64 protein-coding genes and 1 pseudogene are annotated in these 51,329 nt (G+C 71.1%); 56 read left to right on the plus strand and 9 right to left on the minus strand.

All coding sequences use genetic code 11. The annotated features are described in order from the left end of the window. On the minus strand, nucleotides 1–259 hold a 259-nt coding region (locus tag CGL27_RS49395; RefSeq protein WP_162953389.1), incomplete at its 3' end, for a GntR family transcriptional regulator. Nucleotides 260–730: 471 nt separating this feature from the next. Here CGL27_RS49395 and CGL27_RS49400 point away from each other — a divergent pair. From CGL27_RS49400 to CGL27_RS50600, 3 genes are all read left to right on the plus strand, one after another. After that, nucleotides 731–1,003: a hypothetical protein gene (locus CGL27_RS49400; protein WP_119994924.1), complete on the plus strand. Its 273-nt coding sequence runs from the start codon at nucleotides 731–733 to the stop codon at nucleotides 1,001–1,003. Further along, nucleotides 1,000–1,182: a hypothetical protein gene (locus tag CGL27_RS49405; protein WP_119994925.1), complete on the plus strand. Its 183-nt coding sequence runs from the start codon at nucleotides 1,000–1,002 to the stop codon at nucleotides 1,180–1,182. Before CGL27_RS49400 ends, CGL27_RS49405 begins: the two co-directional genes overlap by 4 nt. Before the next feature lie 123 nt (nucleotides 1,183–1,305). Beyond that, complete coding sequence (locus CGL27_RS50600) at nucleotides 1,306–1,467, plus strand: hypothetical protein (protein WP_162953390.1); 162 nt, start codon at nucleotides 1,306–1,308, stop codon at nucleotides 1,465–1,467. A 724-nt stretch (nucleotides 1,468–2,191) separates the two neighbouring features. Here CGL27_RS50600 and CGL27_RS50605 read toward each other — a convergent pair. Then, nucleotides 2,192–2,356 carry a hypothetical protein gene (locus CGL27_RS50605; RefSeq protein WP_162953391.1) on the minus strand — a complete coding sequence of 55 codons (165 nt, stop codon included), beginning with the start codon at nucleotides 2,354–2,356 and terminating at the stop codon, nucleotides 2,192–2,194. A 489-nt stretch (nucleotides 2,357–2,845) separates the two neighbouring features. Here CGL27_RS50605 and CGL27_RS49415 point away from each other — a divergent pair, with 489 nt between their 5' ends. The 22 genes from CGL27_RS49415 to mobF all read left to right on the plus strand — a co-directional run bounded on the left by CGL27_RS49415 (nucleotide 2,846) and on the right by mobF (nucleotide 19,932). Further along, a complete protein-coding gene (locus tag CGL27_RS49415) occupies nucleotides 2,846–3,226 on the plus strand; it encodes an RRQRL motif-containing zinc-binding protein (protein ID WP_119994926.1) in 381 nt (126 codons plus the stop codon). Nucleotides 3,227–3,318: 92 nt separating this feature from the next. Beyond that, complete coding sequence (locus tag CGL27_RS50610) at nucleotides 3,319–3,483, plus strand: hypothetical protein (RefSeq protein ID WP_162953392.1); 165 nt, start codon at nucleotides 3,319–3,321, stop codon at nucleotides 3,481–3,483. Nucleotides 3,484–3,625: 142 nt separating this feature from the next. Further along, complete coding sequence (locus CGL27_RS49420; RefSeq protein ID WP_119994927.1) at nucleotides 3,626–5,530, plus strand: hypothetical protein; 1,905 nt, start codon at nucleotides 3,626–3,628, stop codon at nucleotides 5,528–5,530. Next, nucleotides 5,527–5,706 (plus strand): hypothetical protein, encoded by a 180-nt coding sequence (locus tag CGL27_RS49425; RefSeq protein WP_119994928.1) that lies wholly within the window; start codon nucleotides 5,527–5,529, stop codon nucleotides 5,704–5,706. Before CGL27_RS49420 ends, CGL27_RS49425 begins: the two co-directional genes overlap by 4 nt. 196 nt (nucleotides 5,707–5,902) lie before the next feature. Continuing rightward, nucleotides 5,903–6,976 carry a hypothetical protein gene (locus tag CGL27_RS49430; RefSeq protein ID WP_119994929.1) on the plus strand — a complete coding sequence of 358 codons (1,074 nt, stop codon included), beginning with the start codon at nucleotides 5,903–5,905 and terminating at the stop codon, nucleotides 6,974–6,976. A 148-nt stretch (nucleotides 6,977–7,124) separates the two neighbouring features. Next, nucleotides 7,125–7,964, plus strand: a complete 840-nt coding sequence (locus tag CGL27_RS49435; protein WP_162953393.1) for a DUF4097 family beta strand repeat-containing protein — start codon at nucleotides 7,125–7,127, stop codon at nucleotides 7,962–7,964. 111 nt (nucleotides 7,965–8,075) lie between these two features. Continuing rightward, the gene (locus tag CGL27_RS49440) at nucleotides 8,076–8,459 is read left to right on the plus strand and encodes a hypothetical protein (RefSeq protein WP_119994931.1); all 384 of its coding nucleotides are present in this window, start codon (nucleotides 8,076–8,078) and stop codon (nucleotides 8,457–8,459) included. 120 nt (nucleotides 8,460–8,579) lie between these two features. Next, the gene (locus CGL27_RS49445) at nucleotides 8,580–8,828 is read left to right on the plus strand and encodes a hypothetical protein (protein ID WP_119994961.1); all 249 of its coding nucleotides are present in this window, start codon (nucleotides 8,580–8,582) and stop codon (nucleotides 8,826–8,828) included. Between the two features lie 69 nt (nucleotides 8,829–8,897). Next, nucleotides 8,898–9,401 carry a hypothetical protein gene (locus CGL27_RS51280; RefSeq protein WP_205587980.1) on the plus strand — a complete coding sequence of 168 codons (504 nt, stop codon included), beginning with the start codon at nucleotides 8,898–8,900 and terminating at the stop codon, nucleotides 9,399–9,401. Between the two features lie 14 nt (nucleotides 9,402–9,415). After that, nucleotides 9,416–9,586 (plus strand): pRL2-8, encoded by a 171-nt coding sequence (locus CGL27_RS49455; protein ID WP_119994933.1) that lies wholly within the window; start codon nucleotides 9,416–9,418, stop codon nucleotides 9,584–9,586. A gap of 2 nt (nucleotides 9,587–9,588) precedes the next feature. Next, complete coding sequence (locus CGL27_RS49460) at nucleotides 9,589–10,371, plus strand: hypothetical protein (protein ID WP_119994934.1); 783 nt, start codon at nucleotides 9,589–9,591, stop codon at nucleotides 10,369–10,371. 17 nt (nucleotides 10,372–10,388) lie between these two features. After that, nucleotides 10,389–10,691, plus strand: a complete 303-nt coding sequence (locus CGL27_RS49465) for a hypothetical protein (protein ID WP_119994935.1) — start codon at nucleotides 10,389–10,391, stop codon at nucleotides 10,689–10,691. Between the two features lie 350 nt (nucleotides 10,692–11,041). Next, the gene (locus CGL27_RS49470) at nucleotides 11,042–11,236 is read left to right on the plus strand and encodes a hypothetical protein (RefSeq protein WP_162953394.1); all 195 of its coding nucleotides are present in this window, start codon (nucleotides 11,042–11,044) and stop codon (nucleotides 11,234–11,236) included. 43 nt (nucleotides 11,237–11,279) lie between these two features. Beyond that, nucleotides 11,280–11,753, plus strand: coding sequence for a DUF3307 domain-containing protein (locus CGL27_RS49475; RefSeq protein WP_119994936.1), 474 nt, complete (start codon nucleotides 11,280–11,282; stop codon nucleotides 11,751–11,753). A 59-nt stretch (nucleotides 11,754–11,812) separates the two neighbouring features. After that, nucleotides 11,813–12,298 (plus strand): hypothetical protein, encoded by a 486-nt coding sequence (locus CGL27_RS49480; RefSeq protein WP_119994937.1) that lies wholly within the window; start codon nucleotides 11,813–11,815, stop codon nucleotides 12,296–12,298. 3 nt (nucleotides 12,299–12,301) lie between these two features. Then, nucleotides 12,302–13,183 (plus strand): RNase adapter RapZ, encoded by an 882-nt coding sequence (locus CGL27_RS53745; RefSeq protein WP_119994938.1) that lies wholly within the window; start codon nucleotides 12,302–12,304, stop codon nucleotides 13,181–13,183. A 92-nt stretch (nucleotides 13,184–13,275) separates the two neighbouring features. Continuing rightward, on the plus strand, nucleotides 13,276–13,677 hold the full coding sequence (locus CGL27_RS49490) for a hypothetical protein (protein WP_119994939.1): 402 nt from the start codon (nucleotides 13,276–13,278) through the stop codon (nucleotides 13,675–13,677). A gap of 49 nt (nucleotides 13,678–13,726) precedes the next feature. After that, nucleotides 13,727–14,089: a hypothetical protein gene (locus CGL27_RS49495; RefSeq protein WP_162953395.1), complete on the plus strand. Its 363-nt coding sequence runs from the start codon at nucleotides 13,727–13,729 to the stop codon at nucleotides 14,087–14,089. Between the two features lie 72 nt (nucleotides 14,090–14,161). Next, nucleotides 14,162–14,884, plus strand: a complete 723-nt coding sequence (locus tag CGL27_RS49500; RefSeq protein WP_119994941.1) for a hypothetical protein — start codon at nucleotides 14,162–14,164, stop codon at nucleotides 14,882–14,884. A gap of 32 nt (nucleotides 14,885–14,916) precedes the next feature. Next, a complete protein-coding gene (locus CGL27_RS49505; protein WP_240451091.1) occupies nucleotides 14,917–15,204 on the plus strand; it encodes a hypothetical protein in 288 nt (95 codons plus the stop codon). Beyond that, nucleotides 15,201–15,476 (plus strand): hypothetical protein, encoded by a 276-nt coding sequence (locus CGL27_RS49510; protein WP_119994942.1) that lies wholly within the window; start codon nucleotides 15,201–15,203, stop codon nucleotides 15,474–15,476. The genes CGL27_RS49505 and CGL27_RS49510 overlap by 4 nt, the downstream gene beginning before the upstream one ends. Before the next feature lie 397 nt (nucleotides 15,477–15,873). Beyond that, on the plus strand, nucleotides 15,874–19,932 hold the full coding sequence (gene mobF / locus CGL27_RS49515; protein ID WP_240451092.1) for a MobF family relaxase: 4,059 nt from the start codon (nucleotides 15,874–15,876) through the stop codon (nucleotides 19,930–19,932). A 1,081-nt stretch (nucleotides 19,933–21,013) separates the two neighbouring features. Here the strand turns inward: mobF and CGL27_RS49520 are convergent. Both CGL27_RS49520 and CGL27_RS49525 read right to left on the minus strand, forming a co-directional pair. Beyond that, the gene (locus tag CGL27_RS49520; RefSeq protein ID WP_119994944.1) at nucleotides 21,014–21,706 is read right to left on the minus strand and encodes a recombinase family protein; all 693 of its coding nucleotides are present in this window, start codon (nucleotides 21,704–21,706) and stop codon (nucleotides 21,014–21,016) included. 396 nt (nucleotides 21,707–22,102) lie between these two features. Then, nucleotides 22,103–22,444, minus strand: a complete 342-nt coding sequence (locus CGL27_RS49525; RefSeq protein ID WP_240451093.1) for a hypothetical protein — start codon at nucleotides 22,442–22,444, stop codon at nucleotides 22,103–22,105. A gap of 345 nt (nucleotides 22,445–22,789) precedes the next feature. Here CGL27_RS49525 and CGL27_RS49530 point away from each other — a divergent pair, with 345 nt between their 5' ends. Further along, nucleotides 22,790–23,533 (plus strand): helix-turn-helix domain-containing protein, encoded by a 744-nt coding sequence (locus CGL27_RS49530; protein ID WP_162953396.1) that lies wholly within the window; start codon nucleotides 22,790–22,792, stop codon nucleotides 23,531–23,533. Between the two features lie 50 nt (nucleotides 23,534–23,583). Here the strand turns inward: CGL27_RS49530 and CGL27_RS49535 are convergent, their stop codons facing one another. Next, on the minus strand, nucleotides 23,584–24,561 hold the full coding sequence (locus CGL27_RS49535; RefSeq protein WP_119994946.1) for a hypothetical protein: 978 nt from the start codon (nucleotides 24,559–24,561) through the stop codon (nucleotides 23,584–23,586). Between the two features lie 233 nt (nucleotides 24,562–24,794). On the opposite strand from CGL27_RS49535, the gene CGL27_RS49540 reads away from it, so the two are divergent. From CGL27_RS49540 to CGL27_RS49560, 5 genes are all read left to right on the plus strand, one after another. Further along, nucleotides 24,795–25,478: a hypothetical protein gene (locus CGL27_RS49540; protein ID WP_119994947.1), complete on the plus strand. Its 684-nt coding sequence runs from the start codon at nucleotides 24,795–24,797 to the stop codon at nucleotides 25,476–25,478. 186 nt (nucleotides 25,479–25,664) lie between these two features. Further along, nucleotides 25,665–26,501, plus strand: a complete 837-nt coding sequence (locus CGL27_RS49545) for a ParA family protein (protein WP_119994948.1) — start codon at nucleotides 25,665–25,667, stop codon at nucleotides 26,499–26,501. Continuing rightward, on the plus strand, nucleotides 26,501–26,953 hold the full coding sequence (locus CGL27_RS49550) for a hypothetical protein (protein ID WP_119994949.1): 453 nt from the start codon (nucleotides 26,501–26,503) through the stop codon (nucleotides 26,951–26,953). The genes CGL27_RS49545 and CGL27_RS49550 overlap by 1 nt, the downstream gene beginning before the upstream one ends. Continuing rightward, on the plus strand, nucleotides 26,950–27,195 hold the full coding sequence (locus tag CGL27_RS49555) for a DUF6372 family protein (protein ID WP_119994950.1): 246 nt from the start codon (nucleotides 26,950–26,952) through the stop codon (nucleotides 27,193–27,195). Before CGL27_RS49550 ends, CGL27_RS49555 begins: the two co-directional genes overlap by 4 nt. Nucleotides 27,196–28,093: 898 nt before the next feature. After that, nucleotides 28,094–28,303 (plus strand): YozE family protein, encoded by a 210-nt coding sequence (locus tag CGL27_RS49560; protein WP_119994951.1) that lies wholly within the window; start codon nucleotides 28,094–28,096, stop codon nucleotides 28,301–28,303. A 155-nt stretch (nucleotides 28,304–28,458) separates the two neighbouring features. On the opposite strand, the gene CGL27_RS49565 is transcribed toward CGL27_RS49560, so the two are convergent. The 4 genes from CGL27_RS49565 to CGL27_RS49580 form a co-directional block, all read right to left on the minus strand. After that, on the minus strand, nucleotides 28,459–30,096 hold the full coding sequence (locus tag CGL27_RS49565; protein ID WP_119994952.1) for an ATP-binding protein: 1,638 nt from the start codon (nucleotides 30,094–30,096) through the stop codon (nucleotides 28,459–28,461). Between the two features lie 178 nt (nucleotides 30,097–30,274). Beyond that, nucleotides 30,275–31,282 carry a bifunctional DNA primase/polymerase gene (locus CGL27_RS49570; protein ID WP_162953397.1) on the minus strand — a complete coding sequence of 336 codons (1,008 nt, stop codon included), beginning with the start codon at nucleotides 31,280–31,282 and terminating at the stop codon, nucleotides 30,275–30,277. Between the two features lie 217 nt (nucleotides 31,283–31,499). Then, on the minus strand, nucleotides 31,500–32,045 hold the full coding sequence (locus CGL27_RS49575; protein WP_119994954.1) for a GNAT family N-acetyltransferase: 546 nt from the start codon (nucleotides 32,043–32,045) through the stop codon (nucleotides 31,500–31,502). Further along, nucleotides 32,042–32,824 (minus strand): GntR family transcriptional regulator, encoded by a 783-nt coding sequence (locus CGL27_RS49580; protein WP_119994955.1) that lies wholly within the window; start codon nucleotides 32,822–32,824, stop codon nucleotides 32,042–32,044. The genes CGL27_RS49575 and CGL27_RS49580 overlap by 4 nt, the downstream gene beginning before the upstream one ends. 247 nt (nucleotides 32,825–33,071) lie before the next feature. Here CGL27_RS49580 and CGL27_RS49585 point away from each other — a divergent pair, with 247 nt between their 5' ends. From CGL27_RS49585 to CGL27_RS53005, 25 genes and pseudogenes are all read left to right on the plus strand, one after another. Beyond that, nucleotides 33,072–33,569 carry a hypothetical protein gene (locus CGL27_RS49585; RefSeq protein ID WP_119994956.1) on the plus strand — a complete coding sequence of 166 codons (498 nt, stop codon included), beginning with the start codon at nucleotides 33,072–33,074 and terminating at the stop codon, nucleotides 33,567–33,569. Further along, nucleotides 33,566–33,823, plus strand: a complete 258-nt coding sequence (locus CGL27_RS49590) for a hypothetical protein (protein ID WP_119994957.1) — start codon at nucleotides 33,566–33,568, stop codon at nucleotides 33,821–33,823. Before CGL27_RS49585 ends, CGL27_RS49590 begins: the two co-directional genes overlap by 4 nt. Then, entirely contained in the window at nucleotides 33,820–34,035 is a 216-nt protein-coding gene (locus CGL27_RS49595; RefSeq protein ID WP_119994958.1) for a hypothetical protein, read from the plus strand. Before CGL27_RS49590 ends, CGL27_RS49595 begins: the two co-directional genes overlap by 4 nt. Next, the gene (locus CGL27_RS49600) at nucleotides 34,032–35,414 is read left to right on the plus strand and encodes a DUF2637 domain-containing protein (RefSeq protein ID WP_119994959.1); all 1,383 of its coding nucleotides are present in this window, start codon (nucleotides 34,032–34,034) and stop codon (nucleotides 35,412–35,414) included. Before CGL27_RS49595 ends, CGL27_RS49600 begins: the two co-directional genes overlap by 4 nt. 3 nt (nucleotides 35,415–35,417) lie before the next feature. Further along, on the plus strand, nucleotides 35,418–35,798 hold the full coding sequence (locus tag CGL27_RS49605) for an RRQRL motif-containing zinc-binding protein (RefSeq protein WP_119994926.1): 381 nt from the start codon (nucleotides 35,418–35,420) through the stop codon (nucleotides 35,796–35,798). 92 nt (nucleotides 35,799–35,890) lie between these two features. Then, nucleotides 35,891–38,281, plus strand: a complete 2,391-nt coding sequence (locus tag CGL27_RS49610) for a hypothetical protein (protein ID WP_119994960.1) — start codon at nucleotides 35,891–35,893, stop codon at nucleotides 38,279–38,281. 196 nt (nucleotides 38,282–38,477) lie between these two features. After that, entirely contained in the window at nucleotides 38,478–39,551 is a 1,074-nt protein-coding gene (locus tag CGL27_RS49615; RefSeq protein WP_119994929.1) for a hypothetical protein, read from the plus strand. Nucleotides 39,552–39,699: 148 nt separating this feature from the next. Continuing rightward, the gene (locus CGL27_RS49620; protein ID WP_162953393.1) at nucleotides 39,700–40,539 is read left to right on the plus strand and encodes a DUF4097 family beta strand repeat-containing protein; all 840 of its coding nucleotides are present in this window, start codon (nucleotides 39,700–39,702) and stop codon (nucleotides 40,537–40,539) included. A gap of 111 nt (nucleotides 40,540–40,650) precedes the next feature. Continuing rightward, nucleotides 40,651–41,034, plus strand: a complete 384-nt coding sequence (locus CGL27_RS49625) for a hypothetical protein (protein WP_119994931.1) — start codon at nucleotides 40,651–40,653, stop codon at nucleotides 41,032–41,034. Nucleotides 41,035–41,153: 119 nt separating this feature from the next. Further along, nucleotides 41,154–41,402 (plus strand): hypothetical protein, encoded by a 249-nt coding sequence (locus tag CGL27_RS49630; protein WP_119994961.1) that lies wholly within the window; start codon nucleotides 41,154–41,156, stop codon nucleotides 41,400–41,402. A gap of 69 nt (nucleotides 41,403–41,471) precedes the next feature. Beyond that, nucleotides 41,472–41,975: a hypothetical protein gene (locus tag CGL27_RS51285; protein ID WP_205587980.1), complete on the plus strand. Its 504-nt coding sequence runs from the start codon at nucleotides 41,472–41,474 to the stop codon at nucleotides 41,973–41,975. A 14-nt stretch (nucleotides 41,976–41,989) separates the two neighbouring features. Further along, nucleotides 41,990–42,160: a pRL2-8 gene (locus tag CGL27_RS49640; RefSeq protein WP_119994933.1), complete on the plus strand. Its 171-nt coding sequence runs from the start codon at nucleotides 41,990–41,992 to the stop codon at nucleotides 42,158–42,160. A 2-nt stretch (nucleotides 42,161–42,162) separates the two neighbouring features. Further along, nucleotides 42,163–42,945 carry a hypothetical protein gene (locus CGL27_RS49645; RefSeq protein ID WP_119994934.1) on the plus strand — a complete coding sequence of 261 codons (783 nt, stop codon included), beginning with the start codon at nucleotides 42,163–42,165 and terminating at the stop codon, nucleotides 42,943–42,945. A gap of 17 nt (nucleotides 42,946–42,962) precedes the next feature. Continuing rightward, nucleotides 42,963–43,265 carry a hypothetical protein gene (locus tag CGL27_RS49650; RefSeq protein ID WP_119994935.1) on the plus strand — a complete coding sequence of 101 codons (303 nt, stop codon included), beginning with the start codon at nucleotides 42,963–42,965 and terminating at the stop codon, nucleotides 43,263–43,265. A 349-nt stretch (nucleotides 43,266–43,614) separates the two neighbouring features. After that, on the plus strand, nucleotides 43,615–43,809 hold the full coding sequence (locus CGL27_RS49655) for a hypothetical protein (protein WP_162953394.1): 195 nt from the start codon (nucleotides 43,615–43,617) through the stop codon (nucleotides 43,807–43,809). Nucleotides 43,810–43,852: 43 nt separating this feature from the next. Continuing rightward, nucleotides 43,853–44,326, plus strand: a complete 474-nt coding sequence (locus tag CGL27_RS49660) for a DUF3307 domain-containing protein (RefSeq protein WP_119994936.1) — start codon at nucleotides 43,853–43,855, stop codon at nucleotides 44,324–44,326. 59 nt (nucleotides 44,327–44,385) lie between these two features. After that, on the plus strand, nucleotides 44,386–44,871 hold the full coding sequence (locus tag CGL27_RS49665) for a hypothetical protein (protein WP_119994937.1): 486 nt from the start codon (nucleotides 44,386–44,388) through the stop codon (nucleotides 44,869–44,871). Between the two features lie 3 nt (nucleotides 44,872–44,874). After that, the gene (locus CGL27_RS53750; protein ID WP_119994938.1) at nucleotides 44,875–45,756 is read left to right on the plus strand and encodes an RNase adapter RapZ; all 882 of its coding nucleotides are present in this window, start codon (nucleotides 44,875–44,877) and stop codon (nucleotides 45,754–45,756) included. 92 nt (nucleotides 45,757–45,848) lie between these two features. Continuing rightward, nucleotides 45,849–46,250: a hypothetical protein gene (locus tag CGL27_RS49675; protein ID WP_119994939.1), complete on the plus strand. Its 402-nt coding sequence runs from the start codon at nucleotides 45,849–45,851 to the stop codon at nucleotides 46,248–46,250. A gap of 49 nt (nucleotides 46,251–46,299) precedes the next feature. Beyond that, nucleotides 46,300–46,662, plus strand: coding sequence for a hypothetical protein (locus tag CGL27_RS49680; protein ID WP_162953395.1), 363 nt, complete (start codon nucleotides 46,300–46,302; stop codon nucleotides 46,660–46,662). 71 nt (nucleotides 46,663–46,733) lie between these two features. Next, nucleotides 46,734–47,774, plus strand: a complete 1,041-nt coding sequence (locus tag CGL27_RS52990) for a hypothetical protein (protein ID WP_240451094.1) — start codon at nucleotides 46,734–46,736, stop codon at nucleotides 47,772–47,774. Next, nucleotides 47,771–48,046, plus strand: a complete 276-nt coding sequence (locus tag CGL27_RS49690) for a hypothetical protein (protein WP_119994942.1) — start codon at nucleotides 47,771–47,773, stop codon at nucleotides 48,044–48,046. The genes CGL27_RS52990 and CGL27_RS49690 overlap by 4 nt, the downstream gene beginning before the upstream one ends. Nucleotides 48,047–48,847: 801 nt before the next feature. Continuing rightward, nucleotides 48,848–50,302 (plus strand): relaxase domain-containing protein, encoded by a 1,455-nt coding sequence (locus CGL27_RS53000; protein ID WP_240451095.1) that lies wholly within the window; start codon nucleotides 48,848–48,850, stop codon nucleotides 50,300–50,302. Beyond that, nucleotides 50,242–50,475, plus strand: a pseudogene (locus CGL27_RS53755) (AAA family ATPase); the annotation flags it as partial. The gene CGL27_RS53000 and the pseudogene CGL27_RS53755, both read left to right, overlap by 61 nt. 161 nt (nucleotides 50,476–50,636) lie before the next feature. After that, nucleotides 50,637–51,320, plus strand: coding sequence for a hypothetical protein (locus CGL27_RS53005; RefSeq protein ID WP_240451096.1), 684 nt, complete (start codon nucleotides 50,637–50,639; stop codon nucleotides 51,318–51,320). Nucleotides 51,321–51,329 lie beyond the last annotated feature (9 nt).

The following is a 51,329-nucleotide window of genomic DNA, read 5'->3' on the forward strand; positions in this document are numbered from 1 at the left end:
TCTTCCTGAACTCCTGCTGCGGTCGGTAAACCATCGGGTGGATCTCGCGCACGAAGTGCCCCAGCGGCCGGCGCGAAACGATGAGTCCTTCATTCACGAGGGCGGCCAGGCCCTGGCGCACGGTGTAGCGCGTCGCGGCGTATTTCTCCTGCAGTTCAGCCTCGGTCGGAAGCTGACTTCCGGGTGGCCTGGTGCCATCAGCGATCTCGGCGCGGAGGTCATCCGCGACGCGCTGGTAGATCGGCGTATTCGTCCTCATGCGACTCATGTGTACTCGCATGATCGGCCATTGTCCAGTCAATGCGACTCATCGACACGATGCACTTGACCTTCGCTCCGGACAGTGCCATCGTCATCGCAGCGGGCATTGTCCAGTCAATGCGAATGGGCAAGCAATGCGCTGCATCACGCTGCCCGCAACGTACGGAACGGGCTCCCCCGGGAGATCTGCCAGGACCACCGAGAGAGCCGTTCTAGAGGCCGTTCCATCGAGAGGAGCACGACCCCCATGAACATCATCGTCGCAGGTCAGCGCATCGTTACGGGACTCCGAGTTCTTCGAGGTCGCGAGCGGGTTCGACATGGTCGAGCCGCTGGAGCTGGAAGAGCTGGACTTCACGGCCGGCGGACTCGCCAGCCGGGACGCGCTGACGTCCTTCATGGACGACTTCAAGGTCGAGACCGACACCGACCGCGAGGACGCCACGTACTACCGGTCCTGCTGCGCCGGATGCCGAGGGAGCTGCGCCGCCGTACGGCGCCGCCCCCGTCGTCCTGGCGCCGAGCTGGAGACCGCCGACGACGCCCTCGGTTCGAGGACGACGACTTCACCGCCGACTGGACCGCCGCCGACTTCGACTCGTACGAGGTGCTCGCCTCGGTGGGCAGGCCGAACCCGGCCGCCGCCGTCTCCCTCGCCCGTCAGCCCGGCGCCGAGCGCCGCGCCGTCCGTACGGCCCTGCGCCTGGTCCGCGACGAGGTCCAGACGGGGGTGGCGGCGTGATCACCGTCAACCCGCGCCTCGCGCTCCTGCTCTCCCTGCTGCCCCTCGTGCTGGGCCGTCTGCGGCTGGTCGCCGCGGTGGCCGGCGGTGCGTGGCTGGTCGGGATAGAGCTCTCCCCCGCGCCCGGGTCGGCCTGCTCCTGGTCGCCGTTCTCGTCATCGCGCTCGACGTGCTGCTGACCCCGGCCTACGCCCCGGCCGCGCCGACCACCTCGACCGGTGTCGGCCCCCGGATGAGCGGAGCGGCCCGATGAAGACCAAGACCTCCAAGGGCAAGGCAGCCGCCGCACGCTGCGGGGCTGGATGACCCTGACCGACCTGATCGCCGCCGCGTGCGGGAGCTGGGCCGCCGTGGGCGGCTGGCAGCAGACGCACAGCGTGGTCGAGACCCTCATCCACTTCGCGCTGGTCTACGGCGGAGTCCACCTGTTCAAGCCGATGGTCAGCAACGGAGGCCACCGATGAGCTACCGCGAAGAGCGTCGCGCCGACCAGGCCGCCGCCGGCCGAGCAGGCCCGCAAGGACAAGGAGCTGCTGCTGGGCAAGCAGCTCGAAGCCCAGCGGCTCGCCGCCGAGGAGAAGCGCGCCGACGAGCAGGCCGCCGCCGAGCGCAAGCGCCAGGACGCCGAAGCCCGCGCCGAGCGCGAGCGCCGTGCGACCGCCGAGCGCAACCGGCAGAAGAAGCAGACCAAGGCGCCCGGCAGGCCAGCCGTCGCAGCTGGTCGTGTGGGTGCGGGACAACGGCGACGTCGCCGCCGTCCTGGCCGTCATGGCGTGCGGGATGATCCCGGCCCTGGTCGCCCAGTTCGGCTCGCTCCGCACGATGGGCATGGGCCTGCTGCTCGCGGGTCTGCTCCGTTCCTCCTGGAGCTGGGTGCGTGGGCGGCGACCGCGGGCGAGGCGAGGCCCTGCGCGAGGGACGCGACCCGACCCCGTACCGGATCGCGGTGTGGACCTTCACGCTGCTGGCCGCGACGGTCAACTCGATCCACGGCTACAAGGACTACGGCGGCATCGGCGGCGCCCTGGTCCTGGCCGCGTCCTCGATCGCGCCGGTCGCGCTGTGGCACATGGTCATGGCGGGCCGCCACTCGAAGAAGGCGAAGCGGACCCGCGAGCAGATCGCTGCGGAGAAGCGCCGGCGCGAGGACGAGAAGGCACGGGCCAAGCACCTGAAGGACCGCCGCCGTCACCACCCGAAGGTCGCCAAGGAGGCCGACCGGCTGCTGTCCGCCGCGACGTACGGCGAGATCACCGGAGAGCAGGCGTTCGCCGCCGCGTGGCGGATCGTCCACGGCACCGAGCCGGGCATGACGCCGGAGCTGTACGCGACCGCGACGGCGTCCCGTCTCAAGGTCGGCGCGGCGTTCGAGGTCGCCGACGAGAGGCGTCCCGACCTGATCCGGGCGGGCCTTCTCGCCGGACTCCACAACCCCGTCCCACACCGTCTCGCAGAGGGCATCCCGACGTTCGGAGCAACCCTCCCGATTGCGGCCCGCAGCGGGGCACCCAAGGGCCTCACAGCCCAAGCGGGAATTGGGTTGTACGGCTCTGAGGGATCTTCGAACGACAGCGAGAACGCCAGCGATTCCGCACGCGGAAACGACAGCGGGAACGCTGGCCGGAAGGGGCGTTCCGACGAGGAGTTGGAACACCTTCTCCCGGACGCTCACGCCATCGCCGTGGACCTGGTCGCCGAGGGCAAGACGATCAGCGCGACGGCCCTCGCGAAGCGGATGAAGGTCCGGCGCGAGGACGGCATGTGGCTGCGGGACCGGGTCGTCGCCGAGCGCAAGCTCCGGCTCATCGACGGCGACGGCGACGCAGCGGTGGGGCCTGAGCCATGGCCCGCCGGATCGCTGATCTCTGGGACCCCGAGGGGGAGCGGCACGACGTGCCGACCTTCCCCTGGGGCCTGGCCCCGGAAGGGACCGCGACGCGCGACCAGCTCGTGGCGCGCGGTCTCCGTCCCCGGGGGCCGGCCGTCGCACAGGTCATGTGGTTCAGCCGGAAGTCGCCGGACGAGCCGCGGTTCGCCCGCCTCTACGACGCCGCCAAGGCCACCCCGCCCAAGCCCCGCTCGCCGGGCCAGATCGCTTCCCTCGCGGCGGCGATGCAGGCCCGCCGCACCTGCCCCGAGTGCGGAGAGACCCGCTCGTACTGCCTCTCGACCCGACTGCGGGTCTGCACCCCCTGCGCGGACGGCTTCACCACCGCCGCCTGAACGACTCGCCCCCCGAAACCGGCGGGCCCGGCAGCACCACCTCCTACAGCGCGCTGCCGGGCCCGCCTCCCTCCCGAAGGAGAAGCACCAGCATGACCGAGCAGACGACCACCAGGACACCGGACAAGACCGAACTGGCCACCGTCATCGACCTGTACCCGGGTGCCACGACCGTGCCGCACCCGGCCGCCGGCCCCGACGCCACGGAGCCCGCCCCCGCTTTGGGTGGCGAGACCGAGGCCCCACGGTCGTGCTGACGAAGGAGACCGGCCAGGCCCTGGAGGGCAAGGTCATCCCCTCGTGGGAGCTGTCGGACGACCCCGAGGGAGACCGGCCCTGGATCAACCCGGCGCTGAAGACGCCGGAAGGCCGCAAGGCCCGGGGAAGTACCTCCAGCGGATGGCCCGCCGCAAGGCCCGCCGGTGGGTCTCCCGCCAGACCACCGTGCGCGGTGTCCTGCCCGCATCCTTCCGGGGTGCCGCCCGGGTCCACCAGTGGACGCGCGGTGTCGAGGGCATGACGGCGTCCGCCGCCGAGGCCCGCGCCGCGATGCTCGCCAGGGAGTCCGCCGCCGCGACCCGCCGCGCCCGCTTCGCCCTGATGCAGAAGGACTCCAAGCGGAAGGCCGCCGAGTCCGTCCAGCAGGAGGCGCAGATCGCCCTCACGCAGGCCGTGGCCGCGAAGTCGTCGGCGCGCAAGAAGTTCGCCCTGCGCGCGGCCGGTGCCTACCTGCCGTTCGCCGGGATCGACATCACCGGCCTCATGGTCGAGGGCGTCGGCGGTCTGGCCGCCGGACTCCTGGTCAACGTGGCCGTGCTCGCCCGCGTCGGCCGTACGCCGAACCTGACGCCGGAGGACCTGGAGGCGCTGGAGCGTGCCGAGGCCGGCCTGCCCGAGAAGTTCGAGCTGGGCATGACCCCGCGCGCCTTCGAGAAGCTGCTGCACCAGGCGCTCACCGAGGACGTCGGCGTCGCGGTGTACGCGATGCAGGTCCACCCCAAGGACTGGGGCTTCGAGGTGGTCGTCGTCCTCAACCGGCAGACCCCCGAGAAGCTGTCCGACTCCCTCGACAAGCTGGAGGCGTGCCTGCCCGGCGTCCGCACGAACTCGATCCTGCTCCAGCAGGCGGCGGCGGCCCGCAACGAGTGCACGCTGCGCATCCCCGGAGACGACCCGTGGAAGGCCGTCCCCGAACTGCCCTACCGCAAGCCCAAGTCGGTCTCCACGAACGACGTTCACAAGGCGCAGATCGGCGCGGACATGTCCGGCCGAATTCTCGCGCTGCCGCTCAAGCGGACGAATGCGAATGTCGTCGGAAAGTCCCGCTCGGGTAAGTCCACAATGCTCCGGGCAATTCTCGACGCACTCACCGCGACGAATGACCGCATCATCATCGGCATCGACCTCGGCTCGTACGGCTCCGGCTTCGGCCCGTACCGCAAGGCCATGGCCGCTGTCGCCCGCACGCCGTGGGAGGCCCGCGAGGTTCTGGAATGGGCGCTCGCGGTCGGAATGAACCGCCCGAAGCTGTTCGACAAGTTCGGAATGGGCCTCAACTGGGAGTCCTCTCCGGAGCGTCCGGGAATCACCATCGTCATTGACGAATTCCCCGCGCTGGTCACCGCGTCCAAGCGCGAGGTATTCCCGAAGATGGACGAGGAGAGCGCCGAGGACAAGCCGCTGCGCCTGGACGAACTGGTGCAGCAGATCGCCCTCACCTCGGCGAAGAGCGACGTCACCCTCGTGGTCGCCACACAGGCCGTCACGAAGGACCGGGTCGGCTCCAACGCCTGGCTCTCCGAGCTGCCGGTGCAGGTCATGTGCGCGTGCGACACCGACGACATCAAGCTCATCGCCGGGGGCGGCGCGATGGCCCAGGGCTGGAGGCCGGACCGGCTGCTGCCCGCGATGGGCAACGCCATCAACGACGCCTCGGTCGCGTACGTCCTGGCGGGCGGCGACTACTGCGAGCCCATCCCCTACCGGGCCTGCATCCTCTCCGACGACGAGGCCGACATCCGGGCCCGCGAGCGCGCGGCGTCCGGCGCGATCGACCTCGACCCGGAGAGCGCGAAGTTCGCCGGCGGAATCGGCGTCCTCCCGGCGGGCGACGACGAGCTGCCCGACGACGAGGAGGACCAGGAGCCGGGCGGCGTCGCCCTGCTGAAGGTCGCCCGCGCCATCTTCGAGGGAGCCGGGAACCCCTCCGGCCTCTCCCCCGAGGACTTCTACGCCGCCCTCGCCGACGAGGACCCCGACACCTGGGACCCGGCGAACTTCGAGGGGAGGACGGCGAGCCGATGACCGCCGACGAGATCCTCAAGGCCGTCCTCAAGGCGGTCCTGGAGCCCCACGGCATGAAGTGGGCCAAGGACAAGTACCGGCCCAAGGGCGGCGGCGCCTCGGTCCGCGGCTACCGGCTCCTCGACCTGAAGAAGCTGCTCGGCGAAGAGGACGCCTCGACGGCCTCCGGAGGCTGATCCGGCCCCGGAACACCGGCGGAACATGCAGGTCAGAGCGTCGGAACAGTCCCGGAACCGGCCCGGAACACGGGCCGGACCCCGGAACATGTTCCGCCCTCCGGCCCCCTGTTCCGCCGGTGTTCCACCCCTCTGACCTGCATGTTCCTCCCTGTTCCGCACCCGTTCCGCGCCCGAAAGATCCCGAGGAGTCCGAATGCCCATCCAGCCGTGGCAGAGCTTCGACCCGGACGCCGGGCGCTTCTTCCTGATCTTCCAGCGGCCCTTCCGGTACGTCATCGAGCACCCCGAGCCGACCTTCCGCGTGAAGTGGCTCGCGGTCGTCCTCGCGTGCCCGATCTGCGGTGCCGAAGAGGACCTGCGCCTCGCCCACCAGATCGGCGACATCCAGGTCCAGGGCCAGTGCCCCAAGGACCACGTCTGGGACGAACCGCGGATCGACGTCGGCCACTTCCACGCCTACGGCCGGATGCGTTGGACCAACCCGGACCCGGACTGGCAGTGGCTCCTGGACGCCGGATTCGGCGAGGAACCCCCGCCGCCGATGGAGATGAAGGACATCACCGACGCGGCGAAGGTCGTCGGGAAGGTCCTCGCCCGCGAGGCGAAGAAGAAGGCGAAGGCGACGGTCCGCAAGCCCGTCCGCAAGGCCAAGCGCGAGATCAAGAAGCAGGCCATGCGCCCGGTCGCCGCCGTACTGCGCACCGCGTGGGCGTGGCAGGCCGGCGGCGTCCAGCCGGTCGAGCAGCCCAAGCGATCCAAGGAGCGGACGGCGCCCGAGCCGAAGACCCCGCCGCTGTCGGCGTACCGCAAGGCGTACGGCATGGAGGCCCCGAAGAAAGGCCCGAAGTGCCTGGTCTGCGAGGACTCCGGCCGCATCAGCGCCCCAGGCGTCTCGATCCCCTGCACCGAGTGCAAGGGCCCGGCCGCCGCGGCGATGGCCACCGCCGAACGCCGAGCGGCCAAGGCCCGCGAGCCGAAGACACCGAAGGCCGGCGCTCCCGCCGTGCAGAACGTCGCCGGGTCCGGGAACACCCGCGTCGTCCAGGTCTCCGGCAACGGCCAGCAGGTCAACGGGCAGACCACCACCCGCGCCATCACCCGGCCTCCTACCGCGCAGGAGGCCGCCGCCGCGCGGGGTGCCGTGAACGAGGCGGCCCGCCTGGTGCGCGAGTCCCGAGGCCAGTCGTCCTCGACCGTCCAGATCCACGGCAAGAACAACTCCGTCGTCAACAACACCGTCACCAGCGACCGCCCCAAGGGGCCCTGACCTCCGAGAACGAAAATTGTGCAGATTCGGAGTCTGCAAAAGCTAGACATGCCGACTCGGAGTCTGCATTATGGAGTCACGGCAAGCGAAACGGCCAGCAAAACCGCAAGCGGAAATGCAAGCGGACACAGGATCTGAGGAGATCACCTTGAGCACGCAGAAGACCTTCACCGCGACCACCATGGGCACCATCTGGGCCGAGATCATCAGCCACATCGGCGCCGTGAACGTCACGGTCGACCCGACGCTGAAGTCCGCCGAGGTCACCGTCCGCACCGCCGACGACGAGGGCCCGATGGCCGACGCGGTCAACGACACCGTCATGGACGAGCGGGACTCCAACGGCCACAACGTCATGGAGATCCGGGTGCCGAAGCTCCCCGGCGGTGGCGGCGTCCACACCAGCGTCCAGATCGGCGGCAACAACTTCTCCAGCTACAGCTTCAGCGGGAGCAACACGGGCGTGGTCATGTCCGGCGGCGACATCTTCATGGGCGGCCGTCAGATCGTGTCCAACGGCCGCGTCGTCGCCGAGGCCGGCACCGTCGTCGGTGGCGTCGGCTCCGGCCAGATCATCGTGGACGTGAAGCTCCCGGCCGCCTCCTCGGTCCGGCTCAACACCACCAGCGCCGACCTGACCGTCCTGCGCGGCACGCTCCACACCCTGGATGTCCGCTCGGTGTCCGGCGACGTGGAAGCCAAGAGCGTCCACACCCTGCGCGGCAACACCACCTCGGGAGACTTCGAGGTCGACAAGGTCGCGGCGAGGGTCGACGTCACCTCGGTCTCCGGTGACATCGAGATCGGCGAGTACAGCGGCAGCGACTTCCGTGCCAACACCGTCTCCGGCGACGTCCACGTCACCGCGACCCCGGCCGCCACCGGCAGCATCGACGCCACCACGGTCTCCGGCGACGTCGTCACCCGTGGCGCGAGCCACCTGAACGTCCGCGCCAACACGGTCTCCGGCCGCAAGCGCAACCGCTGACTTCGCCCCGGGGCGGTCGCCATCCCGGCCAGGAATCCGCCGACCGCCCCGGGCCCCGGTCCCGAACCGCAAGCAATCCCGCCAGCAGAAAAGCAAGCAGGGGAGACAGCAGTGAAGAAGCCCAACCGCCTCGTGACCTTCCTCTACGGCCTGGTCGGCATGGCCCACGCGTACGAGTCCGCCGAGGAGGTCCGCGAGGTCATCGCCGACAACTGCTTCAACACCCTCGCCGACCGGGCCAAGAACCACTGGGACGGCGCGAACACCCTGACCGACTCCCTCGCGTTCCAGCCCGGCCTGCTCGACCTGCACGACGAGCTGCACGACACCTGGCACTACCTCACCGCCCTGAAGGCCCGCGCCCGCGACCTCGGATACGGCACGCTCACCGAGCACCTGGGGAGCGCCGCCGACTCCACCCGCGACGTCCTCCAGGCGGTGGCCACGGCCGCCGAGAACACCGTCCCCTCCCCCGCGATCCCCGCGAGCAAGTAGGGACGCCCCGTGGCGGCCGCCATCCCGGCCAAGGTCCGCCGGCCGCCACGGGCCCCGATCCCGCTCCGCAAGGGCAGCGGGGGGAGCCACATCATCCCCGACACCGAAACGGAGCCAGAAATGCCCCGCCCCGACAAGGAGACCCGCGCCGCCGCCAAGGCCCGCATCGCCGAACTGAAGAAGACCCGCGACCAGGCGCACGAGGACGCGGAGAAGGCCAAGGCCGCCGCCGACGAGGTCATGTGGCAGGCCATCGCCGCCGAGCTGGACAAGGGCGAGGCCCTCCAGCTCGACGCCGCCGAGGCCACCGAGTTCAGCCGCGACCACGTCGCCAAGCGCACGAAGCAGTACCGCACCACGCAGGACTGATCCGAGGTCCGGCCCCCGAGCCCCGGGGGCCGGACCCTCCTCTCGAACCAGAAAGCCGAGGTCACCACCGTGAGCACCGACCGCGCTCCCCACCTCCCGCGCACCGAGGCCACGGTGCAGCCGTACCGCCCGTACGACGTCGACACCACCCCGCACTACCGCCTCCCCGTCCAGGCCCCGCTCACCGGACCGGTCGAGCTGTACGCCGAGAACGACCCGGTCGTCTGGGTGCCGGACGCCTACGGGCAGCTCGTGCCGATGCGCCGGTCCGCCGCCCCGGCCCCGATGCAGCCGATGCCGCCCCGCGACCTCACCCCGCAGCCGCTCCTCGACCCGCGGGCCCAGCGCATCGCCGCCGGCGGCGTGCTCGCGGCCGGGACCGGCTGGGGCGTCGGCCAGGCCATCGGCGCCTTCGCCGGACTCGGCACCGGCGCCCTGATGTGGCTGGCCATCGCGATCGTCGCCTGGAAGGTCGCCCCCGCCGCGATGAGCCGCACGACGATCCAGAACACCACGCACGTCACGAACACGAACCGCGGCTTCGGCCGGTCCACCACCAACGTGAACCACTGAGAGCGGAGACCCCGATGGCGAGCAAGAAGGCGTTGAACCCCCCGCCCGGCGAGTGCCGCCAGTGCTGGCTGCACGCGTACGACAGCCGCGCGCAGCACAAGCACCTCGGTCCGCGCGAGGACTGCCCGGAGTGCGTGTCCCACATGGGCGGTCGCCACCCCGAGCACATGATTGTGAAGGGCTGACCATGAAGCTCACGCTCCCGTGGATGAGCCGCGCCGACCGGCGCCGCTGGACGTCCGCGCGTACCGTCGCCGACCTCGGCGAACTCATGGCCCTCTGGCTGGAGGGCGAGATCGCGTCCCGCCCCGGCTACGCCCCGCGCTACGGCCCCGACGAGGAGACCGAGCACCTGGTGCCCAGCCTCGCCGCCCTGTGCCGCGCCGGGTACATCACCACCTGCTCGCAGCCCGGGTTCGCCGGTACGGGAGCGAACGGCCTGTGGTGGGAGCAGCGCGCCGCGGTCGAGCTGGTCGTCACCGACGCCGAGCTGCTGCACCGCCTGGTCGACGCCGCGACCGGGGCCGGCCTGCTCGTCCGCGTCAACGACCACCGGCGCGGCGTCGGCGTCCAGGACGAGCCGGTCATCGCCACGACCTGCGACGGCGAGCCGATGACCGCGTTCGGCGGCCGGATCAGCCGCGCCGACATGGCCATCCAGTGGCCCGAGCTGAACCGCGACCTTTACGGCCAGGTCGCCCACGGCACGTACGTCTCGATCGTCGCGCCGGAGTACGGCCCCGCCGGAGACCGGCTCTGGGTGCTCCTGGACCAGGTCACCGGCCTGCGCCCCGCCCCGGACCCGGAGGACGACCCGTGGTCCGACGAGCCGAAGTGGGACGCGTACGAGGACCTGGAGCCGGAGCCCGGCGAGTGCGCCCTGTGCGGTGCCCCGATCCACCACCGAGGCCCGTACTGCAGCAAGGCGTGCGAAGAGGCCGACGCCGACGACACCGCCGTCCACAACTGACGAGAGGGAGACCCGCCATGTTCGAGAACCGCCGAGCCCAGCAGCGCCACAACAAGCTCATGCGCGCCGCCGACAAGCTGGTCGGCCCCCTGGAGGCGCCCGCCGCCCCCGCCGATCTCGCCGCGCTCGTCTTCGGCCTCCACCGCATCGAGCTTCGGGAGGACGAGGCCGCCCGATACCTGGACGCCGCCCGGGTCCGCCGCGGCTACCGCCTCCCCGAGCCGCTGCTCGACATCGAGTCCGCCGGCGGCGAGGACGCGGCCACGGAGGAGCACCTCGACCACGACCAGGAGGAGCCGGAGCCCGCCGCCGTCAACTGACCGGCACCCGGGTACGGCCCGCCCCCAGCGACACCCGCCCCCGCTTTTGGGTGGCCATACAGCCCGGGGACCCACGGCCAGACGGCCGGTTCCCGGGCTGTGTGCTGGGCCGACGCGCGGGGCAGTGAGGCGCAGATCACGCCCCGTGTGAGCCGGGGGAGCAGACGACCGGCCCCCGGATCGAGATTCTTTTTCGTGGGGCTGACCTGCACAGACACGCATTATGCCGACTCGGAGTCTGCGAACCCGTAGACATGCCGACTCAGAGTCTGCATTATGGAGTCAAGGCAAGCGAAACAGCTAGCAAAACCGCAAGCGGAAAAGCGAGCGGAAACCCGATCGGAGATGTCATGCGACAGACGATGCCCACGGCAGACGAGAACGCGAAGGCGCTGGAGCTGGCGGCCCAGGTGGCGGCCCTGCTCCAGGAGCTGGACGCGCTTCAGCCCGGCAGCGTCCAGGCCGGTCCCGGCCGCATCTCCGGCCCCGGCGTGGAGATCCGCCGGGGCCTCGACGGCGCATGGGCCGCGCGCGCCGGCCGCTGACCCTCTCCCGCCCCGCACCACCTGACGAAGGAGCCCAGCACTCATGACCGCAGCCGCAGTCTTCGCCGCCGTGTTCGTCGCGCTGTTCATCGCACACTCGGTGGGCGACCACTGGGTGCAGACCTCGCACCAGGCCGCCGAGAAGGGCCGCGCCGGATGGGCCGGACGCCTCGCCGACGCGCGCCACGTCTTCGGACTGACGATCACCAAGGGCATCGCGCTCGCCGCGGTGGTCCTGGTGCTCGACCTGCCCGTCACGGTCCTCGGTCTGGTAGCCGGCCTCGGCATCGACGCGGCGACCCACTGGTGGGCGGACCGCAGGTCGACGCTCGCCTGGCTCGCCAAGGTGACCGGCAAGACGGAGTTCTACTCGCTGGGCACCGGCGCCCACCCCGCGCACCCCGTCACCGCCGAGGGGAAGCCCGCCGCCACGCTCGGGACCGGCGCTTATGCCTTGGACCAGTCATTCCACCACCTGTTCCTCGGAGTCGCCGCCCTCCTTATCGCGGCGCTCTGACCTGCGAAATCCCGGACAATCCAGCTAGATACTGCGTCTCTCACCCCGGAAGGAATTCAGTGGAACGCACCCCGAAGCTCAGCCTCGACCAGGAACTGCAGGCGGCCGTCGCCATCGTCCGCATCGGTCTCGACCGCATCCGCGACGCCGCGTGCCGCACCGAGGAGGTCGGCCCGCACGCCGCCGCCCTCCAGGCCCTGTACGACCCGACCAAGCCCGACACCGGCGTCCTCGCCGCCGTCGCCGACGTCGTCGGCACCATCTCGGTGTCGGTGACCGAGGTCGACCACGACGACATCGACCGCGTCACGGAGCTGCTGGACGAGGCCCAGGGCGTCGTCCAGGACAGCACCGGCGACCGCATCCGCCACGCCCTCGACCTCCTGGCGCCGCTGCTGAAGCGGTGCGAGGAGTGCGGGAAGCAGAAGCCGGACGTGGAGGTCATGGCCGACCCGTTCTCGACCGCGCTCTACCCCGAGGAGACCGACCACCGGCAGATCCCCCTCTGCCCGCCCTGCGCCGTCAAGCGCTTCGAGGAGAGCTGACCCATGAGCATCCACATTGTTTCCTTCGGCTACGGCCACAGCCCCGCCCCCACGGCCGACCTGGTCTTCGACCTCCGGGCCTTGCTCCGCAACCCGTTCCACAACCCGGAGCTGAAGCACCACACGGGCCTTGACCAGGAGGTGTACGACCACGTCATGACCACCCCGGGCGCCGAGCGGCTCGCGTTCAACGCGGTCGCCACCGCCCGCGGCCTCGCCGAGGACACCGGAGCCGACGTCACGATCGCGTGGGGATGCACCGGCGGCCGGCACCGCAGCGTCGGCCTTGCCCGCGCTTCGTACGAGCTGCTGCGCGACGTCGGCGACGCGGTCACCATCGAGCACCGCGACGTCGACCAGGACCTCCTGCCCGCCGGAGTCCACAACCGGACCGAACCCGAGCCCGAGAGCATCCGCTACACCGCCGACGTGATCGCGATGACGCCGGACGGCGACGTGCTGCTTATCGAGCGCGGATGGCCGCCGCACGAGGGCGCGTGGGCGCTCCCGGGTGGTCACGTGGACAGGGGAGAGACCGCCATCGAGGCGGCCGTGCGTGAGCTTGCCGAAGAAACCGGCGTCCAAGTCCTGGCCTCCGACCTGCGGGAGATCGGCGTCTTCGACCGGCCCGACCGCGACCCGCGCGGCCGGTACGTCACCGCCGCGTTCCTCGCCATCGTCCCGGCCGGCACCCCGATCCTCGCCGGGGACGACGCCCGTACGGCCCGCTGGTGGCCCGCCTCCAGCCTGCCGTCGCTGGCCTTCGACCACGCCGACATCCTCGACCAGGTCCCCAGCCTCTCCCAGGCCCTGAACCCGACCGACATGCTCATGGTCGACCTGGACGGCGGCCGTGGTGGTCCCCTTCCGGGCGACATCGCCTGATCGCCCCAGCACTGTCCGAACCGCACGACAGGATGAAACCGGGGCCGCCATCACGGCGGCCCCGGCTCGCCCCACAAGGAAGGCACCACCCCATGACGAACCTGCACACCCTGCTTGGCGGCTCCACCCCCGAGAACAACCTCGCCGAGGAGTACGCCCGCGTTGTCGACCACTTCGGCCGCATCGCGGGCGCTATGGAGGACGGCAACCTCTACTACGCCTGGGACAAGGTGAGCGGGCTGCGCAGCGCGCTCGACGCCTTCGAGGCCCGGCTCGGCAAGGAGCGCACACAGGACGGCGAGACCTTCCAGCGCTTCGCCGGGCAGGACCTGGACGGCGCGAAGACCGCCACGGCCGCTGTCGCCTTCGCTCGCGCTTACCGCGCGGGCCGACTGCTGCACCCCGCCGAGCAGATCAAGGACGAGGCCGTGCGCCAGGCGGTCCTCGACGGGGAGGAGCGCACCCGGCGCTTCCGTGCCGAGCTCGACGGCTGACGACGACCACCGAGACGACCACAACCGCATCCCAGAGGAGACCGACCCCATGACCGACAAGACGCCCGCCAGGCTCGCCGACGACGCGTACGAGGCCCTCCGTGCCCTCAACCACGCCACGCTCGCCCCGACCCGGGGAGACGAGGACTGGGAGTTCCCCGGCGACGCCTACAGCGTGGTCGGCAACCTCTCCCAGGCGGCGATGGTCCTGCCCCAGGCCCTGGAGCAGACCGAGGCCCTGGTGAAGCACCTGGAGGCGAGCGGGAACCTGCGCAGCGACAGGAACACGCTCGACACCGACCTCGCCGCCACGTACGACGGCCTCGCCGAGGCGAAGGCGGCGGCGCAGACCCTGTTCGAGGCGCTCAACCGGGCCCACTCCGGGCTCAGCCCCATCGCGTACAAGGACTGACCGACACCACCGCTCGTTGGACAGAAGGACCCCGGGGCCGATCAGCGGCCCCGGCCGATCAGAAGGACCGGCATGAACCCGAACACCGAACCGCTCCCGCCCGTCAGCGGAGGCTCGCTGACCGAGCTGCGCGACCTGCTGAACGTCACAGACGAGTCGTGGGCGAGCATCGTCCCCTGGCTCGTCACCGGCCTGATCCCCGAGATCCCGCGCCCCGTGCTGCTCCTCTCCGGCGGGCAGTGCAGCGGCAAGTCCGTGGCGGCCCGGATGCTCGCGAACCTCCTGGACCCGGCCGTGGTGCCCTTCGGCCGGCTCCCCCACAACGACGACGCCTGGCGGGCGGCAGAGGCCGCGTCGGTCTCCGTGTTCGACAACGTCACCCGCATCCCCGACGAGACCTCGGACCACCTGTGCCGTGCGGTGACGGGCGGAACCGTGGTGCGGCGCGCCCTCTACACCGACACCCCGGTCACGACCGAGGAGCCCAGCCGGGCGGTCATCCTCGCCGGGACCATCGACCCCGACGAGCTGCGGGCCGACCTGGTGGACCGCACGGTCGTCGTGGAGCTGAGCCGCATCACCGCGCCGCGGCCGGAGTCGGAGCTGTGGGAGGCGTTCACCGAGGCGCGGCCGCGGATCCTCGGTGCGCTGCTCGACCTCCTGGTCGTCGTGCTCGGCAAGCTGCCGGCGCTCCGGGAGAAGGCCGATCGAGGGGAGATCCCGGCGCACCGCCTGGTCGACCACGCCCTCGTCATCGTGGCGCTCGAAGAGGCTGTCCCGAGCGCGAGGGCGTAGGAGACTCGACACCACCGACCCAAGGAGGGGCAGTGACCGCACAACCCGAGCACCACGACGTCGCGCCGCCGATGCGCACGCTCGCCGAGCTGCGCACCGCCCTGAGCGTCTGGGGCATCCCCGGCGACGCCGACAAGTTCGAGAAGGAGCTGGCGGACGCGGACCTGGACGACCTCACCCGCGTCCGCGAGATCACCCAGGCGTACCGGCACAGGGTCCTGCTGCGGTGCGACCCGCAGGCGATGGCGGCCCTGATGCGCAGCACCGAGGACGTCGCCTTCGAGCTGGGCCAGAAGATGGCCGAGGGGAACGCCAGGTGACCTACGCGTTCTACAGCGACGCCGCCGAGAAGATCCTGCGCTCCGACCTCAGCACGGGCGAGCGGACGGCCGTCATGTCGGTACGGGCCTCCCTGGAGGAAGACCCCACCCCCGACCACGCCCGCGGGTTGCCGGACGCCGACCCCCGCTCCGAGTCCTACGCCATCGAGCTGCTCCCCGAGCAGACCGGCGGGCGGGGGATCACCGTCGTCTACCGCCACGACCGGGACCTGGACGCCGTGCTGATCCTCTGGATCATCGCCGGGCCCTGACCTGATCCGGCGCCACCACCGAAGCGACCCCCGGCAGGGTAAGTGCCGGGGGTCGCTTCCGTCTGAGCGTACGTCGCAGGCGTCCGCACAGACATGAGCACAGCGGCTGAGCCCGGAGGATCTGCGACGAGCCTCCGCATCGTCGTGCGACAACTCACGGTTGTCGATGCTGGCCGTTCTGAGGCTGATCACTCGTTTGGTGAGCAGCGAATCCGGCCGTACGGTGATGGACCCCGGCGACGATCAACCTGGTCGACTCCGACCGTTCCGGTCATGATCAAAAACAGGGGAAGCACGAAGGGGGTTCCCCTGTCGGGGAACCCCGGCACGCCGGGAACGCACAAGCGCACAAGCCTCGCTGACGGGGCAGCACGAACGGGGGTGGCCGGTGGCCTGGGTGACAGCGATCCGTGACGACGAGCAGGTTGAGTACCGGCTGCGGGAGCAGGCCGGGTGCTCGGTCGTGGCGGCCGACGACGTCGTCCAGGAGGTGGCCGACCCGGCGCTGGAGTACCGGCTGCGGGAGGAGACGGACTCCCCGCTCGTGTGGATGGGCAGCGGTCTCGCGGCGGTCGGGCTGACCGCCGGCGCCGTGCTGGACGAGGAGGGCAAGCAGGCCGCCCGGCAGCTCATGAGCGGCTGCCATCCCGAGACCGGCGCCCGGCTGATCCGTACGCAGACGTCCGCCCGCGCGCACCCGTTGGCGAAGCTGACGACCGCCAGGTTGGTGGAGGCGATCGAGGCCGCCGCCGAGGAGCGCGGGGTGGCGGCCGCGGATCTGCTGGAGGGCAAGCCGAAGCAACAGGCCGTGCTCGCGCAGCAGCAGCGGATGGTCCACCGCCAGGGCGACCGGCACCGGATGCAGGTGGGCACCCTGCACAAGCTCGCCCGCGCCGCCGGCCTCTCGTTGGACGACGTCTACGGGGAGAGGGAGCTGGCCGAAGCGCGCGAGCACGCCGACGCCCGCGTGGACGACCGGGTGCGCGGCTGGGACCTGATGCTGGACCTCCCCAAGTCCGACAGCGTCCTGCCGGGGCTCATGAGCGAGGCGGACGCACGGGAGTATCGCGACCTGGTGCACCAGGCCAAGGTCGACACGATCCGTCAGGTGGAGCGCTGGGTCGGGTACGCGGTCGGCTCCGAGGACGGACAGCCGGTCCGGCTCGCGACCGGTGGTCTGCTGGCGTGGTCGGTGGAGCACCAGTCGGCACGTCCGATGGGCGATGGGATGCCCGGCGACCCGCACCTTCACCTGCACATCACGATCGCCAACATGGGCCTGTGCGAGGACGGCCAGTGGCGCTCGATCGCTAACTCAGGCCAGGACCTGCACCGGCACGCCGCCCCCGCCGACGCCTACTTCAAGGCCCGCGTCCGTGCCCTCACCCACGCCCGGTTCGGCGTACGCCGGCAGCAGGCTGAGCGCACCGGAGCGTGGGAGGTCGACGGGATCGGCGAACCCGTACGCGACCTGTTCTCCCGCCGCCACGGCAGGATCGTGGATCTGGCCGGTGACGAGGCCGGGCGCCAGGAGCGCGACCGTGCCGCCGCCGAGACCCTGCGCGCCAAGCACGGCGCCGACGCTGCGGCGATGCGGGAGAGCTGGCGGCAGCGTGCCGAGGAGGCCGGGGTCGACGTCGACGCGATGGTCGCGGCCGCCGCCCCGGGACCGCCCGGCCCGGACAGCGGCCCCACCGTCGACGGCCCCGGCGGACCCCGGATTCCCCCGCCGTCCGACCTCGCCCAGATCGTGTTCCACCCCGAGACCGGGCTCACCGCGAGCGCGAAGACGTTCAGCCGCGCGCAGCTGCTCGCGGCGGTCGGCAACGCCCTGCCGCACGGCCTGGACGCGGACGAGGTCGGCCGCCTGGACGAGCTGGTCGACGACGTCCTGGACGTGGCCGGGTACGCGGTACGCGTGCCGGACTACGGGTCCAACGTCATGACGTCGACCGCCCGCTACACCACCCAGGACATCCTCGACGCCGAGGCGTACGTACGGGACCAGGCGCTCACCCGGCACGGCGAAGGCCGCACCGCGCTGACCCCCGATCAGTCGGCCGCCGCTATCGACGTCTTCCAGGTCGCGGTCGGCTTCGAGCTGTCCGAGGAACAGCGCGCGGCGGTAACCCGGCTGCTGACCGGCGGGCACGGCATCGACACCATCGTCGGCGTCGCCGGGGCGGGCAAGAGCACGCTCATGGAGGCGTGCCGGATCGGGTGGGACGCCACGGGCACCACGTACGCGGGCGCGTGCCTGAGCGCGGTGGCCGCCCAGCAGCTCAACCAGGCGTCCGGGATTCCGGCGCGTACGGTCGCGGCCTGGCTCCAGCAGATCCGTACCGGGAGCGGGCTCACCGGCGTCGACGTCTTGGTCGTGGACGAGGCCACGATGGTGGACGACCGGGCGGCCGAGGTCCTCATGCGCGAGGCGGCCCGCACCGGGACGCAGATCATCGGCATCGGCGACCCGCTCCAGCTCCAGGCGATCGGGGCCGGCGGCTGGTTCAAGGAGACTCACCGGCTGGTCGGCGGGCTCACCCTGCACGAGAACCGCCGCCAGGAGGACGCCGCCGAACGGCACGCGCTGGAGGTGTGGCGGACCGGCGACCACGACCAGGCGCTCCGGCTGCTCGCCGACCGCGGCCGTGTCCACCCCACCGAGTCGGCGGACGAGGCCCGCTCGCAGATCCTCACGACGTGGGACGAGCTCCGGCGCGACCGCTGGCCCGACACCCACGACCTCCTGGACGAGCTGGTGGTCCTCGCCGCCCGCAACGCCGACGTCGACGCGTTGAACCTGGGGGCGCAGCAGATCCGCCGCGCCGCCGGCGAACTCGGTGACGAGCGGACCTACGCGCTGCCCGGCGGGGACCGGCTCACCCTCGCCGAGGGCGACGCCGTACGGGTCCGCGTCAACGACTACAGGTCGAGGCGCGGCGAAGGGCCGGACCTGCTGAACGGGTACCGGGCCGTCGTCAGCCAGCTCGCCGACGACGGGCGGGTCGAGATCACGTGGCGCACCCGCGAGCGCGGCCAGGACGACGCCTACGTGTCCGCGTGGCTGACGCCGGACCAAGTCGCCTCCGGTGCCCTGTCGCTGGGGTACGCGATGACGATCGCCGCATCGCAGGGGATGACCTGTGACACGTCCCTGATGTACGGCCACGGAGCCAACGCCCACGCGGCCTATCCGGGCCTGACCCGAGGCAAGAAGGCCAACCACCTGTGGCTGCCGCTCGCGGTCATCGAGAGCGAGGACACCCGGGCCCGGCTCGGTGACGCCCGGACCGAGAAGGAGCGCCTGGAGCGCGCCGTCGACGCCTACGCCCGGTTCCTCGGGCAGTCGCGGCCCGACTCGATGGTCTCCGATCTACTGCACGAGCCGCCGGCCCCGGCCGTCGTGCCCTCTCCTACGCGCACCGTCAGCTCCAAGGCCGCCCGCGCCCGGTCGGTCACACACCACGACCAACGCCACGACGAAGCCCGGCAGCGCGAGTACCGGCTGAGCGACGAGCAGAAGAAGCGTCTGGTCGAGATGCGCGAGGAACGGGAGCTGGCCGGGACACGGGCCTGGAGCGAGCGCCCGTACGGCGGCCACACCGACCAGGAACTGACCAAGCTCATCGCGACCGGACCCGTCGACGCCCGGCGCGAGGACCAGGCCGCGGCCACCGCCGAGGAATCCGAGCGGGCACTGCTCCAGGAGATCGCCGAGGCAGAGGCCGGCGGAACCAGCCTGGGCCAGATTGAGGTGGCGCCCATCTACGTGCTGCTGGACCAGGCGGACGAGCACCTGACCGCCGCCCGTGCCGAGCAAGCCCGGGAGCAGGCTGCCGCCGAGGTCGCCGCGACCGCAGACGAGCACCTTCGGATCCTCGGGGCCTCTGACGACAAGAGCCGCTTCGCGTTGCGCATGGCGGGCACCTCCCGCAAGGAACACACCCAGCTCACCAAGCAGGCAGAGGAGGACCGGGCAGCCGCGTGGCGCGAGGGTGCCGACGCCCGATCCGCCGCCCGGCAAGCCGCCGCTGACGCGTGGAAGGTCTTGCGGGACAGCCCGTACGTCACCGTCCTCGGTGCCACCGAGCGCCAGGCCCCGGACGTCGACACCCTCGCGACCCGGCTCACCGAGATGCGGGAGGTGAAGGTGCCCGCCCGTGCCCAGCAGAAGGACACCGGCGACGAGAAGCGGGTCGCTCGGTTCCACGGCCAGGCGGCCACAGCGCGGGAGAACGCCGCCATGTACCGGGCCACCGCCAAGGACGCCCGCACCGAGAAGCAGTTGCGCGAGCGGATCGCCGAACAACACCCCAGGCTCCACGAGTCCGAGGTGAAAGCCCGCGCGGACCTGCAGAAGGCTCAGGCACAGCAGAGTGCCCGTGTCGTGCACCAGAGCAGCCCTTCCTACCGGCCGCCGGCGCAGGGCCAGTCCGGGCCGAAGCAGAGGCGCTGACCGGGGAACCCGAGCGCGGCCTTGGACGCCCGTGGGCCAGGCCGTATCGACACCGGAGTGTCGATACCTTGGTCCTCGCTCGCGGGCTTGCCCTACAACTTGCCTGACAACTTGCTCTACAAGTGGCCCTACAACTGGCCCTACGGCTTGCCCTACAACTGGCCTCCACTCGGTGGCGGCCGCCGACGTCGCGTGCCGCTGAGCTGGGTGGTCAAGGTGCAGCGCCGTCGCTCCGGCACGCCGACTACTTCTGTACGGCACCCCCTCCGGCCGGTCGACGTACGAAGTCGCGCCCAGCGGGTTCAACGCCGTCGTCGGCGACGTCGGACGCCGGGCGCGTTGCAGGGCGCCTTGCAGGACGTCCACCAGGGCGCTCAGCAGGACGCCGCGGGGAGCGCTTCGCAGGGCGCCTCATCATCATGGCGGTCGTCGTCGGCGCGGTGGGCTGACCTGCGTGGTCGTGGCCGACGCCGAAGCTCGCGCACACCGACTACTTCCCTACAGAGGGGTCTTGGCGAAGTCGGATTCGATCCCGGCGTCCGCTGCCGTCCCCGTTCCCCCTGGTCGCGCCTCTGGTCGCACTCCTGGTCGCGCCTCACATCGCGCCTCACGTCGCGCTCCTGGTCGCGCTCCTGGTCGCATCGGGCCACGCCCCCAGAGCAAGTGAACCCCGAGGTCAGCGCCGTGATTCAGCGAGGCCGCGGGCGCCGACTACTTCCCTGGGGCGTCCTCTGCGCGGGGAAGGGGTCACCTCCGGTCGCAGCGTGCGCCGCTGGGTGCGCCTGGCGAACCCGCCGAATCGCCCCGCTACCGGTCGGCGCCGGCCCCGGGGCGCGGGGAACCTCGCGCTGCTCCTGGTCGTGCTCGGCGTGCCGAGTTTCTGGACTTTCTGGACCGTCCTTCGCGGGCGCGCGCGTCGGTCGCCCTGGCCGCCGTGGTGGCTACGCCGTATCCACCCGTTGCCAGAGTCGTTCACCACAGGACCGCTCCTGACGGACTGGAGATCGGCGTGGAGACGCGAGAAGGGCCCCAGGGCCGTCCGTGGACGACTCCGGGGCCCCGTTGGTGCCCTGTGGTGCTCTCAGCGGCTCTCAGCGGCCTCCAGCGCCGCCGTGGGGCTCGCGCCGCCCACGGCGGGCCGCCCTCCGGCCTTCAGCTCCGGCACGTACTTGTAGAGCGTCGTGCGGGAGATCCCGAGCAGCTTCGCGATGGAGCTGATCGACGCGTCCGGGTCCGAGAGCATCGCGCGGGCGTGGCGGATCTGCTCTGCGCTCATCGCCGGGGGGCGGCCGATGCGCTCGCCGCGGGCGCGGGCTTCCGCCAGTCCCTCGACCGTGCCCTGCACGATCAGCTCGCGGATGAACTCGGCGAGTGCGGCGAAGACGTGGAACACCAGTCGGCCGCCGGGCGTGGTGGTGTCCAGCGACTCGTGCAGCGACTGGAAGCCGATGCCGCGCTTGCGCAAGCCGCTGACGATCGCGATGAGGTCCTGGATGGAGCGGCCGAGCCGGTCGAGCGAGGGGACCACGATGGTGTCCCCGGGGCGCGCGTAGTCAAGCGCCTTCCACAGCTCGGGGCGCTCGGCGTTCTTGCCTGACAGCTTGTCGGAGAAGACCCGGGCGCAGTTGGCGTTCTCCAGGGCGGCGATCTGCCGGTCGAGGAGCTGGCCCTTCGTGGAGACGCGTGCGTAGCCGATCAGCACGCCGGTGGTGTTCGCGGGGAACGCGGCCAGGACGTCGTCGCCGCCCTCTGCCCACTGGGAAGGTGTCGTCATGTGATCACTGTACGGAAAAGGGGGTCCGTAGGTTGTTGGACAGTCTGAGTTTCTGAACACACTTGTTGGACACGCAGACTCACCCGCAGGGGGTAGATCCCGGCGTTCGGCCGGACTGTCCAAGAAACGATCGGTTGATGGACACCCCTGGAACGGGGACAGCCGTCTCCCGTGGGCGACACCTCGACATGGCCGCGCCGCTCCGATGATCGGTCCGGGTACCCCGGGTACCCGCCTCGCCTCCGGCCGCCGCCCCTTCGCCCGCACATCACCTCAACCCCTTACTCGGCGCGGCATCGGCCCTGATCCGGTGGACCCGTTCGCCCGCCCGCCTGGGCCGTTCCGCCGGAACACCCCGGGATTCGTCCACCACTTCCTGGTGGCCCACGCGGCGGTTCAGCCGGTGGCCCCTACGCCCTTCCAGCCGGGCCCGAGTCCGCGCCGGCGCGGCCGTCCCGAGTCCTGCGCGCGCACCTCGGGGACGTCCTCGGCGGCGGCCGGAGCGAGTCGGCTGCGCAGTGCGGCGGTGGCGGCCGGGACCGCCGCGAGGGCTCTCGCGGCCTGCGGGTCGATCGCCGCGAGGGCCTCGGCGAGCATGTCGATGGCGTCCACCGCGTCCTCGACCGCGCCCGCGCTCCAGGTCCTCGGCGTCACCGCGTCGACCAGCTCGCACGCCGCGTCGACCACCGCTTCCGCCCGCTGCTCCACTCCCGGCCCGGCCTTCTCCAACCACGTCATGCCCGGCCCAACGACCCCACCGCTCCCCAGATGTCTGCCTCCCCTCCCCCGCTCTCCCTGCTGCCCTTCCACCCTCGTACTCCTGTCTCCACTGTCCTGATCCACCCTCACCACCCACCTGCCTCCCCCATCCTTCTTTGACCTCAGCCCCGTCCCGACCGACACCACACCCACTCAGAGGGACGAAGGGTGGGTGTGGTGTCGGTCGGGACGGGGCGAACCACCAGCTCAGCGCCACTGTGGGGAGGCAGGCCGGGAACACCCTCGGAACACCCTGGGGCATGGGCTAGAAACACCCGGTTTTACACTCGCGGCCTGGACCGAGTGATCACGAAGGGGGCCGTCGTGGAGCAGGGCAGGCGGTGGCAACTCACCTCCCGGGACCTGGAGCTGCTGAAGTGGGTGGGCCGCTGGCGGGGGACGACCGCACCGCAGATCGCCCGCGGCTTCGACCTGTCGGTGAAGGTGGTCGAGCGGCGGATGCGCGCCCTCGCCGAGCTGGGTCTGGTCGAGGGCCGGCGGATGCTCGCCGACGTCCCGCGCGTGCACTCGCTGACCCGGGCCGGGATGACGGCCGCGGGCATCGACGGCGACGTCGCCCGCCCCAAGCTCGCCGAGCTGCGTCACGACCTGGTGGTGGTCGACCTCGCCCACTACATCGAGCGCGACCGGCGCCACCTGGTGGTGACCGAGCGGGAGATCCGGCGCCGCGAGCCGAACCCGGCGGCCGGCCAGGAGTGGCAGTTGCCCGAGGGGATCGAGATGACGGTCGGGCTGGGCACCGGCGGGCGGAAGTTCCCCGACCTCGCCTCGGTGCGACTAGAGGAGATGGACGTCGTGTGGGCGCACGAGCTGGAGCGCACCCGCAAGGACGTCCCGCGCCTGACCCGGCTGATGCTCTCGTACGTGTGGTCCGACGCCGTCACGTACGTCATGTACTGGACGTGGCCGGAGCTGTACGACAACACGATGCGGGCGGCCGAGGCCGCGAACGCCTCCGCTCGGGAGCTGGGACGCGGGCCCGCGCCGGTCGGCGTACGGGTGTGGGAGCCGTCGCTCCTCGACGGCCTGGAGCCCGCCGCCGGATAGCGCGAGGGCCCGCGCCGGTGCTGGCGCGGGCCCTGCTCTCGTCCCGGGTGTCAGGCCGCCGTGGTCATCCGCCGGCGGCGTCGTTGGGGAAGCTCCGGCTCACCGTGTCCGTCCTCGATCCACCGGGCCCGCTCCCACACCGGCTCGGTTCCCCCGGCGATCCGGTGCAGGAGCGCAGCCTGGACCCGGGCGTCGTCGGCGGCCTGCGCCGTGCGGTCCCAGGCGACCCACACCCCGCGCTCCTGGTCCCAGGGTTCGCTCGCCATCGAGGACCACTCGTCCCTCGTCCAGGCGAACCAGGCCCGCCACAGCCGCGAGACGTAGTCCGCCTTCTCCCCGCTCTCGCGGTGCGGACGCAGCCACGCGTGGAGGTTGTCGCGCTCGCTGGTGAGGTGCTTGCCAGGGGGCGTGACGAGCATCGCCGGGTAGCGGCTGACCGGGCCCCGGTCGGTCTCGTGGACGACGCGGCGCCCGTCCAGGAGAACATCGAGCCGGTCGAGCAGCGCCCCGCGCTCCGGTGTGCCGTACGCCCCGGCCGGGCCCTCGTGCAGCAGCTCCTGGTCGTGGACGCGGATGACCGCGACCGTCTCCGGCTTCGCATACTCGCCGGGGCCGGCCGCCGTCACGAGGAGGGTCGAGGCGGGGTCGGTGACGATCTCGCGGGCGAACCGCTGGGCCTTCGCGTGCGCGCCGTACAGCTCGGCGGCGTACGAGCACGGCTCGCACCAGCGCCCCCTGCCGAGGGGGTAGTCGCGGCCGTCGCCGCATCGTCGGCACACGTACTGCAGTTCCCGGGCGCGGTCGAGGACGGCGCGCTGTGCGGGTGAGCACCCGCGCTTGGGCACCGCGGCGCTCTTCTCGTACAGCGGGGCGTAGCAGTTGCCGTGATAGAGCACCTGGCCGACCGGGTCGGAGCCCGGCTTGAGCCCCTCCCGGTCGAGCTGGGTCTTGGTGAACAGGCCCTCGGGTACGGGGCCCCACCAGGTGTAGCGGGTGAGACCGGGAAGCGGCGGGATGGAGCTGGGCAAGACGACCTCCTGAAGCTCATTTGAACCGAAGGTAAGGCGTAGATCCGGGGCGCGCAACAACCGTCAAACGCGGGTTGACCTGCGCTTTTCCCGCGCGTTATCTAGCTTGTTTACTCGCTTTTCCGCAAGCGAAAAGGCTAGCAACTGGGCAAGCACGGATGGAACCCGTGAGACCGTCCCACACGCGCGCGGTCGCGCGAACGGGCTGGCTTTATCTAGCTAGACTGCGCGCCATGTCGGTGATCCCTTTCGTTGTCGCGGTGGAGCCCTCTGACCTCAAGGCCCTCAACGAAGTCGTGAAGGCGGGGCTGAAGGCCGAGCGGGACTGGTTGAAGCAGGCCCGGGAGGACGAGGGCGTGCGGTTCCTCCGGGGCAAGGCCCAGAGCGAGGCCCGCGGCCGGGTCCGGGCGAAGTTCGCCGCGATGCGAGCGAAGGGGAAGTTGGCCGGCACCCGGGACCTGGTCGTCGCGCGTGCCGTCCGTGCCGAGCTGAAGACCCAGGCGCTGGACGGCCCATACGAGCCGCTGCCCAGCCAGGACGCCCGGATGCCGGGGCGTCGCGTCGGCACCGGCCCGAGCCACTACGACCGGTTCGGCGACGAGAAGACGAAGCTGACCGACCGGATGGCGGTCCGCCTCCCCGCCGATCTCGGCGACCAGCTCGTGCGCGCGACGTACTGGACGAGCGCCCCGGCCGTGAAAGCTCTGTGGGAGTGGCAGGCCCGATGGGGAGATGGCCCAGAGGTCATCTTCCGCGAGGCTGAACGGAGCGGCGCCGTGACCCTCCTCGATGTCTGGTGCGCCGCGATGGCGTCCCGGCCCGACGCCGATTCCATCCTGGAGAAGGCCAAGCTCCAAGCCCAGATCATCACCACTGGAGACATCTTCCGCGCGGCCGTGAAGCGGGCCATCCGCTGACCGCCCCCGGCTTTGGGTGGCCCTGCCTGGTCAACCGCGGCCTATCTGGCTAGATAGGCCCGAAACTCCAACCGCTTTCGCTTGCTTTTCCGCAAGCGGCATGACGGACGGGAATGCGTGCGGGTCAGCTTGCGCTTAGCTTCAGCGGTCGACAGGCTCGCCCTACCTACATGGAAGGGAGGACCGATGGCCGTAGAAGGGCTCGACACCGTCGCCGAGGTCTCGGAGAAGGGCGGGGTCGGCAAGACGTCGGTGACGGCTGGACTCATCGCGGTCGCCGCCGAGCAGGGCCTTCGGGTCGGCGGCGTGGACCTCGACCCCCGGTCCACGCTCACCGACGAGCTGGGTGTCTCGGAGCCGAAGTTGTCGGTGAACGACATCTACTACGTGGACCGGGAGAAGAAGCCGAGGGATCCCGCCGAGATCGCGCGGGACGTACTGGTGCGCGCTGGCAAGGAGTGGCCCTCGAACGTCTTCGTGCTCCCCTGCGTCCGGGAGTTCGGCAACCGAGAGACCGACCCCGCGACCGGAATGGAGTTCCGCCTGAAGCGCGCTCTGTGGGGGCTGCGCGACCTGGTCGACGTCGTGTTCCTCGACGTGCCGCCCCGGCCCGGCGGCAAGATCGGCGGATCAGCCCTACTGGCGACCCGGAAGGTCCTCATCCCCTCGACCCTCCTCAACGACGGGTGGCTCGGCGCCACGGAGGCCATCAAGTCCATCGAGCACTACAACATCCCCGGCGGTCTCAACGAGGAGCTGGAGGTCGCCGGTGTCGTGCGGAACCTGGTGCCGCGCGACGGCGAGTACCGCGAGATCCACCGGTACTGGGACGGCCGTCTGCAGGAGACCTTCGGCGCCCAGGTCCTCCCGACCGTCATCAAGAACTACGCCGTGCGCGAGACCTGCCGAACGGCCCGTGCGCCGATCACCAGCGCGCCCGGCCGCGAGGCCAAGCTGCTGACCGCCGCCTACCGCGAGGTCCTGTTCCACACGCTGCCCCACCTGAAGGAGGGACGGAGCTGATGCCCAGCTTCCTCGACAAGGCCAAGAACAACCAGGAAGAGGGCAGGGAGAAGGACCCCGCCGCCCCCTCCGGCGCTCCGGAACCCAACTGGGACGACCCCGATTCCTGGGGCGCCGGCGGCGGACCCGAAGGCGATTCCGCAAGCGAGAATGCTGGCGATCCTGCGGACGGCAACGACGACCAGGAGCACGGGCCCGATGATGGCCGCGCCCCGAAGTCGTCCAAGTCCAAGGCACCCCGGCGTCCTCCTCGCCGCCGGGGCCGGCCCCGCGGCCCGGAGCGCGAGATGCTCTCCGTCCGGATCCTCGCCTCGAACAACCGGATGCTGACCGTCGCGGTCGAGAAGACCGACCTCAACCCGCAGACCCTCGTGGACCAGGCGCTGGAAGCGATGTACAAGCGGCTCAAGATTGAGGACCCGGGTCCCGAGCAGGTCGAGGACATCGCGTGACCGAGTTCGAGGAACCGATCCTGACCCTCCGGCTGCCGGTCCTGCTCGACTGGGAGCAGGACCGGCCGGGTGGGTGCCGCTGCCTGTGCGCCGTCTTCCACCACCTCACCGGGGCCACCGGCTGCACCACCGGTGCCCAGCCCGGCCTGCTGCTCCGTGTCGACACCGGCGCCGAGACCAGCGTGCCCCTGCCTGTCTGCATCGGCTGCTACACCGCGCTCGCCCCGCTCTGCGCCTCCTGACCAGCCGGGCCGCCCGCCTTCTCGCCTGCTTTTCCGCAAGCGGGAACGCGGGCGTTCTGCTGTCCGGCCGCGCCTGCTGGGGCTGTGAGCAGGTAGGACGCGGGCAATCTGGCTAGATAGAGCGCGGGTTAGCTGGTGGGACGCTCTCTTCGTGGTGGGACGCTCCCGGCGGCGCGTCCTGGAGGGGGAGGGTAGAACGGACAAGCGCGTTCGCGCTTGGCACCCCCGGGTGCGGCCCCCTTGCGGGCCGCGCGTTCACCGTCGACGGCCGAACCGGCCGCGGCCGGCCTCCCGGCCGTCGCCGGGCGCGGCCCGCGGCCTACCGCACGTCACCCGCCCCACCACGCCTGTGCGGCTCGCCTGAGCGCTGCGGCCCGGCCTACGAAGGTCGCTCTGCCTTCCGGCCGCGAAGCGCGCTTAAACGGGGACGTGGCTGCTGCAAGCCACCCAAAGGGGGGGCGGCGTGCTCGATCGGACGGTTCGCCGCCGGGTGCGGGTCGAAGGTGATCACTTTCCGCGATCACGCGGAAGGAGATTGGGACGCAGGGACGCACTCTTCCCCTTCATCTCTGATGGCTCCCCCTCTTCTCTTCTCTTCTTCGACATTCCAACAGAGATGAGGGGGTCAAGTGCGTCACTGCGTCCCAAAAAAAGCCGCATATGGGGCACGCGGCAGGTCAGAGGTAGGGACGCACGTGGGACGCACGTGGGACGCAGTGCGTCCCAGGGACGCACTTTTGGCCCTCGGGACGCACTTGGGACGCACTGCGTCCCAAGAGTGCGTCCCACTCACGTGCGTCCCTCGCCCCTCCAATCGCTCACGCTCCGTGAGAGGCGCGCCGAGGGCCCGGGATAGGGTGCGGGCGGTCGACTGCAGGCGAGAGGCAAGGGTGGGCACATGAGCGGCTTCGGTGGCTGGCTGGCACAGTTCACGCAGGTCAGGGGCGCGATCGGAGACCTCGCGCGCGACGCGGCGGCGGATGCCGAGTGGCCGGAGGAGCCCGACGAGCTGGAGACGTACGTCGACCACCTCGAAGCCGCCGGCGCTTCCACGGCCGCGCTGGAGACCCTGGCCGAAGCCTGGACGCAGTACGCCGCCCGGCAATGACCGTCCCACTCCCGCGAAAAGTGCGTCCCAATCCCCCGTAGGTGGGCCTGGCCTGCATTTTTTCGCTCAATCAAGCTAGATAGCGCGTCTCTGTGCGCGGGTACGCCGAAAGCCCGCCGGTGCTTGGCACGGGCGGGGCGGCGGTGGAGCTCGCGCTACACGGTGATGGTCTCCTGGACCGGATCCGGCTGCTTAGGCTCGGCAGTCGGGTCGGGCTTCGGTACGTAGGTGATGGTCAGGGACCGCTTCGAGCCCGACTTCGTACGGGCGATGTCGACCCCGAGCTTGTCGAGGTCGGAGGCGACACGGTTGAGACGGTTCGACAGGACGCCCGGCGTCTTGGGCCAGTGCTCGTTCGTCATCCCGATCTGGCTGGTCAGCTCGTCCAGCAGCTCCGCGGCTGTGCCCTCCCACGCCTGGAGGCCGTCCTGCGGGCGGGGCGTCATCCGCTTCATGAAGGTCAGGACCTGGGTGCCGACCTGGTTGGACTCCACGACCTCCTCGGCAAGCTCGGTGCGCTGCTTGAGGTAGTCGGCCAGGATGCTCGTCGTGTTGCTGCCCTTGACCTCATCGAGCGCGGCCATGATCAGACCGTAGTCCGCCATACGCGGCAGCGGGATCTCGCCCCTGTCGGCCTTCTCCCGAACTGCCGGGAGTTCCTGGAGCGTCCGGACCAGGAGGTCGAGGAGCGCGCCGACGATCCGCGGCTGCGCCTCGTCGTACGCTTCCCACAGCGCGGTCTCGGTGCGCCGCTGGGTGATCCGGTGCAGGTGGACCGGGATCATGCGGTCCGCGAGGTCACCGCGCAGCGTGCCGACGTCGATGCCGTTGACGATCAGCACCCGGCGGAACTCCTGGACCGTGACGTCGGAGTCCGAGTACAGGGTCCGCTTCACGTTGGCGTCACCGGTTGCCGCGCGGCACATCGCGTCCGACAGCCACTCGGGGATACGCGAGAGGTTGTCGAGCCCGACGACCCACGAGCCGACCGCCGCCGTGGACCAGTCGTCCGGGTCCTTCGGCGTCGACCGCGCCGGCGCGGCGGACGGGTCGAGCAGCTGCACGAGCATCTTCGTCGCCGTCGACTTCGCGGTGCCCTGCTCGCCCGACAGGAAGAGCAGCGGGTGAGGGATGCCGGGGACGAGCCCGGCGACCAGCCACGACACGAGCAGCGGCCACGACTCGTCCGTCACGTTCAGCAGCCCGCGCAGCTCGGTCAGCGAGCCGCCGCCCTTGGGGATCGGCAGCGGCTGGGTGAGCTGGGAGCGGCGGAAGAGCGGCTGACCCAGCGCGGCCGGCCCCACGCTCCACTTCTCCGGAGTGACGGTGACGACCAGGCCGTCCGCGCGCCCGAGGTCGAGGAGGAAGCCGTGCTCGGGACGCTTGCCGAGCGGGGCGACCCGCAGGTGCAGCGGCACCGGGTCCTCTGCCTGCGCCCGGCCCTCGATGGCGAGCATCGCGTCGGCGAGCGCCGAGGACGACGCCGCCTTGCCGTGCAGGCCGTAGTACGTCCGGGCCAGCTCGGCGCGCAGCGAGATCCGACCGCCGCGCAGCAGGCGCGCGATCCGCGGACCGTCCTTCGGCACGGCGTACAGGTCGCCCGCGTCGGACGTGCCGAACTCGTACCGGCTGTCCGCCATGGCGATGATCTGGTCCGCCACGGACGGAGCCTTGTCGCCGCTGCTCTTCTTCGTGGCCGGCCCCCGCTGCTTCGGCGGCGCCGACTCCTGCGATTCCTTCCAGGCCCGGAAGGCGCTCAGGTCCTCGGGGTTCAGGTTCAGGTCCTCGCTCATGCCGCGCCCCCGATCACCAGCGGGCGACGCAAGCGGGTGCGACGGGATACGAACGTCTCGCATTCGAGACCACTCCTCGGGTGCCTGGCCCCGGGACGGTGAGACGTCGCCGGGGCCGTTTCCATTGCCGAGGCGTGGTCTACGTGGCGCTGAACCTTAGTGTCCTGTGGTGCGAAGTTCACGCGGCACCGCCCATCCGGCGCGCGGGCGCCGTCGTCATCCGGCGCGGCCGGGAGAGCCCGGCGGCCATGCCGGAGCGCAAGGTCTTCTCGATCTCGAACGCGGACTTCTCGCCGAGCCCGGACGCCTGCGCGGCCTCCGTCAGGTGCTCCTCGGCGACGGCCTGGTCCAAGAGGCCGGCGGCGACCAGCTGGCCCGCGCGGTACGCCGCCAGGTTCAGCCGGTTGTTGCGGCCGGTGTCCGGCTTCATCGCCGCCAGCTCGTCACACTCGCTGCGCAGGATGCCGTGGGCCCACCGCTCCTCGCGGGTGCCCTGCCGGGTCAGGTCCCGCAGCCGGGCGACCACATCGGCCCGGCGCGGCGCTCCCCCGCTTTTGGGTGGCTCAGGGGCGGTGGTGATCAGCGTCAGCAGCCAGTCCGGCAGCACCGCCGGATCGGTGACGCTGCCCTCCAGCTCGTACGAGACGCCGTCGACCTGCGAGCCGATGCCGACGATGTAGCCACCGGCCGCCCGGGTGTCGATGCACCACCCGATCGTGCGAGCCGTGTTGCGCACCTCGACCCCGGCCGGGGCCCGGTAGACGAGGTGACGGCCGCCGCTCGGAGTGCGGACGGTCAGCGTTGGAGTGATCTGCGCGCCGGGGATCTGCGCGGCGAGGGAGTCGAGCATCGTCATGCCGTCGACAATGTCGGCGAGACCGGACACGTCCCCGTCGTGCGGGACGTCCAGGTCGACCGCGACGAGAGCGGACGGACCGCAGGCGACGCCGATGTTGAACGGGGCGCGGCCCCAGGTGCGCTCGATGACCTCCGGGTCGCGGGTCGCCCGCGCCTCCCAGTCGAGCCAGCGCGGCTCTTTCCCACCGACCAGCAGCGGGTGCACGTACATCCCGCGCTCGGCGTACCGCAGCGCGCTGGCCTGCAATGTTGCCCGGAGCGCCCGGGTTGCAGCCGTGTTGTTCTCCCGGCGGTGTGGCACCGGGGCCGATACATCTCGTACCCTCATGGATGAGCGTCCTTTTCTCGTATCGCTCGAACTTCGCCGGGATGCTGGTCCCGGCCTTGCTGTAACCGAGGCGCCCTGCCAGGGGCGCCTTCGGCGTTTTCTGGGCCTCATCGTGCACCCACATACGCTGTCGATCTTCATCGTGCACTGATTCGGGTGAGGATCCATCCCGTTTTGCGGCGCGAACGTGGAAGCGCGTAACCCGCTCGTGACCTGCCTAGTTGGGGGCCAGGCTCTCCGGCAAGGCGAGCCCGTGACCCGAATCAAGGGACGCGGGTCGTTGGGCCGCCCACCCCGAAACGACGTCGGGGTCGTTTGAGGTGCGGACGTGGGTGAAGCCGTGGGCGCGGTAGTAGGCGTGGAGCCTCGGGTTGGTTGTCCAGGCATCGAGCCGGAGCCACCGGGCGCCGGCCTTTGCTGCCTGGTCACCGCACCAGTCGAGGATGCGTCCGCCAAGGTCAGCACCTGCGTACCGCCGGTCAACGCTGAGCTTGTGGACGTACAGCGCGTCCTCCTGGCGCTCCTCGGGAGTCCAGAGGCGGGCGTCCGCGTCCCGATCGAGGGTCACGGTCGCTGCTGCGTCGGCGGCGAGGTCCTCCTTGATGAGGAAGACCTCGCCGTTCTTGACGCTCTGGGCCATGTGTTCCGCGGGGAAGGGCTTGGCCCACTGATCGAGGCCGAGCTGGGTGAGCCAGGCCGCCGAATCCGTGCGGAACTTGAGGAGCCGGGGCAGATCAGCCAGTTCGGCAGGAACGAGGATCACGCGCTCTCTCCCTGCTCAGTGGGAGGCCACTCGCGGGTGCGCTCGAAGACGATGACGTGCCGGTCGCCCGGGACGATGTTGACCGTCACCTGCACCGGCTCATCCTCGAAGGTGTAGGTCGTCACGATGTGCTCGGCAACCGGTGTCCCCGGGCCGAGCCTGAGCCGTGCCACTTCATCGGGCTTGGGCATCCGGACGTAGATCTCATCGAGCGCCCGGACCAGCGGCTTGCCGAGGTCGGCGAGCACCTGGTTGGTGCCCCGGGCCACGTCGACCGGGCTCATGTACTCGCTGTCCTGTACGAGGCTGAGCCGGACGTAAGAGTCGTTGATGTTGTACGGCTCGCCGTCGATGTAGCGCGTCCGACGCCGCACGGCCAGGAGTTCGTTGGCCTCCAGCTTGAGCCGGTCCAGGGTGTTGCTGGTGGGCTGGACGATGGAGACCTCGATCTCCTGGGAGGGCTGTCGCCCGTTGCCCTCGTCGGCCAGAAGCTGAGTGAAGATGTCCAGCTCAGGCTGCTTCTTCCTGAACTCCTGCTGCGGTCGGTAAACCATCGGGTGGATCTCGCGCACGAAGTGCCCCAGCGGCCGGCGCGAAACGATGAGTCCTTCATTCACGAGGGCGGCCAGGCCCTGGCGCACGGTGTAGCGCGTCGCGGCGTATTTCTCCTGCAGTTCAGCCTCGGTCGGAAGCTGACTTCCGGGTGGCCTGGTGCCATCAGCGATCTCGGCGCGGAGGTCATCCGCGACGCGCTGGTAGATCGGCGTATTCGTCCTCATGCGACTCATGTGTACTCGCATGATCGGCCATTGTCCAGTCAATGCGACTCATCGACACGATGCACTTGACCTTCGCTCCGGACAGTGCCATCGTCATCGCAGCGGGCATTGTCCAGTCAATGCGAATGGGCAAGCAATGCGCTGCATCACGCTGCCCGCAACGTACGAACGGCTCCCCCGGGAGATCTGCCAGGACCACCGAGAGAGCCGTTCTAGAGGCCGTTCCATCGAGAGGAGCACGACCCCCATGAACATCATCGTCGCAGGTCAGCGCATCGTTACGGACTCCGAGTTCTTCGAGGTCGCGAGCGGGTTCGACATGGTCGAGCCGCTGGAGCTGGAAGAGCTGGACTTCACGGCCGGCGGACTCGCCAGCCGGGACGCGCTGACGTCCTTCATGGACGACTTCAAGGTCGAGACCGACACCGACCGCGAGGACGCCACGTACTACCGGTCCCTGCTGCGCCGGATGCCGAGGGAGCTGCGCCGCCGTACGGCCGCCGCCCCCGTCGTCCTGGCCGCCGAGCTGGAGACCGCCGACGACGCCCTCGGCTTCGAGGACGACGACTTCACCGCCGACTGGACCGCCGCCGACTTCGACTCGTACGAGGTGCTCGCCTCGGTGGGCAGGCCGAACCCGGCCGCCGCCGTCTCCCTCGCCCGTCAGCCCCGCGCCGAGCGCCGCGCCGTCCGTACGGCCCTGCGCCTGGTCCGCGACGAGGTCCAGACGGGGGTGGCGGCGTGATCACCGTCAACCCGCGCCTCGCGCTCCTGCTCTCCCTGCTGCCCCTCGTGCTGGGCCGTCTGCGGCTGGTCGCCGCGGTGGCCGGCGGTGCGTGGCTGGTCGGGATAGAGCTCTCCCCCGCCGCCCGGGTCGGCCTGCTCCTGGTCGCCGTTCTCGTCATCGCGCTCGACGTGCTGCTGACCCCGGCCTACGCCCCGGCCGCGCCGACCACCTCGACCGGTGTCGGCCCCCGGATGAGCGGAGCGGCCCGATGAAGACCAAGACCTCCAAGGGCAAGGCCAGCCGCCGCACGCTGCGGGGCTGGATGACCCTGACCGACCTGATCGCCGCCGCGTGCGGGAGCTGGGCCGCCGTGGGCGGCTGGCAGCAGACGCACAGCGTGGTCGAGACCCTCATCCACTTCGCGCTGGTCTACGGCGGAGTCCACCTGTTCAAGCCGATGGTCAGCAACGGAGGCCACCGATGAGCTACCGCGAAGAGCGTCGCGCCGACCAGGCCGCCGCCGCCGAGCAGGCCCGCAAGGACAAGGAGCTGCTGCTGGGCAAGCAGCTCGAAGCCCAGCGGCTCGCCGCCGAGGAGAAGCGCGCCGACGAGCAGGCCGCCGCCGAGCGCAAGCGCCAGGACGCCGAAGCCCGCGCCGAGCGCGAGCGCCGTGCGACCGCCGAGCGCAACCGGCAGAAGAAGCAGACCAAGGCCGCCCGGCAGGCCAGCCGTCGCAGGCTGGTCGTGTGGGTGCGGGACAACGGCGACGTCGCCGCCGTCCTGGCCGTCATGGCGTGCGGGATGATCCCGGCCCTGGTCGCCCAGTTCGGCTCGCTCCGCACGATGGGCATGGGCCTGCTGCTCGCGGGTCTGCTCCCGTTCCTCCTGGAGCTGGGTGCGTGGGCGGCGACCGCGGGCGAGGCGAAGGCCCTGCGCGAGGGACGCGACCCGACCCCGTACCGGATCGCGGTGTGGACCTTCACGCTGCTGGCCGCGACGGTCAACTCGATCCACGGCTACAAGGACTACGGCGGCATCGGCGGCGCCCTGGTCCTGGCCGCGTCCTCGATCGCGCCGGTCGCGCTGTGGCACATGGTCATGGCGGGCCGCCACTCGAAGAAGGCGAAGCGGACCCGCGAGCAGATCGCTGCGGAGAAGCGCCGGCGCGAGGACGAGAAGGCACGGGCCAAGCACCTGAAGGACCGCCGCCGTCACCACCCGAAGGTCGCCAAGGAGGCCGACCGGCTGCTGTCCGCCGCGACGTACGGCGAGATCACCGGAGAGCAGGCGTTCGCCGCCGCGTGGCGGATCGTCCACGGCACCGAGCCGGGCATGACGCCGGAGCTGTACGCGACCGCGACGGCGTCCCGTCTCAAGGTCGGCGCGGCGTTCGAGGTCGCCGACGAGAGGCGTCCCGACCTGATCCGGGCGGGCCTTCTCGCCGGACTCCACAACCCCGTCCCACACCGTCTCGCAGAGGGCATCCCGACGTTCGGAGCAACCCTCCCGATTGCGGCCCGCAGCGGGGCACCCAAGGGCCTCACAGCCCAAGCGGGAATTGGGTTGTACGGCTCTGAGGGATCTTCGAACGACAGCGAGAACGCCAGCGATTCCGCACGCGGAAACGACAGCGGGAACGCTGGCCGGAAGGGGCGTTCCGACGAGGAGTTGGAACACCTTCTCCCGGACGCTCACGCCATCGCCGTGGACCTGGTCGCCGAGGGCAAGACGATCAGCGCGACGGCCCTCGCGAAGCGGATGAAGGTCCGGCGCGAGGACGGCATGTGGCTGCGGGACCGGGTCGTCGCCGAGCGCAAGCTCCGGCTCATCGACGGCGACGGCGACGCAGCGGTGGGGGCCTGAGCCATGGCCCGCCGGATCGCTGATCTCTGGGACCCCGAGGGGGAGCGGCACGACGTGCCGACCTTCCCCTGGGGCCTGGCCCCGGAAGGGACCGCGACGCGCGACCAGCTCGTGGCGCGCGGTCTCCGTCCCCGGGGGCCGGCCGTCGCACAGGTCATGTGGTTCAGCCGGAAGTCGCCGGACGAGCCGCGGTTCGCCCGCCTCTACGACGCCGCCAAGGCCACCCCGCCCAAGCCCCGCTCGCCGGGCCAGATCGCTTCCCTCGCGGCGGCGATGCAGGCCCGCCGCACCTGCCCCGAGTGCGGAGAGACCCGCTCGTACTGCCTCTCGACCCGACTGCGGGTCTGCACCCCCTGCGCGGACGGCTTCACCACCGCCGCCTGAACGACTCGCCCCCCGAAACCGGCGGGCCCGGCAGCACCACCTCCTACAGCGCGCTGCCGGGCCCGCCTCCCTCCCGAAGGAGAAGCACCAGCATGACCGAGCAGACGACCACCAGGACACCGGACAAGACCGAACTGGCCACCGTCATCGACCTGTACCCGGGTGCCACGACCGTGCCGCACCCGGCCGCCGGCCCCGACGCCACGGAGCCCGCCCCCGCTTTGGGTGGCGAGACCGAGGCCCCCACGGTCGTGCTGACGAAGGAGACCGGCCAGGCCCTGGAGGGCAAGGTCATCCCCTCGTGGGAGCTGTCGGACGACCCCGAGGGAGACCGGCCCTGGATCAACCCGGCGCTGAAGACGCCGGAAGGCCGCAAGGCCCGGGGGAAGTACCTCCAGCGGATGGCCCGCCGCAAGGCCCGCCGGTGGGTCTCCCGCCAGACCACCGTGCGCGGTGTCCTGCCCGCATCCTTCCGGGGTGCCGCCCGGGTCCACCAGTGGACGCGCGGTGTCGAGGGCATGACGGCGTCCGCCGCCGAGGCCCGCGCCGCGATGCTCGCCAGGGAGTCCGCCGCCGCGACCCGCCGCGCCCGCTTCGCCCTGATGCAGAAGGACTCCAAGCGGAAGGCCGCCGAGTCCGTCCAGCAGGAGGCGCAGATCGCCCTCACGCAGGCCGTGGCCGCGAAGTCGTCGGCGCGCAAGAAGTTCGCCCTGCGCGCGGCCGGTGCCTACCTGCCGTTCGCCGGGATCGACATCACCGGCCTCATGGTCGAGGGCGTCGGCGGTCTGGCCGCCGGACTCCTGGTCAACGTGGCCGTGCTCGCCCGCGTCGGCCGTACGCCGAACCTGACGCCGGAGGACCTGGAGGCGCTGGAGCGTGCCGAGGCCGGCCTGCCCGAGAAGTTCGAGCTGGGCATGACCCCGCGCGCCTTCGAGAAGCTGCTGCACCAGGCGCTCACCGAGGACGTCGGCGTCGCGGTGTACGCGATGCAGGTCCACCCCAAGGACTGGGGCTTCGAGGTGGTCGTCGTCCTCAACCGGCAGACCCCCGAGAAGCTGTCCGACTCCCTCGACAAGCTGGAGGCGTGCCTGCCCGGCGTCCGCACGAACTCGATCCTGCTCCAGCAGGCGGCGGCGGCCCGCAACGAGTGCACGCTGCGCATCCCCGGAGACGACCCGTGGAAGGCCGTCCCCGAACTGCCCTACCGCAAGCCCAAGTCGGTCTCCACGAACGACGTTCACAAGGCGCAGATCGGCGCGGACATGTCCGGCCGAATTCTCGCGCTGCCGCTCAAGCGGACGAATGCGAATGTCGTCGGAAAGTCCCGCTCGGGTAAGTCCACAATGCTCCGGGCAATTCTCGACGCACTCACCGCGACGAATGACCGCATCATCATCGGCATCGACCTCGGCTCGTACGGCTCCGGCTTCGGCCCGTACCGCAAGGCCATGGCCGCTGTCGCCCGCACGCCGTGGGAGGCCCGCGAGGTTCTGGAATGGGCGCTCGCGGTCGGAATGAACCGCCCGAAGCTGTTCGACAAGTTCGGAATGGGCCTCAACTGGGAGTCCTCTCCGGAGCGTCCGGGAATCACCATCGTCATTGACGAATTCCCCGCGCTGGTCACCGCGTCCAAGCGCGAGGTATTCCCGAAGATGGACGAGGAGAGCGCCGAGGACAAGCCGCTGCGCCTGGACGAACTGGTGCAGCAGATCGCCCTCACCTCGGCGAAGAGCGACGTCACCCTCGTGGTCGCCACACAGGCCGTCACGAAGGACCGGGTCGGCTCCAACGCCTGGCTCTCCGAGCTGCCGGTGCAGGTCATGTGCGCGTGCGACACCGACGACATCAAGCTCATCGCCGGGGGCGGCGCGATGGCCCAGGGCTGGAGGCCGGACCGGCTGCTGCCCGCGATGGGCAACGCCATCAACGACGCCTCGGTCGCGTACGTCCTGGCGGGCGGCGACTACTGCGAGCCCATCCCCTACCGGGCCTGCATCCTCTCCGACGACGAGGCCGACATCCGGGCCCGCGAGCGCGCGGCGTCCGGCGCGATCGACCTCGACCCGGAGAGCGCGAAGTTCGCCGGCGGAATCGGCGTCCTCCCGGCGGGCGACGACGAGCTGCCCGACGACGAGGAGGACCAGGAGCCGGGCGGCGTCGCCCTGCTGAAGGTCGCCCGCGCCATCTTCGAGGGAGCCGGGAACCCCTCCGGCCTCTCCCCCGAGGACTTCTACGCCGCCCTCGCCGACGAGGACCCCGACACCTGGGACCCGGCGAACTTCGAGGGGGAGGACGGCGAGCCGATGACCGCCGACGAGATCCTCAAGGCCGTCCTCAAGGCGGTCCTGGAGCCCCACGGCATGAAGTGGGCCAAGGACAAGTACCGGCCCAAGGGCGGCGGCGCCTCGGTCCGCGGCTACCGGCTCCTCGACCTGAAGAAGCTGCTCGGCGAAGAGGACGCCTCGACGGCCTCCGGAGGCTGATCCGGCCCCGGAACACCGGCGGAACATGCAGGTCAGAGCGTCGGAACAGTCCCGGAACCGGCCCGGAACACGGGCCGGACCCCGGAACATGTTCCGCCCTCCGGCCCCCTGTTCCGCCGGTGTTCCACCCCTCTGACCTGCATGTTCCTCCCTGTTCCGCACCCGTTCCGCGCCCGAAAGATCCCGAGGAGTCCGAATGCCCATCCAGCCGTGGCAGAGCTTCGACCCGGACGCCGGGCGCTTCTTCCTGATCTTCCAGCGGCCCTTCCGGTACGTCATCGAGCACCCCGAGCCGACCTTCCGCGTGAAGTGGCTCGCGGTCGTCCTCGCGTGCCCGATCTGCGGTGCCGAAGAGGACCTGCGCCTCGCCCACCAGATCGGCGACATCCAGGTCCAGGGCCAGTGCCCCAAGGACCACGTCTGGGACGAACCGCGGATCGACGTCGGCCACTTCCACGCCTACGGCCGGATGCGTTGGACCAACCCGGACCCGGACTGGCAGTGGCTCCTGGACGCCGGATTCGGCGAGGAACCCCCGCCGCCGATGGAGATGAAGGACATCACCGACGCGGCGAAGGTCGTCGGGAAGGTCCTCGCCCGCGAGGCGAAGAAGAAGGCGAAGGCGACGGTCCGCAAGCCCGTCCGCAAGGCCAAGCGCGAGATCAAGAAGCAGGCCATGCGCCCGGTCGCCGCCGTACTGCGCACCGCGTGGGCGTGGCAGGCCGGCGGCGTCCAGCCGGTCGAGCAGCCCAAGCGATCCAAGGAGCGGACGGCGCCCGAGCCGAAGACCCCGCCGCTGTCGGCGTACCGCAAGGCGTACGGCATGGAGGCCCCGAAGAAAGGCCCGAAGTGCCTGGTCTGCGAGGACTCCGGCCGCATCAGCGCCCCAGGCGTCTCGATCCCCTGCACCGAGTGCAAGGGCCCGGCCGCCGCGGCGATGGCCACCGCCGAACGCCGAGCGGCCAAGGCCCGCGAGCCGAAGACACCGAAGGCCGGCGCTCCCGCCGTGCAGAACGTCGCCGGGTCCGGGAACACCCGCGTCGTCCAGGTCTCCGGCAACGGCCAGCAGGTCAACGGGCAGACCACCACCCGCGCCATCACCCGGCCTCCTACCGCGCAGGAGGCCGCCGCCGCGCGGGGTGCCGTGAACGAGGCGGCCCGCCTGGTGCGCGAGTCCCGAGGCCAGTCGTCCTCGACCGTCCAGATCCACGGCAAGAACAACTCCGTCGTCAACAACACCGTCACCAGCGACCGCCCCAAGGGGCCCTGACCTCCGAGAACGAAAATTGTGCAGATTCGGAGTCTGCAAAAGCTAGACATGCCGACTCGGAGTCTGCATTATGGAGTCACGGCAAGCGAAACGGCCAGCAAAACCGCAAGCGGAAATGCAAGCGGACACAGGATCTGAGGAGATCACCTTGAGCACGCAGAAGACCTTCACCGCGACCACCATGGGCACCATCTGGGCCGAGATCATCAGCCACATCGGCGCCGTGAACGTCACGGTCGACCCGACGCTGAAGTCCGCCGAGGTCACCGTCCGCACCGCCGACGACGAGGGCCCGATGGCCGACGCGGTCAACGACACCGTCATGGACGAGCGGGACTCCAACGGCCACAACGTCATGGAGATCCGGGTGCCGAAGCTCCCCGGCGGTGGCGGCGTCCACACCAGCGTCCAGATCGGCGGCAACAACTTCTCCAGCTACAGCTTCAGCGGGAGCAACACGGGCGTGGTCATGTCCGGCGGCGACATCTTCATGGGCGGCCGTCAGATCGTGTCCAACGGCCGCGTCGTCGCCGAGGCCGGCACCGTCGTCGGTGGCGTCGGCTCCGGCCAGATCATCGTGGACGTGAAGCTCCCGGCCGCCTCCTCGGTCCGGCTCAACACCACCAGCGCCGACCTGACCGTCCTGCGCGGCACGCTCCACACCCTGGATGTCCGCTCGGTGTCCGGCGACGTGGAAGCCAAGAGCGTCCACACCCTGCGCGGCAACACCACCTCGGGAGACTTCGAGGTCGACAAGGTCGCGGCGAGGGTCGACGTCACCTCGGTCTCCGGTGACATCGAGATCGGCGAGTACAGCGGCAGCGACTTCCGTGCCAACACCGTCTCCGGCGACGTCCACGTCACCGCGACCCCGGCCGCCACCGGCAGCATCGACGCCACCACGGTCTCCGGCGACGTCGTCACCCGTGGCGCGAGCCACCTGAACGTCCGCGCCAACACGGTCTCCGGCCGCAAGCGCAACCGCTGACTTCGCCCCGGGGCGGTCGCCATCCCGGCCAGGAATCCGCCGACCGCCCCGGGCCCCGGTCCCGAACCGCAAGCAATCCCGCCAGCAGAAAAGCAAGCAGGGGAGACAGCAGTGAAGAAGCCCAACCGCCTCGTGACCTTCCTCTACGGCCTGGTCGGCATGGCCCACGCGTACGAGTCCGCCGAGGAGGTCCGCGAGGTCATCGCCGACAACTGCTTCAACACCCTCGCCGACCGGGCCAAGAACCACTGGGACGGCGCGAACACCCTGACCGACTCCCTCGCGTTCCAGCCCGGCCTGCTCGACCTGCACGACGAGCTGCACGACACCTGGCACTACCTCACCGCCCTGAAGGCCCGCGCCCGCGACCTCGGATACGGCACGCTCACCGAGCACCTGGGGAGCGCCGCCGACTCCACCCGCGACGTCCTCCAGGCGGTGGCCACGGCCGCCGAGAACACCGTCCCCTCCCCCGCGATCCCCGCGAGCAAGTAGGGACGCCCCGTGGCGGCCGCCATCCCGGCCAAGGTCCGCCGGCCGCCACGGGCCCCGATCCCGCTCCGCAAGGGCAGCGGGGGAGCCACATCATCCCCGACACCGAAACGGAGCCAGAAATGCCCCGCCCCGACAAGGAGACCCGCGCCGCCGCCAAGGCCCGCATCGCCGAACTGAAGAAGACCCGCGACCAGGCGCACGAGGACGCGGAGAAGGCCAAGGCCGCCGCCGACGAGGTCATGTGGCAGGCCATCGCCGCCGAGCTGGACAAGGGCGAGGCCCTCCAGCTCGACGCCGCCGAGGCCACCGAGTTCAGCCGCGACCACGTCGCCAAGCGCACGAAGCAGTACCGCACCACGCAGGACTGATCCGAGGTCCGGCCCCCGAGCCCCGGGGGCCGGACCCTCCTCTCGAACCAGAAAGCCGAGGTCACCACCGTGAGCACCGACCGCGCTCCCCACCTCCCGCGCACCGAGGCCACGGTGCAGCCGTACCGCCCGTACGACGTCGACACCACCCCGCACTACCGCCTCCCCGTCCAGGCCCCGCTCACCGGACCGGTCGAGCTGTACGCCGAGAACGACCCGGTCGTCTGGGTGCCGGACGCCTACGGGCAGCTCGTGCCGATGCGCCGGTCCGCCGCCCCGGCCCCGATGCAGCCGATGCCGCCCCGCGACCTCACCCCGCAGCCGCTCCTCGACCCGCGGGCCCAGCGCATCGCCGCCGGCGGCGTGCTCGCGGCCGGGACCGGCTGGGGCGTCGGCCAGGCCATCGGCGCCTTCGCCGGACTCGGCACCGGCGCCCTGATGTGGCTGGCCATCGCGATCGTCGCCTGGAAGGTCGCCCCCGCCGCGATGAGCCGCACGACGATCCAGAACACCACGCACGTCACGAACACGAACCGCGGCTTCGGCCGGTCCACCACCAACGTGAACCACTGAGAGCGGAGACCCCGATGGCGAGCAAGAAGGCGTTGAACCCCCCGCCCGGCGAGTGCCGCCAGTGCTGGCTGCACGCGTACGACAGCCGCGCGCAGCACAAGCACCTCGGTCCGCGCGAGGACTGCCCGGAGTGCGTGTCCCACATGGGCGGTCGCCACCCCGAGCACATGATTGTGAAGGGCTGACCATGAAGCTCACGCTCCCGTGGATGAGCCGCGCCGACCGGCGCCGCTGGACGTCCGCGCGTACCGTCGCCGACCTCGGCGAACTCATGGCCCTCTGGCTGGAGGGCGAGATCGCGTCCCGCCCCGGCTACGCCCCGCGCTACGGCCCCGACGAGGAGACCGAGCACCTGGTGCCCAGCCTCGCCGCCCTGTGCCGCGCCGGGTACATCACCACCTGCTCGCAGCCCGGGTTCGCCGGTACGGGAGCGAACGGCCTGTGGTGGGAGCAGCGCGCCGCGGTCGAGCTGGTCGTCACCGACGCCGAGCTGCTGCACCGCCTGGTCGACGCCGCGACCGGGGCCGGCCTGCTCGTCCGCGTCAACGACCACCGGCGCGGCGTCGGCGTCCAGGACGAGCCGGTCATCGCCACGACCTGCGACGGCGAGCCGATGACCGCGTTCGGCGGCCGGATCAGCCGCGCCGACATGGCCATCCAGTGGCCCGAGCTGAACCGCGACCTTTACGGCCAGGTCGCCCACGGCACGTACGTCTCGATCGTCGCGCCGGAGTACGGCCCCGCCGGAGACCGGCTCTGGGTGCTCCTGGACCAGGTCACCGGCCTGCGCCCCGCCCCGGACCCGGAGGACGACCCGTGGTCCGACGAGCCGAAGTGGGACGCGTACGAGGACCTGGAGCCGGAGCCCGGCGAGTGCGCCCTGTGCGGTGCCCCGATCCACCACCGAGGCCCGTACTGCAGCAAGGCGTGCGAAGAGGCCGACGCCGACGACACCGCCGTCCACAACTGACGAGAGGGAGACCCGCCATGTTCGAGAACCGCCGAGCCCAGCAGCGCCACAACAAGCTCATGCGCGCCGCCGACAAGCTGGTCGGCCCCCTGGAGGCGCCCGCCGCCCCCGCCGATCTCGCCGCGCTCGTCTTCGGCCTCCACCGCATCGAGCTTCGGGAGGACGAGGCCGCCCGATACCTGGACGCCGCCCGGGTCCGCCGCGGCTACCGCCTCCCCGAGCCGCTGCTCGACATCGAGTCCGCCGGCGGCGAGGACGCGGCCACGGAGGAGCACCTCGACCACGACCAGGAGGAGCCGGAGCCCGCCGCCGTCAACTGACCGGCACCCGGGTACGGCCCGCCCCAGCGACACCCGCCCCCGCTTTTGGGTGGCCATACAGCCCGGGGACCCACGGCCAGACGGCCGGTTCCCGGGCTGTGTGCTGGGCCGACGCGCGGGGCAGTGAGGCGCAGATCACGCCCCGTGTGAGCCGGGGGAGCAGACGACCGGCCCCCGGATCGAGATTCTTTTTCGTGGGGCTGACCTGCACAGACACGCATTATGCCGACTCGGAGTCTGCGAACCCGTAGACATGCCGACTCAGAGTCTGCATTATGGAGTCAAGGCAAGCGAAACAGCTAGCAAAACCGCAAGCGGAAAAGCGAGCGGAAACCCGATCGGAGATGTCATGCGACAGACGATGCCCACGGCAGACGAGAACGCGAAGGCGCTGGAGCTGGCGGCCCAGGTGGCGGCCCTGCTCCAGGAGCTGGACGCGCTTCAGCCCGGCAGCGTCCAGGCCGGTCCCGGCCGCATCTCCGGCCCCGGCGTGGAGATCCGCCGGGGCCTCGACGGCGCATGGGCCGCGCGCGCCGGCCGCTGACCCTCTCCCGCCCCGCACCACCTGACGAAGGAGCCCAGCACTCATGACCGCAGCCGCAGTCTTCGCCGCCGTGTTCGTCGCGCTGTTCATCGCACACTCGGTGGGCGACCACTGGGTGCAGACCTCGCACCAGGCCGCCGAGAAGGGCCGCGCCGGATGGGCCGGACGCCTCGCCGACGCGCGCCACGTCTTCGGACTGACGATCACCAAGGGCATCGCGCTCGCCGCGGTGGTCCTGGTGCTCGACCTGCCCGTCACGGTCCTCGGTCTGGTAGCCGGCCTCGGCATCGACGCGGCGACCCACTGGTGGGCGGACCGCAGGTCGACGCTCGCCTGGCTCGCCAAGGTGACCGGCAAGACGGAGTTCTACTCGCTGGGCACCGGCGCCCACCCCGCGCACCCCGTCACCGCCGAGGGGAAGCCCGCCGCCACGCTCGGGACCGGCGCTTATGCCTTGGACCAGTCATTCCACCACCTGTTCCTCGGAGTCGCCGCCCTCCTTATCGCGGCGCTCTGACCTGCGAAATCCCGGACAATCCAGCTAGATACTGCGTCTCTCACCCCGGAAGGAATTCAGTGGAACGCACCCCGAAGCTCAGCCTCGACCAGGAACTGCAGGCGGCCGTCGCCATCGTCCGCATCGGTCTCGACCGCATCCGCGACGCCGCGTGCCGCACCGAGGAGGTCGGCCCGCACGCCGCCGCCCTCCAGGCCCTGTACGACCCGACCAAGCCCGACACCGGCGTCCTCGCCGCCGTCGCCGACGTCGTCGGCACCATCTCGGTGTCGGTGACCGAGGTCGACCACGACGACATCGACCGCGTCACGGAGCTGCTGGACGAGGCCCAGGGCGTCGTCCAGGACAGCACCGGCGACCGCATCCGCCACGCCCTCGACCTCCTGGCGCCGCTGCTGAAGCGGTGCGAGGAGTGCGGGAAGCAGAAGCCGGACGTGGAGGTCATGGCCGACCCGTTCTCGACCGCGCTCTACCCCGAGGAGACCGACCACCGGCAGATCCCCCTCTGCCCGCCCTGCGCCGTCAAGCGCTTCGAGGAGAGCTGACCCATGAGCATCCACATTGTTTCCTTCGGCTACGGCCACAGCCCCGCCCCCACGGCCGACCTGGTCTTCGACCTCCGGGCCTTGCTCCGCAACCCGTTCCACAACCCGGAGCTGAAGCACCACACGGGCCTTGACCAGGAGGTGTACGACCACGTCATGACCACCCCGGGCGCCGAGCGGCTCGCGTTCAACGCGGTCGCCACCGCCCGCGGCCTCGCCGAGGACACCGGAGCCGACGTCACGATCGCGTGGGGATGCACCGGCGGCCGGCACCGCAGCGTCGGCCTTGCCCGCGCTTCGTACGAGCTGCTGCGCGACGTCGGCGACGCGGTCACCATCGAGCACCGCGACGTCGACCAGGACCTCCTGCCCGCCGGAGTCCACAACCGGACCGAACCCGAGCCCGAGAGCATCCGCTACACCGCCGACGTGATCGCGATGACGCCGGACGGCGACGTGCTGCTTATCGAGCGCGGATGGCCGCCGCACGAGGGCGCGTGGGCGCTCCCGGGTGGTCACGTGGACAGGGGAGAGACCGCCATCGAGGCGGCCGTGCGTGAGCTTGCCGAAGAAACCGGCGTCCAAGTCCTGGCCTCCGACCTGCGGGAGATCGGCGTCTTCGACCGGCCCGACCGCGACCCGCGCGGCCGGTACGTCACCGCCGCGTTCCTCGCCATCGTCCCGGCCGGCACCCCGATCCTCGCCGGGGACGACGCCCGTACGGCCCGCTGGTGGCCCGCCTCCAGCCTGCCGTCGCTGGCCTTCGACCACGCCGACATCCTCGACCAGGTCCCCAGCCTCTCCCAGGCCCTGAACCCGACCGACATGCTCATGGTCGACCTGGACGGCGGCCGTGGTGGTCCCCTTCCGGGCGACATCGCCTGATCGCCCCAGCACTGTCCGAACCGCACGACAGGATGAAACCGGGGCCGCCATCACGGCGGCCCCGGCTCGCCCCACAAGGAAGGCACCACCCCATGACGAACCTGCACACCCTGCTTGGCGGCTCCACCCCCGAGAACAACCTCGCCGAGGAGTACGCCCGCGTTGTCGACCACTTCGGCCGCATCGCGGGCGCTATGGAGGACGGCAACCTCTACTACGCCTGGGACAAGGTGAGCGGGCTGCGCAGCGCGCTCGACGCCTTCGAGGCCCGGCTCGGCAAGGAGCGCACACAGGACGGCGAGACCTTCCAGCGCTTCGCCGGGCAGGACCTGGACGGCGCGAAGACCGCCACGGCCGCTGTCGCCTTCGCTCGCGCTTACCGCGCGGGCCGACTGCTGCACCCCGCCGAGCAGATCAAGGACGAGGCCGTGCGCCAGGCGGTCCTCGACGGGGAGGAGCGCACCCGGCGCTTCCGTGCCGAGCTCGACGGCTGACGACGACCACCGAGACGACCACAACCGCATCCCAGAGGAGACCGACCCCATGACCGACAAGACGCCCGCCAGGCTCGCCGACGACGCGTACGAGGCCCTCCGTGCCCTCAACCACGCCACGCTCGCCCCGACCCGGGGAGACGAGGACTGGGAGTTCCCCGGCGACGCCTACAGCGTGGTCGGCAACCTCTCCCAGGCGGCGATGGTCCTGCCCCAGGCCCTGGAGCAGACCGAGGCCCTGGTGAAGCACCTGGAGGCGAGCGGGAACCTGCGCAGCGACAGGAACACGCTCGACACCGACCTCGCCGCCACGTACGACGGCCTCGCCGAGGCGAAGGCGGCGGCGCAGACCCTGTTCGAGGCGCTCAACCGGGCCCACTCCGGGCTCAGCCCCATCGCGTACAAGGACTGACCGACACCACCGCTCGTTGGACAGAAGGACCCCGGGGCCGATCAGCGGCCCGGCCGATCAGAAGGACCGGCATGAACCCGAACACCGAACCGCTCCCGCCCGTCAGCGGAGGCTCGCTGACCGAGCTGCGCGACCTGCTGAACGTCACAGACGAGTCGTGGGCGAGCATCGTCCCCTGGCTCGTCACCGGCCTGATCCCCGAGATCCCGCGCCCCGTGCTGCTCCTCTCCGGCGGGCAGTGCAGCGGCAAGTCCGTGGCGGCCCGGATGCTCGCGAACCTCCTGGACCCGGCCGTGGTGCCCTTCGGCCGGCTCCCCCACAACGACGACGCCTGGCGGGCGGCAGAGGCCGCGTCGGTCTCCGTGTTCGACAACGTCACCCGCATCCCCGACGAGACCTCGGACCACCTGTGCCGTGCGGTGACGGGCGGAACCGTGGTGCGGCGCGCCCTCTACACCGACACCCCGGTCACGACCGAGGAGCCCAGCCGGGCGGTCATCCTCGCCGGGACCATCGACCCCGACGAGCTGCGGGCCGACCTGGTGGACCGCACGGTCGTCGTGGAGCTGAGCCGCATCACCGCGCCGCGGCCGGAGTCGGAGCTGTGGGAGGCGTTCACCGAGGCGCGGCCGCGGATCCTCGGTGCGCTGCTCGACCTCCTGGTCGTCGTGCTCGGCAAGCTGCCGGCGCTCCGGGAGAAGGCCGATCGAGGGGAGATCCCGGCGCACCGCCTGGTCGACCACGCCCTCGTCATCGTGGCGCTCGAAGAGGCTGTCCCGAGCGCGAGGCGTAGGAGACTCGACACCACCGACCCAAGGAGGGCAGTGACCGCACAACCCGAGCACCACGACGTCGCGCCGCCGATGCGCACGCTCGCCGAGCTGCGCACCGCCCTGAGCGTCTGGGGCATCCCCGGCGACGCCGACAAGTTCGAGAAGGAGCTGGCGGACGCGGACCTGGACGACCTCACCCGCGTCCGCGAGATCACCCAGGCGTACCGGCACAGGGTCCTGCTGCGGTGCGACCCGCAGGCGATGGCGGCCCTGATGCGCAGCACCGAGGACGTCGCCTTCGAGCTGGGCCAGAAGATGGCCGAGGGGAACGCCAGGTGACCTACGCGTTCTACAGCGACGCCGCCGAGAAGATCCTGCGCTCCGACCTCAGCACGGGCGAGCGGACGGCCGTCATGTCGGTACGGGCCTCCCTGGAGGAAGACCCCACCCCCGACCACGCCCGCGGGTTGCCGGACGCCGACCCCCGCTCCGAGTCCTACGCCATCGAGCTGCTCCCCGAGCAGACCGGCGGGCGGGGGATCACCGTCGTCTACCGCCACGACCGGGACCTGGACGCCGTGCTGATCCTCTGGATCATCGCCGGGCCCTGACCTGATCCGGCGCCACCACCGAAGCGACCCCCGGCAGGGTAAGTGCCGGGGGTCGCTTCCGTCTGAGCGTACGTCGCAGGCGTCCGCACAGACATGAGCACAGCGGCTGAGCCCGGAGGATCTGCGACGAGCCTCCGCATCGTCGTGCGACAACTCACGGTTGTCGATGCTGGCCGTTCTGAGGCTGATCACTCGTTTGGTGAGCAGCGAATCCGGCCGTACGGTGATGGACCCCGGCGACGATCAACCTGGTCGACTCCGACCGTTCCGGTCATGATCAAAACAGGGGAAGCACGAAGGGGTTCCCCTGTCGGGAACCCGGCACGCCGGGAACGCACAAGCGCACAAGCCTCGCTGACGGGGCAGCACGAACGGGGTGGCCGGTGGCCTGGGTGACAGCGATCCGTGACGACGAGCAGGTGAGTACCGGCTGCGGGAGCAGGCCGGGTGCTCGGTCGTGGCGGCCGACGACGTCGTCCAGGAGGTGGCCGACCCGGCGCTGGAGTACCGGCTGCGGGAGGAGACGGACTCCCCGCTCGTGTGGATGGGCAGCGGTCTCGCGGCGGTCGGGCTGACCGCCGGCGCCGTGCTGGACGAGGAGGGCAAGCAGGCCGCCCGGCAGCTCATGAGCGGCTGCCATCCCGAGACCGGCGCCCGGCTGATCCGTACGCAGACGTCCGCCCGCGCGCACCCGTTGGCGAAGCTGACGACCGCCAGGTTGGTGGAGGCGATCGAGGCCGCCGCCGAGGAGCGCGGGGTGGCGGCCGCGATCTGCTGGAGGGCAAGCCGAAGCAACAGGCCGTGCTCGCGCAGCAGCAGCGGATGGTCCACCGCCAGGGCGACCGGCACCGGATGCAGGTGGGCACCCTGCACAAGCTCGCCCGCGCCGCCGGCCTCTCGTTGGACGACGTCTACGGGGAGAGGGAGCTGGCCGAAGCGCGCGAGCACGCCGACGCCCGCGTGGACGACCGGGTGCGCGGCTGGGACCTGATGCTGGACCTCCCCAAGTCCGACAGCGTCCTGCCGGGGCTCATGAGCGAGGCGGACGCACGGGAGTATCGCGACCTGGTGCACCAGGCCAAGGTCGACACGATCCGTCAGGTGGAGCGGCTGGGTCGGGTACGCGGTCGGCTCCGAGGACGGACAGCCGGTCCGGCTCGCGACCGGTGGTCTGCTGGCGTGGTCGTGGGAGCACCAGTCGGCACGTCCGATGGGCGATGGGGATGCCCCGGCGACCCGCACCTTCACCTGCACATCACGATCGCCAACATGGGCCTGTGCGAGGACGGCCAGTGGCGCTCGATCGCTAACTCAGGCCAGGACCTGCACCGGCACGCCGCCCCCGCCGACGCCTACTTCAAGGCCCGCGTCCGTGCCCTCACCCACGCCCGGTTCGGCGTACGCCGGCAGCAGGCTGAGCGCACCGGAGCGTGGGAGGTCGACGGGATCGGCGAACCCGTACGCGACCTGTTCTCCCGCCGCCACGGCAGGATCGTGGATCTGGCCGTGACGAGGCCGGGCGCCAGGAGCGCGACCGTGCCGCCGCCGAGACCCTGCGCGCCAAGCACGGCGCCGACGCTGCGGCGATGCGGGAGAGCTGGCGGCAGCGTGCCGAGGAGGCCGGGGTCGACGTCGACGCGATGGTCGCGGCCGCCGCCCCGGGACCGCCCGGCCCGGACAGCCGGCCCCACCGTCGACGGCCCCGGCGGACCCCGGATTCCCCCGCCGTCCGACCTCGCCCAGATCGTGTTCCACCCCGAGACCGGGCTCACCGCGAGCGCGAAGACGTTCAGCCGCGCGCAGCTGCTCGCGGCGGTCGGCAACGCCCTGCCGCACGGCCTGGACGCGGACGAGGTCGGCCGCCTGGACGAGCTGGTCGACGACCGTCCTGGACGTGGCCGGGTACGCGGTACGCGTGCCGGACTACGGGTCCAACGTCATGACGTCGACCGCCCGCTACACCACCCAGGACATCCTCGACGCCGAGGCGTACGTACGGACCAGGCGCTCACCCGGCACGGCGAAGGCCGCACCGCGCTGACCCCCGATCAGTCGGCCGCCGCTATCGACGTCTTCCAGGTCGCGGTCGGCTTCGAGCTGTCCGAGGAACAGCGCGCGGCGGTAACCCGGCTGCTGACCGGCGGGCACGGCATCGACACCATCGTCGGCGTCGCGGGGCGGGCAAGAGCACGCTCATGGAGGCGTGCCGGATCGGGTGGGACGCCACGGGCACCACGTACGCGGGCGCGTGCCTGAGCGCGGTGGCCGCCCAGCAGCTCAACCAGGCGTCCGGGATTCCGGCGCGTACGGTCGCGGCCTGGCTCCAGCAGATCCGTACCGGGAGCGGGCTCACCGGCGTCGACGTCTTGGTCGTGGACGAGGCCACGATGGTGGACGACCGGGCGGCCGAGGTCCTCATGCGCGAGGCGGCCCGCACCGGGACGCAGATCATCGGCATCGGCGACCCGCTCCAGTCCAGGCGATCGGGGCCGGCGGCTGGTTCAAGGAGACTCACCGGCTGGTCGGCGGGCTCACCCTGCACGGAGAACCGCCGCCAGGAGGACGCCGCCGAACGGCACGCGCTGGAGGTGTGGCGGACCGGCGACCACGACAGGCGCTCCGGCTGCTCGCCGACCGCGGCCGTGTCCACCCCACCGAGTCGGCGGACGAGGCCCGCTCGCAGATCCTCACGACGTGGGACGAGCTCCGGCGCGACCGCTGGCCCGACACCCACGACCTCCTGGACGAGCTGGTGGTCCTCGCCGCCCGCAACGCCGACGTCGACGCGTTGAACCTGGGGGCGCAGCAGATCCGCCGCGCCGCCGGCGAACTCGGTGACGAGCGGACCTACGCGCTGCCCGGCGGGGACCGGCTCACCCTCGCCGAGGGCGACGCCGTACGGGTCCGCGTCAACGACTACAGGTCGAGGCGCGGCGAAGGGCCGGACCTGCTGAACGGGTACCGGGCCGTCGTCAGCCAGCTCGCCGACGACGGGCGGGTCGAGATCACGTGGCGCACCCGCGAGCGCGGCCAGGACGACGCCTACGTGTCCGCGTGGCTGACGCCGGACCAAGTCGCCTCCGGTGCCCTGTCGCTGGGGTACGCGATGACGATCGCCGCATCGCAGGGGATGACCTGTGACACGTCCCTGATGTACGGCCACGGAGCCAACGCCCACGCGGCCTATCCGGGCCTGACCCGAGGCAAGAAGGCCAACCACCTGTGGCTGCCGCTCGCGCATCGAGAGCGAGGACACCCGGGCCCGGCTCGGTGACGCCCGGAC

Origin of the sequence: Streptomyces sp. 11-1-2 (assembly GCF_003595545.1) — a bacterium.
Taxonomy (GTDB): Bacteria; Actinomycetota; Actinomycetes; order Streptomycetales; family Streptomycetaceae; genus Streptomyces; species Streptomyces hygroscopicus_B.

Bases quoted from the DNA above. Each gene is read 5' to 3' on its own strand.
- CGL27_RS53745 (WP_119994938.1), top strand. From the start codon at position 12,302: ATGAGCATCCACATTGTTTCCTTCGGCTACGGCCACAGCCCCGCCCCC.
- CGL27_RS49640 (WP_119994933.1), top strand. From the start codon at position 41,990: ATGGCGAGCAAGAAGGCGTTGAACCCCCCGCCCGGCGAGTGCCGCCAG.
- CGL27_RS49615 (WP_119994929.1), top strand. From the start codon at position 38,478: ATGCCCATCCAGCCGTGGCAGAGCTTCGACCCGGACGCCGGGCGCTTC.
- CGL27_RS49495 (WP_162953395.1), top strand. From the start codon at position 13,727: ATGACCGACAAGACGCCCGCCAGGCTCGCCGACGACGCGTACGAGGCC.
- CGL27_RS49475 (WP_119994936.1), top strand. From the start codon at position 11,280: ATGACCGCAGCCGCAGTCTTCGCCGCCGTGTTCGTCGCGCTGTTCATC.
- CGL27_RS49655 (WP_162953394.1), top strand. From the start codon at position 43,615: ATGCGACAGACGATGCCCACGGCAGACGAGAACGCGAAGGCGCTGGAG.
- CGL27_RS49605 (WP_119994926.1), top strand. From the start codon at position 35,418: ATGGCCCGCCGGATCGCTGATCTCTGGGACCCCGAGGGGGAGCGGCAC.
- CGL27_RS49470 (WP_162953394.1), top strand. From the start codon at position 11,042: ATGCGACAGACGATGCCCACGGCAGACGAGAACGCGAAGGCGCTGGAG.
- CGL27_RS53750 (WP_119994938.1), top strand. From the start codon at position 44,875: ATGAGCATCCACATTGTTTCCTTCGGCTACGGCCACAGCCCCGCCCCC.
- CGL27_RS49630 (WP_119994961.1), top strand. From the start codon at position 41,154: ATGCCCCGCCCCGACAAGGAGACCCGCGCCGCCGCCAAGGCCCGCATC.
- CGL27_RS49675 (WP_119994939.1), top strand. From the start codon at position 45,849: ATGACGAACCTGCACACCCTGCTTGGCGGCTCCACCCCCGAGAACAAC.
- CGL27_RS50600 (WP_162953390.1), top strand. From the start codon at position 1,306: ATGACCCTGACCGACCTGATCGCCGCCGCGTGCGGGAGCTGGGCCGCC.
- CGL27_RS49465 (WP_119994935.1), top strand. From the start codon at position 10,389: ATGTTCGAGAACCGCCGAGCCCAGCAGCGCCACAACAAGCTCATGCGC.
- CGL27_RS49645 (WP_119994934.1), top strand. From the start codon at position 42,163: ATGAAGCTCACGCTCCCGTGGATGAGCCGCGCCGACCGGCGCCGCTGG.
- CGL27_RS49400 (WP_119994924.1), top strand. From the start codon at position 731: ATGCCGAGGGAGCTGCGCCGCCGTACGGCGCCGCCCCCGTCGTCCTGG.
- CGL27_RS49585 (WP_119994956.1), top strand. From the start codon at position 33,072: ATGAACATCATCGTCGCAGGTCAGCGCATCGTTACGGACTCCGAGTTC.
- CGL27_RS49490 (WP_119994939.1), top strand. From the start codon at position 13,276: ATGACGAACCTGCACACCCTGCTTGGCGGCTCCACCCCCGAGAACAAC.
- CGL27_RS49420 (WP_119994927.1), top strand. From the start codon at position 3,626: ATGGCCCGCCGCAAGGCCCGCCGGTGGGTCTCCCGCCAGACCACCGTG.
- CGL27_RS52990 (WP_240451094.1), top strand. From the start codon at position 46,734: ATGAACCCGAACACCGAACCGCTCCCGCCCGTCAGCGGAGGCTCGCTG.
- CGL27_RS49540 (WP_119994947.1), top strand. From the start codon at position 24,795: ATGTCGGTGATCCCTTTCGTTGTCGCGGTGGAGCCCTCTGACCTCAAG.
- CGL27_RS49560 (WP_119994951.1), top strand. From the start codon at position 28,094: ATGAGCGGCTTCGGTGGCTGGCTGGCACAGTTCACGCAGGTCAGGGGC.
- CGL27_RS49425 (WP_119994928.1), top strand. From the start codon at position 5,527: ATGACCGCCGACGAGATCCTCAAGGCCGTCCTCAAGGCGGTCCTGGAG.
- CGL27_RS50610 (WP_162953392.1), top strand. From the start codon at position 3,319: ATGACCGAGCAGACGACCACCAGGACACCGGACAAGACCGAACTGGCC.
- CGL27_RS49610 (WP_119994960.1), top strand. From the start codon at position 35,891: ATGACCGAGCAGACGACCACCAGGACACCGGACAAGACCGAACTGGCC.
- CGL27_RS49415 (WP_119994926.1), top strand. From the start codon at position 2,846: ATGGCCCGCCGGATCGCTGATCTCTGGGACCCCGAGGGGGAGCGGCAC.
- CGL27_RS49445 (WP_119994961.1), top strand. From the start codon at position 8,580: ATGCCCCGCCCCGACAAGGAGACCCGCGCCGCCGCCAAGGCCCGCATC.
- CGL27_RS49545 (WP_119994948.1), top strand. From the start codon at position 25,665: ATGGCCGTAGAAGGGCTCGACACCGTCGCCGAGGTCTCGGAGAAGGGC.
- CGL27_RS49520 (WP_119994944.1), bottom strand. From the start codon at position 21,706: ATGACGACACCTTCCCAGTGGGCAGAGGGCGGCGACGACGTCCTGGCC.
- CGL27_RS49565 (WP_119994952.1), bottom strand. From the start codon at position 30,096: ATGAGCGAGGACCTGAACCTGAACCCCGAGGACCTGAGCGCCTTCCGG.
- CGL27_RS49680 (WP_162953395.1), top strand. From the start codon at position 46,300: ATGACCGACAAGACGCCCGCCAGGCTCGCCGACGACGCGTACGAGGCC.
- CGL27_RS49600 (WP_119994959.1), top strand. From the start codon at position 34,032: ATGAGCTACCGCGAAGAGCGTCGCGCCGACCAGGCCGCCGCCGCCGAG.
- CGL27_RS49500 (WP_119994941.1), top strand. From the start codon at position 14,162: ATGAACCCGAACACCGAACCGCTCCCGCCCGTCAGCGGAGGCTCGCTG.
- CGL27_RS49455 (WP_119994933.1), top strand. From the start codon at position 9,416: ATGGCGAGCAAGAAGGCGTTGAACCCCCCGCCCGGCGAGTGCCGCCAG.
- CGL27_RS49660 (WP_119994936.1), top strand. From the start codon at position 43,853: ATGACCGCAGCCGCAGTCTTCGCCGCCGTGTTCGTCGCGCTGTTCATC.
- CGL27_RS49570 (WP_162953397.1), bottom strand. From the start codon at position 31,282: ATGAGGGTACGAGATGTATCGGCCCCGGTGCCACACCGCCGGGAGAAC.
- CGL27_RS49460 (WP_119994934.1), top strand. From the start codon at position 9,589: ATGAAGCTCACGCTCCCGTGGATGAGCCGCGCCGACCGGCGCCGCTGG.
- CGL27_RS49525 (WP_240451093.1), bottom strand. From the start codon at position 22,444: ATGACGTGGTTGGAGAAGGCCGGGCCGGGAGTGGAGCAGCGGGCGGAA.
- CGL27_RS49430 (WP_119994929.1), top strand. From the start codon at position 5,903: ATGCCCATCCAGCCGTGGCAGAGCTTCGACCCGGACGCCGGGCGCTTC.
- CGL27_RS49595 (WP_119994958.1), top strand. From the start codon at position 33,820: ATGAAGACCAAGACCTCCAAGGGCAAGGCCAGCCGCCGCACGCTGCGG.
- CGL27_RS49550 (WP_119994949.1), top strand. From the start codon at position 26,501: ATGCCCAGCTTCCTCGACAAGGCCAAGAACAACCAGGAAGAGGGCAGG.
- CGL27_RS49580 (WP_119994955.1), bottom strand. From the start codon at position 32,824: ATGAGGACGAATACGCCGATCTACCAGCGCGTCGCGGATGACCTCCGC.
- CGL27_RS49650 (WP_119994935.1), top strand. From the start codon at position 42,963: ATGTTCGAGAACCGCCGAGCCCAGCAGCGCCACAACAAGCTCATGCGC.